The following is a 56289-nucleotide window of genomic DNA, read 5'->3' on the forward strand; positions in this document are numbered from 1 at the left end:
GCACCGGCGACGAACCGGCGGCGGCCGTGCCGGGCAACCGGTATCTGCTGCGCGGCCTCGTGCGCTGCGCCCGGTGCAACCGCCTCATGCAGGGGACCAAGAACAACGGCGAGAACTACTACCGCTGCCGGGTTCCCGCCGAATCCGCGGTGGTGAACCGGCCCGCGCATCCGCGCAACGTGTACGTGCGGGAGCAGGCGGTCGTCGGCAGCGTCACGGCATGGCTGCGGGCCGCCTGCACCACCCGCGGACTGACCCAGATCCTCGGCGAACCGGCCGACAGACGCCACGCGGCCGCAGCCGAGGCGACCGCCGGTCTGCTGCGCAACCTCACCTCCGACGACCAGGACCCGGGCGAGGTCTTCCGGGCGCTGGACCTCCGCATCACCTACGCGGACCTGGCGCGCACCGTCCAGGCGAAAGCCGTCCTGGTACCCGGCGGGCCCGTCTTCCGCGCCACGCTCCCCCTGTAGCAGCCGTTGCGGACGACCGTCGCGGTGAGCGTCCTGCCGCGAGTGGAATTCGTCAGACCGGCCCCGCCCCGTGAATTGCGTCAAGGGTTTTCCGCGCCCGCTTCCCACAGGACCGGCCGCGGCCCAATTGTCCGCCCACGTAAGCAATATGAGCCCGCCCGTGGCGCGCGGGGAAGGCTTGTCCAAACCCCCATATGGACAAGCCCTCCCCTGTGTACGGCCCCTAGTGTGAACGGCCTTGGGAGACGTCTTGGGAGACGCATGTTCACCTCGGGGGAGGGCGCTGAGAGATGTCCGCCGACACACCGCGCAAATCCCGTGACCGGGCCTGCCGAAACGTGTCAACGAAAGGGTTGAATCAGTGACCGAAGGACGGTGTGTCATCGCCACCGACGCGTCCGGAGAATCCGGCGCGGCCATCCGGACCGCCGACGGGACCGCATCGTGAACGGGCCCGTCACGGCTGCCGCCACGGCGTCGGAAGTCCTGGTGAGCGGGCCCCGGTTGCGGGCGGCCCCCGTCGACCCGGTCGACGCGTTCACCGTGCTGTCCCCCACCGAGGTGTCGGCGCGCAAACTCGTACGGGCCGACGACCCCTACCTGGAAGGCCATTACCCGGACGTCACCGTCTACCCCGGGGCCTTCCTCATCGAGTCCGTGTACCAGGCGGTGCGGCACCTGGTGGCCGGCACCCGGGGCCCGGACACCTCCGTGGAGCCCGGCCGGATCGACTCGGTCCGCTTCACCACCGCGCTCGGCGTCGGCGACACGCTCGACGTCCACTGCACCTGCCACGACGCGACGCCCGGCACCCTCGCGGTGACCGCGCGGTGCACCACCGGCCAGGCCAGGGCCGCCGTGGTCAAGATGACGTTCAGGCTCACCCAGGGTCCTGCCACCACCGAGGAGGGCCCCCGTGCTTGAGTACGCCGAACTGCGAGGACTGATCCCGCACGCCCACCCCATGCTGCTCGTCGACCGGGTACTGGAGATGGAACCGTACGAGCGGATCGTCACCAGCAAGACGATCAGCGGCAGCGAACCGTGCTACGCGGGACTCGCCCCAGGCCTCGGCCACCAGGCCTTCGCCTACCCGCCGTCGCTGCTCATGGAGTCGTGGGGGCAGGGAGGCGCGGTCCTGTGGATGCTGCGCGTCGCCGCGATGGAAGCGAAGCCGAAGGGACCGCTCATCCTCGCGGCCATGCGCGACGTGGTCTTCCACCGGAGCGTCCACCCCGGCGACACACTGCGCCACGTCGTGCGCGTCGACCAGTACGTCGGCGACAACGTGATCATGAGCGGTGAGACCTACCTGGACGGCGACCTGATCGCCGAGGTCGGGTACGCCATCGCCGTCATGCGGCCCTCCGAGCAGCTGTCCTGGAGCGCGTGATGACACCGGACGTGGTCATCACGGGCCTGGGGGTGGTCTCGCCGCTGGGCCACGACCCACAACTCCTGTGGGACGGGCTGCTGCGCGGCGAGGCGCCACTGAGCCCGCTGGACCGCCCGGGAACCGCGATCGACGGGACCCCCGCCTACACCGTGACCGACCCTCCCGGCCCCGGCGCCGCCTGGCAGCAGGGCCGAGCGAGCGACTTCGCCCTCGTGGCCGCGCGGGCCGCGCTGGCCGACGCCGGACTTCTGACGGCCGAGGCGGGCGTACGGGACAACATCGGGGTCTGTGTCGGAACGGGCAACGGTGACAGCGACCTCCTGGAGGCGGAACGGGACGGGACGGCCGAGCTGACGGGACAGCAGTGGTTCCCGTACGGCACGGCCGCGCTCCTCGCGCGGCGCCTGGGGCTGCACGGGCCCGGGCTCACCGTGTCGACGGCCTGCGCGGCCGGTGCGTACGCCGTCGCGATGGGCGCCGAAATGATCACTGATGGCGATGCGGACCTGGTCCTCGTCGGCGGCGCCGAAGCCGTGTCCCGTCCGGCGGTGGGGGCCTTCGTGCGTCTCGGGGCGATCGATCCCCTGCGGTGCAGACCCTTCGACGCCGACCGCGCGGGCACGGTGTACGGCGAAGGCGCGGCGTTCTTGCTGCTGGAGTCCGCCGAAAGCGCCGCGCAGCGCGGACGCACGCCGTACGCCCGTGTGCTGAGCTCCGGATGGAGCTGCGACGCGTTCCATGTCACCGCTCCCGACCCGGCGGGCCGGCAGGCGGCGCGCGCCGCACATGACGCCCTGTCACGCGGTGGTGTGACGCCCCATGACATCGGGGCGGTGATGTGCCACGGCACCGGTACGCCCGCCAACGACAGCACGGAGAGCCGCAACACGGCCGCGCTGCTCGGCGAGCGGACCGCGCAGGTGCCGGTGACGGCGGTCAAGAGCTCCCTTGGCCACAGCGGCGGCGCGGCGGGCGCGTTCTCGTGCGTGGCGGCCGCGCTGGTGGTCCGGGACGGTGTGGTGCCCCCGGTCGCCACCTTGAACCGGCTCGACCCCGAGTGTGCGCTGCGCGTCGTACGGGGCGCCCCCGAGCCCTCCGCGGGAAGCACCGTTTTGGTCAACGCCTATGCGTTCGGAGGCAACAACATCACGGTCGCCATCGGCCCACCGGCCCACCGCGCGGACGAGGGGGGAACACCATGAACGCACCCGCCCCGGGCCTGGCCGCCGTCACAGGAATCGGCCCCGTCAGCCGCGGCGCCATCGGCGTCGCGGAACTCGCGGCAGCGCCCGCCATCACCGGCGCGGCAGGCGGCCAAGGCGTCCTGGACCTGGACAACTTCGACCCGGCCGCACACCTGGGCAGGCGCGGCTGGAAGTTCCTGCCGCCCGCGACGCGGGCCGGCCTTGCCGCGCTCCGGCTCGCCCTGGCGGACGCGGGCGACGCCCCGGAGCGGACCGACGACCGGACCGGCGTCGTGGTCGGCACCAACTTCGCGGTGCACGAAATCGTCGACCGGATCGACCGCGCGCTTCTGGCGGACGGGATCAGCGGGATCAGCCCGGTCGAGTGCCCCAACTTCGCGGTCAACGTCCCCGTGGGTCAACTCTCCATGTCCCACGGCCTCAAGGCCTTCAACATCACCCTGGCCAACCTGGTCACCGCAGGCGCCGAATCGCTCCTGGTGGGCGCACGCGCCCTGGCCGCGAGCCGGGCGGACGCCGTGTTCGCCGGGGCGATCGAAGGGCTGCCCCCCGCCGGTTTCCATACCGTGGCAGGGGGCGCCGCCGACGCGAGCGGAGCGTGTCTGCTGCACCTGGAGAGGACGGCCACGGCACGCCGCCGAGGGGCCAGGATCTACGCCCTGCTGACCGGCGGGGTGCGACGGACGCTGCCGCGCGACCCGCACGACGCCGAACGCATCCTGGGCGCGGCACTCGACCGGACCGGCGCCGAGCCGTCGGACAACGTGCAACTGTGCGTGCCGGCAACGGAGTTGGGCCGCGGCGCCGAGGACTGGGTGCACGCCTGGGCCGCCGAGCGCGGTGTGCGGGGCGCGGTCACGGTGGTCCGCGGCATGCCGCAGGCGTGCGCGACCAGCGTGCTGGCCCTGGCGCAGACCCTCGCGCGCGGCGCCGCCGAACCCGTGGAGGGATGGCGCGACGGCGGCCTTGTCAGCGCGACGCTGGGACCGCAGGGCAACCTGGTGGTGCTGCGCTTCGGCCCGGCCGGGGAGGAGCGGTGAACCGCCACCGCGCCGGGAGCGCCGTCAACGCGTCCACCCTGTACGGCGAGGAACTGGCCGTCCACCAGTTCCAGGACCAGCCGGCGATGGCGTTCGTGCACGGCCTTGAGGACGACTGGGCCAGTTGGTCACCGCTCAGCCGGCTGATGTCGGGACGGTTCCGCAGCTATCCGCTGGACCTTCCGTGGCGTTCCGGTGGCACCTACCGGTGGCGCAGCCGTGCCACCGTGGGCCAGTTGGTCGAGGCCGGCCTCGATCTCGTACCGGAGCCGGTCTCGGTGCTCGTCGCGCACTCGCTGGGCGCCAACGCGGTCCTTCAGTGGCTGGCCGGCGGGGTGCATCCCGAGATCGACGCCCTGGTGCTGCTGTCGCCCTTCTACTGGCCGCCTTCGACGGTGGTGGACTGGGCCGTCTTCGACGGCTTCCGGGAGGACTTCGCCGCGGTCATGACCGCGGGGATGCGCACACGGCTCGGGCCCCGCGCACAGACCATGGACCCGGACCTCTTCTCCGCCATGGCGCGCAAGATGCTCGAAGGGATGGGGCCCCAGGCGTTCCTCGCCCTCTTCGACCAGTACAGCTCCGCGTCGGGTCTCTCACTGGACCACGTCACGGTGCCGACCCTGGTCATCGGCAACCCCACGGACCCCGGCCTCGCCGGCGAGCGGGCGCAGGCCCTCCAGAAGGACCTGCCCGGAGCCGAATTGCACCTGGCCCCCCACTTCACCCATTTCTGCCACGTGGAACAGCCCACCGAGGTGGCCGATCTGATCCATGCGTTCGTCGACCGCTGCTCCCCGTCCTGACCGGGCCGGGTCCCCCACGAGAGAGATGTACCCCATGTCATCGCGCACCGCGGCAGGGCCGCCCAAAGCAGGCCTGACGATGCTGGCCGCACTGCTCGGCCTGTTCATCGCCCTTCTGGACGTCACCGTCGTCACGGTGGCGCTGCCCACGATAGGCACCGACCTCCACGCCTCGTTCAGCGACGTCGAATGGGTCGCCAACGCCTACCTGTTGGCGCTCGCCGTGCTCATCGTCACCGCGGGACGGCTGGGCGACATCTTCGGCCAGCGCCGTATCTACCTCATCGGAGTCGTGGTCTTCCTGCTGGGCTCGGTGATCTGCGGCGCGGCCGGACACATCACGGCCTTCGGCTGGTCCCACATCACGATGCTGCACGCGGGCCGTGTGGTGCAGGGCCTGGGCGGCGCCGTGATCATGCCGCTGTCGCTCGCGATCGTCTACTCCTCGTTCGAGGGCAAGAAGCGGGCCCTCGGCATCATGCTGTGGGGCGCGGTCGGAGGGATCGCCACCGCGCTCGGCCCGCTCGTCGGCGGACTGCTCGTCGAGCACGCCGGCTGGGAGTGGATCTTCTTCGTCAACCTTCCGATCGGACTCGTCGTCCTGGTCACGGCCATGGCCGGAATGAACGGCTCCCGGCGCACCGTCGCCGCGCGGTCCGGGGCCCTGGACCTGCCGGGGCTGATCACGGTGAGCGGTTCGCTGCTCTGCCTCAACCTCGCGCTGATCAGGGGCGGCGACGCGGGCTGGACGTCGGGCAGCGAGTGCGCGCTGTTCGCGGGGTCGGCGGCGCTGCTCGTGCTGTTCGTCGTCGTGGAGTCGAGGTCGTCCCACCCGATCATGAACATGAGCTGGTTCCGACGGCCGTCGTTCGGCGGCAGCGTCATGGCGGGCTTCCTGCTCGGCGCCGGCATGTTCTCGGTCATCTTCTACCTGTCGATCTACCTCCAGAACGGGCTGGGTCTCACCGCCCAGGAGACCGGCGTCCGGATGCTGCCGATGACCCTGATGCTCATCGTGGGAGCACCCCTGGGCAGCCGCCTGGTCGCCGTGTTCGGTGCCCGCAAGGCGCTGGCGGCCGCGCTGACCCTGATGGCCGTCGGCATCGCGCTCCTCACCCTGGCCGACCCGTCGGGGGATGCCGGCTCGTGGACGCGGCTCCTGCCCGGCATGCTCGTGACCGGCCTGACCCTGGGCGTGGCCATGCCCGTCTCCTCGGGGCTCACGGTGGCCGCCGCACCCCAGGACCAGGTCGGGGTGGCGGCGAGCGCCGGCACCATGTTCCGCCAGGTCGGCAACGCGGTCGGCATCGCCGTCATGGGCGCTCTGCTGAGCGCCAGGACCGACGCGGCGGGCGAACACGTCCAACGACTGGCGTCGGCGGGAACCCTGACGGCCGGTGAGGCGAAGGCGCTGCGGCAGGCGGCCGTCACCCACGGCGTGCAGAACGGCGTCTGGTACGCGGCCGGCGTGACGCTCGTCGCGGCCGTACTGGTGCTGATCTTCGTACGCGACACCCAGCAGGCGGCACCCGGTGCGAACCAGCCCACCGACATGACGCCCGGGCACGTGCCCGGCGCCGACCGATCCGCCGTCTGAGAGGACACCTGACCATGCAGAACCCGGCATTCGTCTTCCCCGGGCAGGGCTCGCAGAAAGTCGGCATGGGGCTCGACGCGATCGGGCTCCGGCCCGACCTGATCGACACCTACTACCGGACGGCGGACGAGATCCTTGGTCTTCCGCTGGCCACGCTGTGCTGGGAGGGCCCCGAAGAGAGCCTGCGCGACACCTCGGTCACCCAGCCCGCCGTCTTTCTGACCAGCCTGGTCACGCTGGACGTCCTGCGGGAGCGCGGCGTGCGGCCCGCCGTCGTGGCGGGACACAGCCTGGGCGAGTACACGGCACTGGTGTGTGCGGGCGTCCTCGACTGGACCGACGCCCTGCGCCTGGTCCGGCGGCGCGGCGAACTCATGGCCGCGGTCAACGCCCACGTACCGGGGGCCATGGCCGCCGTGCTGGGGCTCGACCTGCCGCGCGTCGAGGAGATCTGCTCCGAGGTCAGGTCGGAAACCGGCCGGACGGTGGAGGTCGCCAACGACAACGAACCCGGCCAGATCGTGGTGTCCGGAACGGCCCCCGCGGTCGAGCTGGTCATGCGCGCCGCGGAGAGCGCCGGGGCCCGCAAGGCCGTGGCCCTGCGCGTCGGTGCCCCGTTCCACTGCAGCCTCATGGCAGGGATCGAGGAGGAGTTCGCCGCGGAACTCGCCGGTGTCGAGTTCCACGACCCCCAGGTGCCGGTCGTCTCCACGGTCACCGCGGACCACGTGCGGACCGCGGCGGACGCCGTCGCGTGCCTGCGCCGCCAGCTCGTGGGCCGGGTCCACTGGACGGGCGCGGTGCGCGGGATGGCCGCCGCGGGCGTCGACGCCTTCGTGGAAGTGGGCCCCGGCCGCGTCCTGGGTGGCCTCTGCCGCCGCATCACCCCCGAGATCCCCGTCCACGCGACGGACGACGCCGCCCGCCTCGCCAAGACGTTGACCGCCCTTGCGTGTGCCGAGAACGCGGTGGTCTGAGGCTCGTACGGGGTGCGAACGGGCGTGGTGTCCGTGCCAGGGGTGCCCCGGCTTGCGGATGGACTGCCTGCCGGCGTCGAAGGGCCCCACTGCCGGCGGTGGGGCCCTTCGACGCATTGCCGGGACGGCGACGCATGAGGCCAGAACGATGTTGGTCAAACGAGCGTGACGGGCGCCCTGGTCGTCTCCAGGCTGTCCACGTCCGAGGTGAAGACGGGGACTTGCCCTTTCTAGCCCGAAAGTCCCCGATCAGCCGCCTCGGGGTCAGGCACACCCGGAACCCCAGGGGGTGGCTGCCGAGCTCTCGTGTGCAGATCAACCCCTGCGAGAGCGGCACCGGCGCGCGGGCCGTCGCCGGATTCTTCGCGCTACGGTACGGACCAATCAAGGAACCTATTTGTTCGGTTCCATGCTGCTACTGCCGAGCCATGTTTCGCTGATATTGATGGCGGGCGGAATGACATCAGGATAGCGATCCGCCAGATAGTCCTGTTGGATTTCCTCCCCGGTGCGCCTGTCTCTGACGATTTTCACACCCGACACCTTCATCTTCTTGAGTGTGCCAATAGACTCCCCCGACACGAGGGCATTGAATGCCTTGATGGCCTGGGCCGACTGTTGGACGCTATCCCTGCTCACGACTCCGCGATTCACATTGAGCATGGTATTCGTGTACATCGCGCGCGGGTCTCGTCCGACGAACTCGCGGCTGCCCTCGCCAATGCCGTCGAAGAACAGATCGGCAATGTGCTCGGGCCATACTTCTGTGATGATCTTGTACGCCACGATCAATCCCGTGGCGCTGGCGTGGCACTGCTTTCCCTTGCTGACGAGGCTGACGATGTGCCTTTCGTCGATGGGCCACGTGGGGACCAGCCCTTGCAGCTGCTCGGCGGTCAGCTTTCCGCTGGTCCACCTCGTCCAGTGGAAGCCGGCTGCGCGGTTGGCAAGGATCTTCAGCGCCGCCGCATATACGTTGGCGTTGCTCTGGCGCATCTCGGTGATCTGGGCGACGAAGTCTCCCGCGGAGCGCACGCGGCCGCCGTCGATGGCGGCGAAGCTCTCCGGACTGAGGTTGTACGTGACTTGCGCGGTCACCGTGGTGCCGGTCTCGATGATGGCAGCGGCGCGGTGCTGTCCGTCAATGAGGCAACCGTGCCAGTCCAGCGCAAACCCTTGGTGTGTTGTGCGATATTGGCCATTTCGAAGAATGCTCTTGAACTTGTCCACATTGGAGCGTTTCAAGGGGACGCGGTTACATGTCCTCTTCTCCATCCAGGTTGAGCACTTCTCGGGCGTCACCTCGATGATCTCGGTGTACGGATCGTTGTTGTTTTCCCTGCTCACGAACCTTTTCCTCTCGATTGCGCGCCGATGTTCCTGTGAGTTCGGGGCGGCCCAGGCGCGCGCTTCGCCTCTCTGCCGGAGATGCTAGAGGGGAAGGCGTTGCCTGGTGCCGGATGTCGTGGTGCTGTGGGCAAATGCCAATTCCGTTGCCGATTTTGACCGTGACTGGTCATTTCGGTCCAAGGTTTTTCGATGATGTCGGGTTCGCGTCAGGTGTATCGCCTCGCCTTGGTCCACTCGTGGCGCCGACCTCGATGTCCGGAGTGGAGCGATGTCCCACCACGACCGTCAGGCGGTGAGGCAAGACGTCAGCAAGCTGCCTCCAGGCATGTCCCGACTCCGACTAGAGCCGTGCGATCCGCCGTGTTTCTCAACCCTTGCCGAGGTGTCCAGCGGTGCAGCGGAGTCGGCATCTACTCACAGGGGTCCCCGTCTCCCGGCGCATCGGTGTGGCCGATCCGGCGCAGTACCTCGTCACCCTGCGGGACTCCCACGTCGCTCAGGACCCGCGCCATGTTGGCGCCGACGAAGCTCCGGTCCTCCGGTGTCAGTGACTGGAGCGCCGCCGCGAGGGCGTGTTCCCAGCTGTTCCGGTCGGAGAGCAGACCCCGATGGGTCACTGTCCAGTCGAGCACGTCCTTCGCCTCTTCCGGCCGGTGGAGCAGCCAGAGGGCCGCAAGGCCCACCGGGCCGCCCGCGACGATTTCCCGGTAGAAGCGGTACGCCTCACGGTGGGCTTCGCCGAAGCCCGACGGAAGAGTCGGTGCCGCGCCGGTGCCGGGGGTGGGCAGGAGCGCGGCCGGCGGGTCCAGGAACCAGTAAGTGAGGCCGGAGCCGTCGATCACCCTCGGCCGGCCCGGAGGTTCCACCTCGGTCGTACCGAAGTGGGGCGGCGGCGTCCGCAACGGGTCGGGGGCACCGGGCAACGAGGCGTTCTTGCTGATGTGGTCGACGACCAGCTGCCGGGCCCGCTCCTCGGTGAGCCGGTTCCTTGCCGCGACGACCGGGTTGCTGATCTTCCAGACCACCCCGTACCGGGCCGGAGCTTTCGGCGGCCTGCGCGGGATGTCGACCGAGATCCGCCGCTCCGCGAGCGAGACCCACACGATGTCGAAAAACTCCCCGGCACGCACCCCGTGCCCCGTGGGTCGGGGATAGCCCCAGTAGTCGCCCTCCAGGGGCGGCACCATCGCGTCCTCACCGCCGTCCGCGAGGAACACCAAGGCCCGGCCCTCCGGGGGCCCGAACCGGAGACGGAACAACTGCCAGGACGCCGAGGAGCTCAGCGGCGAGATGAGCGGGCCGGTCATGAGGCGAACCTTTTCGTCGAGGACGTACGGGAGCGGTGGTGACGCAGGACGAAGCGCAGGACGCCGCGATGGTCCCGGGCCGCCGCGGCGAGGTCGGTGAGGAGGCCCGGGAAGGCGGCCCGCCGCCGCAGCTCCGGATCGCCCTCGATCAGGAACAGGCCGGCCGCCACTGCCTCGTGCGTGGCGGGGTCGTCCAGGGCCGCGACCACGATGCCGCGGGCCCGCTCCGGATGAACCGCGAGCAGATCGGCCAGACGCACCCGCCGCACGCCGGGAGCCTTGGGCAGCGGGAAGGAGGCCTTGCTCATCGATTCGACGGCGTGAACGGCCAGACCATGACGTGGTGTGCTCGGACCGGCCCCCTGCCACTCACGCAGGAAGTCGAGGACGAGGGCGTGATTGGCGTCCTCGGAGAGAAGGGCGCTGAGAGCGAAGGACACCGCGGTGCGCAGCGGGACCTCCAATTCCTCGCCCGGTCTGTCGAGGACGGTGTCCAGGAGCTTCAGAGCGGCGGTGGGGCGGGCCAGGCCGTAGCTGCCCCCGCAGGTCTCGGCCACGGTGCAGCGCAGAGCGACGGGGGCGGCCCGGCTCCACTGCCGCAACTGCTCCCGTACCGCTCCGGTGAGAGCAGGGTGCTGGACCATCTCCCCGAGCGCGTTGGCCACCAGGCGGCGGCGCCAGCGCTTGTCCGACGCGGCGAAGGGGTGCAGCTGGCGCAGGGTGTCCGGCCCGGTCGCGTGGGCCAGCACCTTCCCGATCGCCTCGCCCGCCGCCAGTTCGACGCAGGGGTGGTGGGGAGCCTCGTCCAGGCTCTTCCACAGCAGCTCCGCCATACCTTCGTACTCCAGCCACAGCGACCGGAGCAGAGCGTCCGACCGGTGTCGTCCGGAGAAGCCGACCGGCTGGACCAGGTAGCGCCGCGCCGCTCCGCTCCGGGGTTGCAGCAGCCGGGCGCCGACGGCCGCCAGCCGGTCCTCGAAGGCCGGCCCGAGGACGTCGTGCCGGGCTGCTGCCGTCTCGCCGTGCCCGGGTCTGCCGGTCACCGCCGGTGGAGGGCCGCCGCGGCCGTCGATGTGGGCACGCAGGATCGCGCTGAACCGTTCGACGACCGTACGATCCTGGTCGGGCAGCAGCGAGATCGCCGCCATCAGCGAGATACGGTCGGCCCGGTCGCGTGCTTCCGTGAGCGCTTTGCGCGCCGCTGCGGGGCTGCCGGTCCGCAGGTCCGCGAGTACGGACGCGGCCGGCTTTCCCGCTACGACGAGGTCGCGAAGACCCTCCGCCACCGCGACACCGTCCCCCGGCAGCGAGTGGGTGTCCAGGTGTCCGGCGAAGTTCGCCGAGACGAGATGCCGCAGCGCGTCGGCCTCCTGCCCGGTCGTGAGTTCACCCGCCTCGGCCATGATGCTCAGGCGCTTCACGGCCACCTCGGCGGGCGGTGGCGGGCAGTGTGCGACCTGCCAGGGCAGCGTGTCGGCGGGCAGTGTCGTCTCTGTTCGTACGGTGACGACCAGGTGGGCGCCCGAACGGCGCAGGAGCGATGCCAGCGCGGTGCACACGACTTCACCGAGCAAGTCGGCGGCCTGCGGGGACAGCCCCTGGAGCAGATAGCCGCAAGGCTCCTTGGGACGCCACCGCGACAGGTCGTCGGGTGAGTCCAGACCGGTGATGCCGTCGATCCCGTACCGCTCCGCCAGCAGTGCGAACGCGGCCGTGCCCGCCCCCGTGCCACTCCCGGCCCGCAGTACCAGCAGGTTGCTGTTCAGTACCTTGCGGCACCGGGTGTGGGTCGGTGGTTCGACGAATCCGTGCAGACGGGCGCGTACGTCGTCCGCGGGGTACGGGCCCTCCCGCAGACGGGGTTTGCGGATGCGCTCGCTGACGTCCTCGTCGGTTTGGACGCCGATGAACACATTGGCGTCGCCCCTGATCCCGCCCATGACCGCGAAACCCTGGGCCACCCGCTGCTGGTTGTCGCGGTAGGAGCTTCCCGGGCCGGGAACGCCGTCGGAATCCTCGTCGTCCGAGCCGGGGAACGTGTCCGCGACGGCGCTCACCGGGGGTCCCCGGCGCCACCGACCCGCTTGTCACCCGAAACGTTGTCGCCGCCGCCCCAGTGCTGGTTGGTGCCGTGGTGCGTGGTGGATCCGCCGGTGTACGTGACGTCCCGCCCGACGCCACCCATGACGGCTGCGCCCTCGCCCACGTGCTGCGTGTTGCCGCTGTAGTGCGTACCGGGCGACGTCGCCGGGCTCTGTTCCTCGCGGGCGGAGGCGTCGGCCGGCGCCACGGATTCCTCGCGCGGTCGCACGCCGGCCTGCACGAGGTTTCCGGACGGCGACGGGACGTACAGCCATGCCCGCTAGGAGAAGTTCTTTCCCTCCACGGTGGCCGGGACCTCCACACAGCGGTCGGGGTGCAGCCCCGTGTACCCGCCGATCACGACGTCCTCGTAGACGCGCTGGGAGACGACCGCCGCCAGGTGGGTGACCTGCTCGCTCGCCGCGGTCAGGATGGCCTTGACCGGACGCGAGTCCAGCAGCCGGTGCGTGTCGTTGCGGACGGTGCCGTTACCGTCCCCGGGCCGGTCCGCGTCGGGCAGCGGTCCGACGTGGACACTTGCCCGGAGCCGGATGCGGGGGCCCACGCACTGCTTGTTGTACGCGCCGAGCGTGTCGTCGAGCACGCCCAGGAACGGCCAGAGGACGAAGGGCAGCAACACCGGATCGAAGCCGAACACCACGCCGTCCCCGGTGTTGGCCGGAAACCGTTTGGTCTCGCGCAGTTCGTGGAGTCCGGCACGGTCCAGCGCCTGATCCACGAGTTCGGGGATCAACCGGCTCACCGGACCGTGCTGCACGGCGGGAAGGCCAGTGAAGTCCTTCGCGTCGACGGCGAACAGAGCACGGTAGGGCGGCAGCGGACGGCTCTCGGCGTACGGGGCGGGAACGGGGCTGGGCATGCGTGATCTCCTCGTGGACGGTGGGACGGTTACGAAGCCGGTGGCCGGCTGATTCGAGGTTCCGTCGGTTCCGTCCGCCCGACTGCACAGCGCAGGGCAGTTCGCGGGTGTCCCACGTCACAGCGTGGGTGCGCTCACCGGGCCGGGGGCGGCGCGAAGGATGGGGCGGGTGTGGGTGCCGGTCCGGTCATCGCCCAGTGGCGCAGCGTCTTCATGTCCTTGACGACGACCGTTCTGCGGGCCGTCTCCACCGCTCCGGAGTCGCGCAGGCGTCGTAGTCCGGTGATGGCCGCGTTGCGCGTGACTCCGGTCGCCTGGGCGATCTCCTCCTGACTCAAGCCGGTCAGCCGCACGACCTCCGATTCGCTTCCTGGTGCGGTGAGTTCGACCAGTCTCAGGAGTACCCGCGCCAGGCGGGCAACCAGCGGAAGGGTCAGCAGTTCGGTGCGGTGCGCGTCGGACTCCCGCAGCCGGGACAGGGTCTGGCGCATCAAGTCCATGACGAGTCCGCGCTGTTCGATGAACCGGCGAAACCGTTCGGCCTCCAGCACGACGGCCGTGCAGGGGGTGAGCGCGATGACTTCCGCCGTGCGCGTGGTGCCGTGGAAGACGGACACCTCGCCCAGCAGGTCGCCCGGCCCCCGGAAGGCCAGCCAGGTAAGGACGCCTCCCGGCTCCCGGCACACGACCTTGACGAGCCCGTCGGTGAGGGCAAGCAGATGTGTCCCCGCGGAACCCTGCCTCAGCATCACACTGCGTTCGCGAAAGGTGCGCGTCACCCCCTGGCCCCGCAGCTCGCGCCAAGTCTCCTCAGACAGCACCCGGTGCCTCCCCCTGCGCCCTGTACGCGGACTCGCTCTGCCCGGTACGTGAACCCTTGAGCGCCCGCCTCCATGAGTTCTACGTCGCCCCGACGGTTTCCGCCGTGATGCGGGCGACCTTGTCCGATAACGGCTGTCGCCCGAGCATGGGCACGCGGGGCCGGACGAACACGTCCAGGTCGCAGGGCACGGGACGCCGTGGAACACCTGCGTGTTGTGCCAGGCCGGGTGACAGCCGCAGCCGAGCTCGTGCCCGGCCGGGGGCTGATCAAGGGCTGACCCGCCGCCGGCACGAGCTCGCGGACTGCCGGGCTTCACCTGACGAACAGGAGCGGCAGGGGCTTGTGCGGAGCCGGAATCCTGATTCCGGTCCACGTCCGGTGGCCGTCGGCACAACACAGCGGCACAGGGAGGGGAGCGAGGAGCCGACTGCGATGAGGAAGGGCGCCTCAAGCAACGTCGAAGGGCCCCACTGCAAGCAGCGGGGCCCTTCGACGTATTGCCCGGTGAGAGCAATGGCGGAGGATACGAGATTCGAACTCGTGAGGGGTTGCCCCCAACACGCTTTCCAAGTCTTCGTCTTGGGGCGCGGCGGTGGTCGTGGGTGTCCTGACCTGCATGGATATGCCGGTGGGTGAGCTCGGTGAACAGCGCCGGACGAGGGTGAATGAGACCAGAACTGAGACCAGAGCGTTGGGCGACCTGCTCCTTCTGCTGTCGCGCGGTGGTCTGCAGCGGCGGAACGGATCTTGTCAAGGAGAGCAAGCACTCATACTTCAGGTATGAGTCGCCTTATGAGGTCTAGGGCGCGAGTCTGGCGTCATTGTCCACCACAATGAGCCGCTCCATTTTCCACGTCGTCGGGGTGCACGATCGAATCTTGGATGCCCAGGACGGCCATGAGTGATTTGACTGAAACTACCCGTGTGTTGCCAACCCAGAACACTCGGAAAGGGAGAGTTCCCTTCCTTGCCATTCGTGATGCCTGTGACTCTGAAATACCGATTGAATTAGCCGCGTCACTGAAGCTGATGTGTTCGGGAAGTAGCTCGGAAAATCGATAGTAGAGATTCATTCCGTCAACCCAGGAGCGGCTCATCTGTTTGGGGGTGATGGCCGGCGCCTCTTTTCCGTTCCGGCTGCCGCCGCGGATTCTTCCGTGGAGGATTGTGGTGTGCTCCATGGCTCCCATTCGCTTCAGTAGGGCTCCTGTACGCTCACCGCGAATTCTCTCATCGGCATCGGGATCGCGAATAATTGTGGCGTCGATGATTGAGGATGCGCGAAGTGTGGATTCCTCTTCCTTCGTGGCGTCGATGGCAAATTGTGAAACGTCTTCCGCGCACGTTTCCGAACTTCCTGCGTCTACCAGACTGCGGGCCCTGGCGAACGCGCGAGTCATCATGGTGTCCAGCAGTTTCCTGGAAGGTGTGCTGTCTGCATGGGAGAACCATGCTTCCAGTGCACCCTCCACCATCGCCGATCTGATGTCAGAGACTTCGTAATTCCACCTACGCGCCAGCTCCTTGGACCATCCTCTGAAATACGGAGTCAGTAGATCCAGCAGCATGATGAGCCACTTCTCTCGTTCCGGCTTATCTCCTTCCCTCGCCAAACTTTCCACGGATTCCCAGGTGCGCAGACTGGCTACCGACTTTGATCGGCCGAGCCGAACCCTGTCGCGCAATATCCCGTATGTAGGATGATTTTTGATGGCGCATGTGTGGATGTCGCCGACGTGTGCGCAGATAGGTCCTTCGCCGAAATCTCGCAGTACTCGCTCTGTGATGAGAGCGAAGATGTCCCGCATGCTTTTCCTCCGGTGCCATTAGGGATCGGATCCATGAAAAGCATGAAGTGAGAACCTGCCTCTCGGGAGCTTTCCGAGAAGATCTAACTTATTTGAGTGAACTATGTTTAGTGCGTGAGAATTCGGTGTGCAGAAATAGGGGCCGAGAGGCGTGTTGGGACAGGTGGGCGGGATCTGCCACCCGTGCGGGGTGAGGGTCTTGGCGTCCGAGACGGTCGTGAGTCCAGACGTTCCCTCCGGGGTGTTCCAGTCAGCGCCCGCCAACCCCGGAGTGCCTGGGGTTGTCTCCGAGTCTTTCGGCAATGTCGGCGATCTGCTGCTCTGTCTTGACTGCGGCCTTGCGCTGACGCTTGAGCTTCGCCTCAGCTGACCGCAGCTTGGCGGCCAAGCGCTCCTGCTGGACCTCGCCGTCGGGGTTTTCCGTAGGTCCTACGTGCGCGGCGTCGACCACGCCACGCCGCTTCCCGCAGGTCGGACAGTGCACGACGGATGTCGAGTAACGCTGGTGGTCGCGGTGTTGGGTGCGGCGAAGGGTGTGGTCGCAAGTGAGGGTGAGGTCCCAGTCGTCCAGATCCCGCTTGTTGGCCTTGTGGCCAAAGAGGATCTTCGCGATCGTCTTCGCCTGTTCCTCACCCATGGGAGGTGACGGGCAGCAATGTCTGCAATGCAAGGTGCGGGATCCGCTCACCGTCCAGCGGATAGCTCGACACTCGCCGTGGCGCTCCTTGTATCGGGCCTCCTCAGCGTCGTACTCGGCCCGCTCACCAGATGTCATCTGCAACAGTGGCGGTCGGTCGCCGAGGCCGTCGAGAATCGGCTCACCGCATCCGCGGCAGGGGTGGCCCGCTGCGAACTCCTCACGGCTCAGGTACGTGCCTTCCCGTTCCCACTGCTCGCGCTTGTGCTCCCGGCGCCGGTCGTTCTCTTCCGCCTGCAGTGCTTCCCTGCGGGCCCTTGCTCGGGCCCGCTGCAGCCGCGGGACTGGCCTCGGGCCTGTCCGCTGCGCTGCCTCGCTGGCGTCCCTGAGGCCGGAGCGTCAGGTCATACCTTCTTGACGACGATTGATTTCGGCACCAGCAGCTCGAGGTCTTCCACGTCGGAGGTAAAGACGGTGACCTGCCCCTTCTGCTGTCGCGCGATGACGGCGAGGACGGCGTCGATCGCGTACTTATGGCCGTGCTGCTTGGCGTCAGCCAGGAGGCGGCGGGCCTGGCGCGCCTCGTCCTTTCCGATATCGGCGACCTTGAGCCTGGAGAGCACCCAGTCCCAGCGCTGCTCGCTGGTTCTGCCGTCGTACGCCTCGACCAACGTCATCGGAGATGTCACCACCTCGGCTTCGCCTCGGGCCGCGAGGTCGATCCAGGCGATCATCTTCCGGTCGCCTCGTACAGCTAGGGACAGGGCTTCGCAGTCGAGTACGAAGACGCGTAGTGGCCGCTGCCTTTGCTCACCGGCCCGCTTCTTCACGCCGCCTCTCCGGCGTTGTGCTTGCCGGCGGTGCGGCGGCGCTCGTGCTCGGCGTCGAGATCCTCCAGTTCCTCGAACGCTGCCGTGCGCTCGTCCTCACTGAGAGAGCCGTGCTCTTCCTGTAGCCAGTCGGAGAGCTCCCGTAGCCGGTCGCGGTCCCGCTTGAAGCGCAGCGCCTCGGCGACGTACGCCGACAAGCCCCGTTCCGCCGCCTCCCCGCGGATCTCGTCTAGGAGATCCTCGGGGATTGTCACCGTCACCTTCTTGGTCATCGCCATACAAGAGACCATACTCTTGGTGTTGTCCCCCTTACCAGGCGTGTGCCACGGGAGGGGGCCGTGGTTGACCGAACAGCGGACGCGTTCAGGACGCCTAAGCCCCAGCCCCAGCCGCAAGCCGGTCACCGGGAAGGCGGCCAGCCGTGCGGGCGAAATAGGCTGAATGCCGGAAATAAGTGAGACTAAAAATGAGACCAGAATATGCCAAAGAGCCGGACCGCCAACAGCGGTCCGGCTCTTCGTTTCGCCTGGTGAGGCGACTGCGGAGGATACGAGATTCGAACTCGTGAGGGGTTGCCCCCAACACGCTTTCCAAGCGTGCGCCCTAGGCCACTAGGCGAATCCTCCGCGGCAAACAATACAAGACGTTGAGGGGTGCTCGCGAACTCGTTCCCCCCTCGGGGATCGGGTAGTCTGTGCGCAGCCCCTCACGTGGCGCTATCTGACTGAACTCCCCCAGGGCCGGAAGGCAGCAAGGGTAGGTTGGCTCTGGCGGGTGCGTGGGGGGCGCCTTATTTCTGTGGGGGTGGCGGGGCTTCTCCCGCTGTGTGGGCGCCGTTTCGCGCGACCGAGGGGCGGCGGGGGATCCGTCGGCGGGCCCGGTTGTCAGTGGGCCCCGATAACCTCGTATGCGTGTCGTCCCTTGCGCTGTACCGCCGCTACCGCCCCGAGTCGTTCGCCGAGGTCATCGGGCAGGAGCATGTCACCGACCCGCTGCAGCAGGCGCTGCGGAACAACCGGGTCAATCACGCGTACCTGTTCAGCGGGCCGCGGGGCTGTGGCAAGACGACCAGCGCCCGGATCCTGGCCAGGTGTCTGAACTGCGAGCAGGGGCCGACGCCCACGCCGTGCGGGGAGTGCCAGTCCTGCCAGGACCTCGCGCGCACCGGGCCCGGCTCCATCGACGTCATCGAGATCGACGCAGCGTCGCACGGTGGTGTGGACGACGCCCGTGAGCTGCGCGAGAAGGCCTTCTTCGGGCCCGCGTCCAGCCGGTACAAGATCTACATCATCGACGAGGCCCACATGGTGACCTCGGCGGGCTTCAACGCCCTCCTGAAGGTCGTCGAGGAGCCCCCGGAGCACCTGAAGTTCATCTTCGCCACCACCGAACCCGAGAAGGTCATCGGGACGATCCGGTCGCGTACGCACCACTATCCGTTCCGGCTCGTGCCGCCCGGCACCCTGCGGGAGTACCTGGGGGAGGTCTGCGGGCGCGAGGGCATCCCCGTCGAGGACGGGGTGCTGCCGCTGGTCGTGCGCGCAGGCGCCGGATCCGTGCGTGACTCGATGTCCGTCATGGACCAGCTGCTCGCCGGCGCCGCCGCGGACGGTGTGACGTACGCCATGGCCACCTCCCTGCTGGGCTACACCGACGGGTCGTTGCTCGACTCCGTGGTCGATGCCTTCGCCGCCGGGGACGGGGGCGCCGCCTTCGAGATCGTCGACCGTGTCATCGAGGGCGGCAACGACCCGCGCCGCTTCGTCGCCGATCTTTTGGAGCGACTGCGGGACCTGGTCATCCTCGCCGCCGTTCCGGACGCGGGGGAGAAGGGGCTCATCGACGCCCCGGTGGATGTCGTCGAGCGGATGACGGCGCAGGCCTCCGTGTTCGGCGCGGCCGAGCTCAGCCGGGCCGCCGATCTCGTCAACGCAGGGCTCACCGAGATGCGCGGGGCCACCTCGCCCCGGCTCCAGCTCGAATTGATCTGCGCCCGGGTGCTGCTGCCCGCCGCGTACGACGACGAGCGCTCGCTCCAGGCCCGGATCGACCGCCTTGAGCGCGGAGCCCACTTCCAGGCGGCGCCCGCCGGTGGCCCCGCCATGGGATACGTGCCCGGGCCCGAGGCGCACGCGCCGATGCAGGGCGGCCCCGGCGGACCCGAGGCCGCTCGTGCGGCGGCGCGGGGCGCGGGTGGTGCTGCGGCCCAGGGCGCCGGGCCCGCCCAGCCGGTGCCGGCCGCGTCGCCGGTCCCGCCCGGGCCGCAGTCGCCCCAGCAGCAGGCGGCCGGGCCGCAGCAGCCGCAGCCGCAGCCGCAGCAATGGGCGCCGCCGCAGACGGCCGGGCCCCAGCAGCATGCGCAGCCGCAGCAGCCGCCGTCCGCTCAGCCTCAGCCCGTACAGCCGTCCCAGCCCGTGCAGCCGCAGCCCGCCGAGCAGGCCGGGCCCGCTGCCGGGGCCTGGCCGTCCGCGGCCGCGCCCGGGCAGGGTGGCGGCCAGCGTCCCGGTGCCTGGCCGGGCGCGGCCGCCCCCGGAGCCGGCGCGGGCGCCTGGCCGTCCGCGACCTCCACCGCATCCGGAGCATCCGGTGCGCCCGGAGCGTCCGGCGCATCCGGTGCGTCCGCCACGCCGGAGCCCACTCGGGCCCCCGCCTCAGGCCCCGCCCCGGCCCCCGCCGCGCAGGCGCCGACCGCCGCCGCCCAGGGCAACGCCCTTCAGGTGCGCAGCATGTGGCCCGACATCCTGGAGGCCGTGAAGAACAAGCGGCGCTTCACCTGGATCCTGCTCAGTCAGAACGCGCAGGTGGCCGGCTTCGACGGGACCACCGTCCAGCTCGGTTTCATCAACGCGGGCGCCCGGGACAACTTCGCGAGCAGCGGCAGCGAGGACGTGCTGCGCAGTGTGCTCTCGGAGCGGTTCGGGGTGCAGTGGAAGGTCGAGGCGATCATCGACCCGTCGGGTGGCGCCCAGCCCCCGGCCGCCGCGGCCAACTTCGGGGGCAGCGCGCCCCGGCCCCCGGCCCCGCCCGCGCCCTCGCAGTACCAGCAGGGCCAGCAGGGCCAGCAGTCCTCGCAGCCTCCCTGGTCCCAGTCGCAGTCCCCGGCTGCCCCCGCCCCCGCATCGCACACGCAGTCACAGTCACAGTCCCCGTCGCAGGCGCAGGCACAAGGACAGGCGCAGACCCAGCACGCACAGCAGCAGCAACCGCACGCCTCCGCCCCCGTACGGCACGAGGAGCCTCCGCCGCCCGTGCGGCCGGAGGACGACGTTCCGGAGGACGACGACCCGGACCTGGTGGACAACGCGCTGTCCGGCCACGACCTGATCGTGCGCGAGCTCGGGGCGACTGTGGTGGAGGAATATACGAACGAGGGCTAGCCGTCCACTCGGTGGCCCGCACAAAGATCACGTCCTCGCGGCGGCTAGGCTGACTGCCGTGAAGGTCCTTGTCATCGGCGGCGGTGCCCGCGAGCACGCCCTGTGCCGTTCCCTGTCCCTCGACCCCGACGTGACGGCGCTGCACTGCGCCCCCGGCAACGCCGGAATCGCGGAGGTCGCCGAGCTCCACCCGGTCGACCAGCTGGACGGCGGGGCGGTCGCCCGCCTGGCCGCCGGGCTCGGCAGCGATCTGGTGGTCGTGGGCCCGGAGGCCCCGCTCGTCGCCGGAGTCGCCGACGCCGTACGGGCAGCGGGCATCCCCTGCTTCGGGCCCTCCGAGGAGGCCGCCCGGCTTGAGGGCTCCAAGGCGTTCGCCAAGGACGTGATGGCCGCGGCCAACGTGCCGACGGCCCGCTCCTACCTCTGCACCACCCCGGAGGAGATCGACGCGGCGCTCGCCGCCTTCGGCGCCCCGTACGTGGTGAAGGACGACGGCCTCGCGGCGGGCAAGGGCGTCGTCGTGACGGACGACCTCGCCGCCGCCCGCGAGCACGCGCTCGGCTGCGACCGCGTGGTCATCGAGGAATTCCTCGACGGTCCCGAGGTCTCGCTGTTCGCGATCACCGACGGTGTCACCGTGCTGCCGCTCCAGCCCGCGCAGGACTTCAAGCGCGCGCTCGACGGCGACGAGGGCCCCAACACCGGTGGCATGGGCGCCTATTCGCCGCTCCCGTGGGCCGACCCGAAGCTGGTCGACGAGGTCATGGAGAGCGTGCTCCAGCCGACCGTCGACGAGCTGCGCCGACGCGGCACGCCGTTCTCCGGACTGCTGTACGCGGGCCTCGCGATCACCTCGCGCGGGGTGCGGGTCATCGAGTTCAACGCCCGCTTCGGCGACCCCGAGACGCAGGTCGTGCTGGCCCGGCTCAAGACGCCGCTGGCGGGCGTCCTGTTCCACTCGGCCAACGGCACCCTCGACGTGCAGCCGCCGCTGGCCTGGCGTGAGGACGCCGCCGTCACCGTGGTCATCGCCTCGCACAACTACCCCGAGGCCCCCCGCACCGGTGACCCCATCGAGGGGCTTGCCGAGGTCGCCGCGCAGGATGAGCCCTCGGCGTACGTCCTGCACGCCGGAACCCGCCGCGACGGCGGCACGGTCGTCAGCGCGGGCGGCCGGGTTCTGTCGGTCACCGCGACCGGCGATGACCTGGCGCAGGCCCGGGAGCGGGCGTACGCGGCGGTCGGCCGGATCCGGCTCGACGGCTCGCAGCACCGCACCGACATCGCGCGCAAGGCGGCCGGCGCACAGGGCTGAATCACGTCACGACGCGCGGGGCCCCGGTCGCATGCCGGGGCCCCGCGGCGTTGGGCGAGGAGGCTTCCGGAGGCCGGACCGTCCATCGCGGACCAACCGCACCTTTGCCCAAAGCCATTCCATCGAGTGACGGCTGGCCCATCCGGATGACTCCTGACCATGGCCCAACTAGGGTGCGGCGAAGGCGTTCCGGCACTTGGCCCACCGGCATTGCGATGTCAGTGGCGGGTGCCACAGTGGGGGCATGAGCAACGCCGCCGCAGGGCAGAGGGGGTGAGGTCCGGTCGTGTCCGGTAACGGAATGAGTGGAGAGGCGGGCGCGCAGCACGCGCGGTCGCGGGCTCTCGCCGTGCTGCGCATCCGTAGCAGGGCGCTGGCCGTGGCCCTGCTGCCGGCGGCTGTCGCCGTCGTGCTGATCGCCGCCGCCGCGCAGGGCCGCATCGAAGGCAGCGGCTGGGACACCGCACGCTGGGCGGTCACCGCCACCGCGCTGCTCGTGCTGCTGCTCGCGGCCGCCGTGGCGGCCGTGATCGTACGGGCCAGACCGGCCCTCTCGCCGACGGTGGACCTCGCCGAATCGGCCGCCCCCGACCTGTATCGCCTGGTCAGAGATTTGGCGGAGCGCCTTGATGTGCCACCGCCCTCGGCGATAGCCCTCACTCCGGACTGCGACAGCTGGCTGGAGGACCGTACGCATCCGGCGCACACCGCCGCCGGGCTGGGGGCATCCGCCCCCTTCGCACGCGAGGGCGCCGAGGGGCGCTCGGGGCGCGCCCGGAGCGCTTCTCGGCGGACGCAGGCCGCGCCGGTCCTGGTCATCGGCTCGCCCTTCATGTGGTGGATGCGCGTCGGTGAGCTGCGCGCGATCCTCGCGCCGGTCGTCGCCGGTACGGGCCCCTCCGCCCATCCGGACATAGCCGCCGCGCGCCGCTTCGTACGCGGTCTCGACGCCGCGGTCGGTGTGGCCGCCAAGCCCGGGCTCGACCCGGTGCGCCGGCTCGCGCTCGGCTTCACCGGTTCAGTGGCCCGGCTGCTGCTGCGCGGGTGCCGGGTGCACGCCGGTGAGATGGAGCGCGGGGTCGCCGTCGCGGCGTCCGAGCGCGCACAGGCTGTGGACTACGGGGTGCGCATCGTCGCCCAGGAGCAGGTCGGGCTCGCCTACGCGGGCTGGGACCGGCTGCTGACGCGGGTCGCGCTGCCCGCCTGGCGGATGGGGCGCTGGCCCTCCCGGCTCGACGCGGGGGTGGTCTCGGCGCTGACCGAGCTGTCCCGGCGCGACCGGCTCGCCGAGGGCTTCGCCTCCAGGCTCGGCGAGCGGCCCGCCTGTGACCTGCTGGAGGAGCCGGGCGTCGCCGACGAGGCGACCTCGCTGCTCGCCGCGCGGCTCTTCCACGGCGGGCCCGCCGAGCCCGGCCCCGGCTGGGCTCCGGTGGACTGGGCGGCGTATCCCGAGGAAGTCGTCGACCGCAAGTGGCGTACCGAGGCGGCCCGGCTGCACCGGGTTCTGGACGGGCTGGGCGAGCGCAGGGGCACGGAGCCCGCGGCGCCCACGCTCGCCCGCGTCATCGACCACCTGACCGCGTCGGGCGACGACGTCGCGGACCTGCTGGCCGCCGGGATCGCGGCGGAGGTGGCGGGCGAGGAGGCGGCGTCCGCGCCGCCGGCCCCGAGTCCCGAAGCCTGGTCCTTCGACGCCGTGCCGCTCTTCCCGCTCCAACCCCCGCGCACCGGGAGGGAGTTGCTGGCCGACCATGTGACCGCGATGGTGTGCTGCGCGGCGATCGACACGGCGGGCGCCGCGCCGGGCCTCGACTGGCTGGACGGCCCGTCGCTCCTCGTCGACGAGGAGCGCCGCTCCGACCTGGCGTCCCCGGTGCTGACCCTGATCGAGGACGGCGACGCGGACGCGCTGCGCGACTGGCTGGCCTCGATCGGCATCCGCCCCGAGAAGCCGGTACGGCTGGTCTGACGGGCCCGGCGGCACCACCCGGGCCCCGGAGCGCGTCGGCGTCCCGGCTGTCCCGGCTGCCCCGGCCGTCTCGGAGGCTGCCCCGGATCGCGGCCGCCCCGGCATCCGCCCTGGGAAGCCGGTACGGCATCCGCCCCGAGAAGCCGGTACGGCTCGTCCGACGGGCCCGGCGGCACCCTGCCGCGCCCCAAGAATCCTTCGTTCACGCCCTGTTCGTCCCGGCGCATCCGGAATGCCAGATTCCCCTTGACGTCAATTCGCGACGAACGGTGACGGACTGCGTGCGTTATGTGATGTGCTGGGGACCGGTAGCTGACAGAGGGCGCACCACCACCGCAGCGCAACCGCATCACTGGTATCTCGGGGGATCGAGGGAGGGAAGGGGCATGGGGGTGGAACGGTCGGAGCACATCCGGCGCTGGGAGTCGGGTGCCCTCGCGCACGCCGTCTCGGACCCCTTCGGGCAGGGCCCGCTGCCCTGGCTCCGCGGCAGCGAGACCTACTTCGACGACACCGGGCACGTGGTGCCCTGGTACGTCGACCACGTCGACCATCTGCCGGTCCAGCGCGGCACCGCGCGCAGCACCACGCGTGGCACTCGTGGCGCCGCCCGGGTGCCCGGCCCCCGCACCGCCGACGACGTACGCCAGCAGATCAAGGGGTTCGCCTCCAGCGGGGCCGTCTCGCCCGGCGAGGCCATCGACTTCCACATCACCGTGGACCCCCCGCAGCAGTTCACCGTCGACGTCTACCGGATCGGCCACTACGGCGGTGACGGCGCCGCGAAGATCGCGACCAGCCCCCGGCTCTCCGGGATCGTCCAGCCGCCGCCCCTGGCCGCCGACCGGACCGTCTCGTGCCACCACTGGTGGCAGTCCTGGCGCTACCAGGTCCCCTCGCACGCCTCGCTCGGCGCCCATGTCGCCGTGCTCACCACCGCCGACGGCTACCGCTCGCACATCCCGTTCACCGTCCGCGACGACCACCCAGCGGATCTCCTGCTGCTGCTCCCCGACATCACGTGGCAGGCGTACAACCTGTTCCCCGAGGACGGCCGCACCGGCGCCAGCCTGTACCACGCGTGGGACGAGGAGGGCCGGCTGCTCGGCGAGGAGGACGCGGCGATCACCGTCTCCTTCGACCGGCCGTACGCGGGCGCGGGCCTGCCCCTGCATGTGGGCCACGCCTACGACTTCATCCGCTGGGCCGAGCGCTACGGCTACGACCTCGCCTACGCCGACGCCCGCGACCTGCACGCGGGCCGGGTGGACCCGACCCGCTACCGGGGTCTGGTCTTCCCCGGCCACGACGAATACTGGTCGGCCCCGATGCGCCGCGCGGTCGAGCTGGCCCGCGACGGGGGCACCTCGCTGGTCTTCCTGTCCGCCAACACCATGTACTGGCAGGTGGAGTTGGCCCCTTCGCCGTCCGGGGTGCCCGACCGCCTGCTGACCTGCCGCAAGCGGCGCGGCCCCGGCAGGTCCGCCCTGTGGCGCGAGGTCGCCAAGCCCGAGCAGCAGCTCCTGGGCATCCAGTACGCGGGCCGTGTCCCCGAGCCCGCCCCCATGGTCGTACGCAACGCGAGCCACTGGCTGTGGGAGGCGACCGGCGCCGGCGACGGCGACGAGATCCAGGGCCTGGTCGCGGGCGAGGCCGACCGCTACTACCCGCGCACCGCGCTCCCCGAGCACCAGGACCGCATCCTGCTCGCCCACTCCCCCTACCGGGACAGCGAGCAGCACACCCGGCACCAGGAGACGTCCCTGTACCGGGCGCCCTCCGGCGCGCTCGTCTTCGCCTCGGGCACCTTCGCCTGGTCCCCGGCCCTTGACCGGCCCGGCCATGTGGACACCCGTATCCAGCGCGCCACGGCCAACCTCCTCGACCGCATCTGCAAGCGCGACTGAGCGCCCGCCGGGCACCCCGCGCCCGGGCGGCGCACCCGGCCACCCGCCCGTCCGGTGGCGCAACCCGGCCACCCGTCCGGTGGCGCAACCCGGCCGCCCGTCCGGTGGCGCAACCCGGCCGCCCGTCCGGTGGCGCAACCCGGCCACCCGTCCGGTGGCGCAACCCGGCCACCCCGGCCCGCACCCGGCCACCCGCCCGCCCGGTGGCGCAACCCGGCCACCCCGGCCCGCACCCGGCCACCCGGCCCGCGCCCAGCCATCCCTGCGGCGCACCCGGCGTCCCCGGCGGCGCGCTCGCCCACTCCTCGGCGCCCGCTCGCCGACCCGTGAGCGGGGTACCCGGCCGGATGCGAGAGAATCGGTATCGCTCCTGGATCAACCTACGCGGAGGAACCGTGTCCGGATTCGTAGAAAAGCCCGAGCCGCTTCAGGTTCCGGGCCTCACCCACCTGCACACGGGCAAGGTGCGTGACCTCTATCAGAACGAGGCCGGCGACCTGGTCATGGTCGCCAGCGACCGGCTGTCCGCGTACGACTGGGTGCTGCCCACCGAGATCCCCGACAAGGGCCGGGTGCTCACCCAGCTCTCGCTGTGGTGGTTCGACCTGCTCGCCGACCTCGTGCCCCACCACGTCATCTCCAGCGACGTCCCGGCGGGCGCCCCCGCCGACTGGGCGGGCCGCACCCTGGTGTGCAGGTCCCTCGCGATGGTCCCGGTGGAGTGCGTGGCCCGCGGCTACCTCGCGGGCTCCGGGCTCGTCGAGTACAACCAGTCCCGTACGGTGTGCGGCCTCGCGCTGCCCGAGGGCCTGGACGACGGCTCCGAGCTGCCCGCGCCGATCTTCACGCCCGCCACCAAGGCGGCCGTCGGCGACCACGACGAGAACGTGAGCTACGAGGAGGTGGCCCGCCAGATCGGTGCGGAGACCGCCGCCCAGCTGCGCCAGACCACCCTCGCCGTGTACGGCAGGGCCCGGGACATCGCGCGCGAGCGGGGCATCATCCTCGCGGACACCAAGTTCGAGTTCGGCTTCGCGGGCGACGAGCTCGTCATCGCCGACGAAGTGCTGACGCCGGACTCCTCGCGGTTCTGGCCCGCCGGCACCTGGCAGCCGGGCCGCGCCCAGCCGTCCTACGACAAGCAGTACGTCCGCGACTGGCTGACCTCCGCGGAGTCCGGCTGGGACCGCACCGGCGAGCGGCCCCCGCCCCCGCTGCCGCAGCAGATCGTGGACGCGACGCGGGGCAAGTACATCGAGGCGTACGAACAGCTCACCGGCACCAGCTGGGCGTGAGTACGAAGAAGCCCCCGGCCGCTGGACCGGGGGCTTCTCTTCTGAGCGAACGACGAGGTTCGAACTCGCGACATCCACCTTGGCAAGGTGGTGCTCTACCAGCTGAGCTACGTTCGCATGCGCCGTGGCGCGGAGACCACTATACCCAACCGCGCTCGCGTGCGAGACGCACCGCCGTATGACGGTTCTCGGCACCCAGCTTCGCGGCGGCCGACGAGAGGTAGTTGCGCACCGTGCCCTGCGACAGCGCGGCCCGCTCGGCGATCTCCGCGACGGGCGCTCCGTCGGCCGCGAACCCCAGCACCTCGGCCTCGCGCACGGTCAGCGGCGAGTCCCCGGCCGAGATCGCGTCGGCCGCCAACTCCGGGTCCACATAACGGTTTCCGGCGTGGACGGAGCGGATGATCTCGGCGAGCCGCTGGGCGCTCACGGTCTTCGGCACGAAGCCCCGCACCCCCGCCGACAGGGCCCGTTTGAGGTGCCCCGGCCAGCCGTGACTGGTCACGATCATGGTCTGGCAGGAGGGCAGTTCGGCCCGCAGTTTTGTGGCCACCGTCACACCGCCCGCGCCCGGCATCTCCAGGTCAAGGACCGCCACGTCGGGCCGGTGGGCGCGGGCCATCGCCAGCGCCTCGGGCCCGGACGCGGCCTCCGCGACGACCTCCAGATCGTCCTCAAGGCCGAGCAGGACGGCCAGCGCGCCCCGGATCAGATGCTCGTCGTCGGCCAGCAGCACCCGTACGCGGCCCGCCGCGGCGTCCTCGCCATCGGGCCGGCTCATCGGGGCACCTCCGCGGTCAGCCGGAACAGCCCGCCGCCCGCCGGGCCCGCCTCCAGGGTGCCGCCGAGCGCGGACAGCCGCTCGCGCAGGCCCGCGAGGCCCGAGCCGGGGGAGCCGGCCGGCCGGTCCGGTACGCCGTCGTTCTCGACGACCAGGGTCGCGGTGTGCTCGGTGACGGCGAGCCGTATCGCCACGCTGCGGGCGTCTCCGTGCCGCAGCACATTGGTGGTGGCCTCGCGCACCACCCAGCCGAGCGCCGACTGCGCCTCGACGGTCAGGCCTTCGGCGGGGCCGCTGTAGCGGCAGCCGATCCCGGCCGCCTCCAGCACCCCTCGGGCGCCCTCGATCTCCACCCGGAGGTCCGCTTCGCGATAGCCGCGCACCACTTCCCGTACCTCTTTTTTTCTGTGATTCCTGGGCGATGCGCTGCACCTCCACCATCTGCGCCACCGCCTCGGGCCTGCCGCGCCGCCCGAGCTGGACGGCGAGCTCGGCCTTGAGCGCGATGACGGCGAGGTTGCGGCCGAGCACGTCGTGCATGTCACGCCCGAACCGCAGCCGTTCCTCGGCGACGGCCAGGCGTGCCTCGGTCTCGCGGGCCCGGTCCGACTCCCACATCACCGACAGCGTCCAGGCCCCGCAGCGCGAGACCATCAGGACCCACGGCCCGCACAACGCCACCGCGACCACCAGCGTGACCAGGCGCGCCTGCGGCACGCCGACCGCGGCGAAAAGCCCCGCGACCGGGATGCCGAGCAGGGTGAACCGCAGCAGGAACGTCCCGCGCGGCACCACCAGGCAGTACGCCATGCCGAACGGCAGCATGAGGTACAGCACGACGAGCATCAGGGCCTGGTCGGACATGCCGTGCGTCGCGCGCAGCGCCGCGATCAGGACGAGCGAGAGCGCGCAGAGCGCCCCGGACAGGACCAGGCCCCGGCGCGGCACCTCGCCCCGCCCCAGATAGTGGTCGACGGCCCGGCGGTGGACGCGGCTGCCCTGGTACGCGCCGGCCGCGCCCGCCGCCATCGTCGCCACCCCGAGCGCGAGCGGCAGCGGTTCGTGCCGCAGCCCTAGCAGGACGAACGGCACGTCCCAGCTGAGGAAGAGGAACCAGATGCTGCCGTCCCAGACGAGCCGGCTCTGGAACTCGACCTTCTCCACCCTGCTGCGGTCCCGCCACTGCCGGCGATGCCATGCGTGTATCCGGCCCAACACCCTGCCGCCCCCCGTCTCAGCGCCGCGGCTCCCACCGGAAGCGCTTGCGCACGACCAGGACCGCGATGAGCGTCCAGACAACCATGACGAACAGCTCCCGCAGTACGTCACCCGCGCCGGCCCCGCCCGTCCAGCCGGCCCTGATCAGCTGGATCACCGGGGTCAGCGGCAGCAGGTCGCACACCGCGGCCACCTTGTCGGGCAGCACGTCGAGGGGGACGACCATGCCGGATCCGGCGACCGAGAGCAGCATCATGGGCATGACCGCGATCTGGGCGCCCTCGGCGGTTTTGGTGACGGCGGAGGTCGCCGCGGCGAGCGCGCCCATCAGGGCGATGCCGAGGAGGAGCCCGACGACCGCGAGCCACGCAGAGCCGGGCAGTGGCACGTGCAGCCACAGCGAGCAGGCCGCGACCAGCAGCACGGACTGCGCGAGGGTGATGAGCACCGCGGGCAGCGCCGCGCCCGCCAGGATCTCCCGGTCCCGCAACTCCCCGGTGCGCAGCCGCTTCAGGACGAGTTCTTCACGGCGTACGACGTAGACGCCGACCAGCGGCGAGTAGAGGGCGAACAGCAGGGCGTACCCGAGCGAGCCGGGCAGCAGCACGGTTCCGGCGGTCAGTCCGTTCTTCTCCAGGTCGATGCTGTTGACCGCGCCGTACATGGAGCCGGTGAGCAGGCTCGGCAGCACGAGCACGGTGAACATGACCGACTTGTTGCGGGCGAGCAGGGTGAGTTCGGCCCGCGCCAGGGCCTTCATGCGGTCCGCCGCGCTCTTCGGGGACCGCTCCGGCGCCATGGCCGGGCTGCGTACCGCGTCCAGGGTGGTGCTCATCGAACCGTCTCCTTCTCTCCGCGCCGCTCCTGCGCGATCTTCAAGAACGCCTCTTCGAGCGAGGCCGAGCGCACATCGAGCCCCCGCAGCTCGACGCCGCTGTCCCTGGCCCACACCAGCAGCTCGGTGGCGGCCAGTTGGAGGGTCTGGGTCTTCAGCCGCACGGTGCGGCCCGCCGTCTCGTGACTGGTGACGCCGAGCCGGCCGAGTGGCGGCAGGTCACCCAGGTGGTAGCCGTCGGGCAGGTCGAAGGAGAGGTGCGAGGGCTGGGCGGCGATCACGTCCTCGACCCGGCCGCTCGCCGCGATCCGTCCTTCGTGCAGGATCGCGAGCCGTTCGGCCAGCGCCTCCGCCTCCTCCAGGTAGTGGGTGGTCAGGAGCACGGTGGTGCCGCCGTCACGCAGCGCCCGCACCAACTCCCAGGTGGCGCGCCGCCCTTCGACGTCGAGGCCGGTGGTCGGCTCGTCGAGGAACAGCACCTCGGGCCGCGCGATCAGCGCGAGCGCCAGGTCGAGGCGCCGCTTCTCACCGCCCGAGAGCTGCTTCACCCGTACGCCGGAGCGCCGCGCCAGGCCGACGAGTTCGAGCGCTTCGTCGCCGGGCCGGGCCCCGCTGGTGCAGCCCGCCCACATCCGTACGGTCTCGGCGACGGTGAGCTCGGCGGGAAAGCCGCCTTCCTGGAGCATCACGCCGGTACGGGGGCGCACGGCGGCCCGTTCGGTGTACGGGTCGTGCCCGAGGACCCGTACGCGGCCGCCGCTCGGCGGGGCGAGACCTTCGAGGAGTTCGACGGTGGAGGTCTTGCCCGCGCCGTTGGTGCCGAGCAGCGCGAAGAGTTCACCGCGCGCCACGGAGAAGGAGATTCCCGAGACGGCCTCGAAGCCCCCGGCGTAGGTCCGCCGCAGCTCCTCGACCTCGATCACATCTGCTGTTCCCGTTGTTGCTGCCATGAGTTCAGCGTTCCGCGCCGAACCGGGCCCGGGCAGTGCGCGGTGTCATCACCGCGCATGACAAATGTCAGAAGTGCGGGGGGACATGACGAAGGCCCCGGTTCGATGAACCGGGGCCTCACGTGCTTCCTGAGCGGACGACGAGATTCGAACTCGCGACCCTCACCTTGGCAAGGTGATGCTCTACCAACTGAGCCACGTCCGCATGCATCCGCCAGCTCTCACTGGACGGCGCGAGCACTACTCTACCTGATCCACAAGGACCACTGGCAGGCAATGCAGAGCGGGTGACAGGAATTGCACACTGCGCCTCCCCCCTGGAAGGGGGGTGTTCTACTACTGAACTACACCCGCACGCTCCGGTGGACCGGGCCTTTCGGCCTTGCCCCTCGGCGTGTTCCAGACTCTAGCTGATCAGCAGGGGGGGTGTGCAACTCCGGTGGCCGGGGCGGCCCCAGGGCAGCCCCGGCCACCGGGTCAGCTCGCCTCGGCGAAGGCCTCGTAGACCTTCTTCGGGATCCGGCCGCGAGCCGGCACGTCCATCTTGTGGGACTGCGCCCAGGCCCGGACGGCCGCCGGGTCGGGGGCGACCGCGGTGTGCCGATAGGTCTTCCCGGACTTCGACTGCTTGCGCCCCGCCGTCACGTAAGGCGCGAGGGCCTTGCGCAGTTTCTTTGCATTGGCGGGATTGAGGTCGATCTCGTAGACCTTTCCGTCCAGGCCGAACGTGACCGTTTCCGCCGCTTCTCCGCCGTCGATGTCGTCGAAGAGTGTGACCACTACGCGCTGAGCCACGGATATCGGTTCCTTCCTGTGGTGTCGCCGCTCGTACGTACCTGACGTGCGGCGATACCGGCCTTCCGGCTGTTATGGAGCAATGTCGCTTTCGCTGGGATTCCTTTGTACAGCGGTACCCATTGCAATGTGAAGCCCAGCCAATTGCATCAGCGTGTCCCGACGCAATGACTTCGGCGACTTTTTCTCGGGATTTTTCCCACGTGTTGTCGCCGCCGAAACCGGAACGTGATCAGGCCCTCATGATATCTACCCGCGTAGAATTTTTGGGCGGGTACGCTGGGGGAACCGCCTTCGCACCACACCACACCGGGAGTGCCAGTGGCACGCGTCGTAGTCGACGTCATGCTCAAGCCGGAAATCCTCGACCCGCAGGGACAGGCGGTGCAGCGCGCACTGCCCCGTCTCGGCTTCGAGGGGATCGGCGACGTACGTCAGGGAAAGCGTTTCGAGCTGGAGGTCGAGGGACCGGTCGACGAGGCCGCCCTCGCCCGCATCCACGAGATGGCCGAGACCTTCCTCGCCAACACCGTCATCGAAGACTTCACCGTCAAGGTCGAGGAGCAGTCCAAGTGACTGCACGTATCGGCGTTGTCACCTTCCCCGGCACGCTGGACGACCGGGACAGTCTGCGTGCCGTGCGCATCGCGGGCGCCGAGCCCGTTTCGCTCTGGCACCGCGACAAGGACCTCAAGCAGGTCGACGCGGTCGTCCTGGCCGGCGGGTTCAGTTACGGCGACTACCTGCGGGCCGGGGCCATCTCCCGGTTCTCGCCGGTGATGGAGACGGTCATCGAGCAGGCGAAGGCCGGTCTCCCGGTCCTCGGCATCTGCAACGGTTTCCAGATCCTCACCGAGTCGCACCTGCTGCCCGGCGCCATGCTCCGCAACAACCACCTGCACTTCATCTGCCGCGAGCAGAGGCTGCGGGTGGAGAACGCGGAGACGGCCTGGACCGCCGATTACACGGCAGGCCAGGAGATCCGGGTTCCGCTGAAGAACATGGACGGCCGCTACGTCGCCGACGAGCGCACGCTGGACGAGCTGGAGGCCGAGGGCCGGGTCGCGTTCCGCTACCTCGACGGGAACCCGAACGGCTCGCTGCGCGACATCGCCGGCATCACCAACGCCGCGGGCAACGTCGTCGGCCTGATGCCGCACCCCGAGCACGCCGTGGAGCCGCTGATCGGTACGGGCCGTACCGACGGCCTCGGATTCTTCACCTCGATCCTGAAGAAGCTGGTCAACGCCTGATGACTCTCGACACTGTTCTGCACGCCGCCGAGACCCCGGACGTCGAGCAGCCCTGGAAGGAGCTCGGCCTCAAGGAGGACGAGTACGCCCGTATCCGGGAGATCCTGGGCCGCCGTCCCACCGGCGCCGAGCTCGCCATGTACTCCGTCATGTGGTCCGAGCACTGCTCGTACAAGAGCAGCAAGGTCCACCTGAAGCAGTTCGGCGACAAGGTCCCCGAGAACGACGCGATGCTCGTCGGCATCGGTGAGAACGCGGGCGTCGTCGACGTCGGCCAGGGGTACGCGGTCACCTTCAAGGTCGAGTCGCACAACCACCCCAGCTACATCGAGCCCTACCAGGGTGCGGCCACCGGCGTCGGCGGCATCGTCCGCGACATCCTCGCCATGGGCGCCCGCCCGGTCGCGGTCGTCGACCCGCTGCGCTTCGGCGCCGCCGACCACCCCGACACCAGGCGCGTCCTGCCCGGCGTCGTCGCGGGCATCGGCGGCTACGGCAACTGCCTGGGCCTGCCCAACATCGGCGGCGAGGTCGTCTTCGACGCCTGCTACCAGGGCAACCCGCTGGTCAACGCCGGCTGCATCGGCGTGATGAAGCACGAGGACATCCACCTCGCCAAGGCGTCGGGTCCCGGCAACAAGGTCATCCTGTACGGCGCCCGCACGGGCGGCGACGGCATCGGCGGCGTCTCGGTCCTCGCGAGTGAGACCTTCGAATCGACGGGTCCTGCCAAGCGCCCCGCCGTCCAGGTCGGCGACCCGTTCCAGGAGAAGCTGCTCATCGAGTGCACTCTGGAGATCTTCAAGGAGAAGCTGGTCGCGGGCATCCAGGACCTGGGTGGCGCGGGCCTGTCGTGTGCGACCTCCGAGCTCGCGAGCGCGGGTTCCGGCGGCATGCGCGTCGAGCTGGACACGGTGCCGCTGCGCGACTCCTCCCTCTCGCCCGAGGAAATCCTCATGAGCGAGTCGCAGGAGCGCATGTGCGCGGTGGTCGAGCCGCAGCACGTCGAGCGCTTCATGGAGATCTGCGAGAAGTGGGACGTCATCGCCACCGTCATCGGTGAGGTGACCGAGGGCTCCCAGCTGGAGATCTTCTGGCACGGCGAGCAGATCGTGGACGTGCCGCCGCGCACGGTGGCCCACGAGGGCCCGGTCTACCACCGGCCCTTCGCCCGCCCCTCCTGGCAGGACGCGCTCCAGGCCGACGACGCGGGCAAGCTGGCCCGTCCGCAGTCCGGCGCCGAGCTGAAGGACCAGGTCCTGAAGCTGGTCGCCTCCCCGAACCAGGCCTCCAAGGCGTGGATCACCGACCAGTACGACCGTTTCGTGCAGGGCAACACGGTGCTCGCGATGCCCGAGGACGCGGGCATGGTCCGCATCGACGAGGAGACCAACCTCGGCGTGGCCATGGCGACCGACGGCAACGGCCGGTACGCCAAGCTCGACCCGTACACCGGCGCCCAGCTCGCGCTCGCCGAGGCCTACCGCAATGTGGCGGCCTCCGGCGCGAAGCCGCTCGCCATCTCGGACTGCCTCAACTTCGGCTCCCCCGAGGACCCGGATGTGATGTGGCAGTTCGCCGAGGCCACCCGTGGTCTCGCGGACGGCTGCCTCCAGCTCGGCACCCCGGTGACCGGCGGCAACGTCTCGCTCTACAACCAGACCGGCGACACCGCCATCCACCCGACCCCCGTGGTCGCGGTGCTCGGCGTGATCGACGACGTGAACCGGCGCACCCCGATCGCGTTCGCCGAGGAGGGCCAGCTGCTCTACCTCCTCGGTGACACCCGTGAGGAGTTCGGCGGCTCGGCCTGGTCCGAGGTCGTCCACCAGCACCTGGGCGGCCTGCCGCCGCAGGTGGACCTGGACCGCGAGAAGCTGCTCGGCGAGATCCTGATCTCGGGCTCGCGCGACGGCATGATCGACGCCGCGCACGACCTGTCCGACGGCGGTCTGATCCAGGCCGTGACGGAGTCCTGCCTCAAGGGCGGCAACGGCGCGCGCCTGGTCGTGCCGGACGGGCTCGACGCGTTCACGTTCCTGTTCAGCGAGTCGGCCGGCCGTGCCGTCGTGTCGGTGCCGCGCTCGGAGGAGCTGCGCTTCACCGACATGTGCGGCGCGCGCGGTCTTCCCGCCACCCGGATCGGTGTCGTGGACGGCGAATCCATCGAGATCCAGGGCGAGTTCAGCCTCGGTCTCGGTGAGCTGCGCACCGCCCACGAGGCGACGATCCCGGCCCTGCTGGCCCAGTAGGACGTTCCCGTAGGCGCCAACTCATCGGCCCCGCACCCCTGTTGAGGGTGCGGGGCCGACGTGTGTCCCGGACGGGTGTCCGACGTGTGCGTCCCGGACGGGTGTCCGTTCCCGGTCCGCGAGGCCCTAGGCGGCCGGTACGGATGCGGCCTCGGCCTCGGCGGGCAGGCGGGCGGCGAGCACCGCGGCCAGCGCCATGAGGCCGGCCGCCACCAGGAAGACCACGTCCATCGCGCCGACGAAGCCGTGCACCGCGTGGTCGCGGGCGGCGCCGGTCAGATGGGCGATGGCACTGGTCGAGCCGCCCGGCACCTTCGCCTCGTACACCCGGCTCAGGAGCGTGCCGAAGGCGGCGGCGCCCAGCGCGTTGCCCACGGTCTGGAAGAACCGGATGCTGGTGGTGGCGATGCCCAGCTGGTGGGCGGGGGCGGCGTTCTGGACGTACGGGATGAGCTGGCCCATGAGCAGGCCGAACCCGCAGCCCATGACCAGGAGCGCGGCGCGGACGAGCCAGAGCGAGGTGGTGGTGCCGAGCGTGCCGAGCAGGGCGAGGCCGAGCGCGGAGGTGACCGTGCCGGTCAGCACGAAGCCCTTCGTCCGCCAGCCGCGCGCCGACAGCTTGCCCGCGCCGAGGCCGACGGCGGTCATGCCGAGCGCCATGGGAATGAGGTAGAGCCCGGCCGCCGCGGGCGCGATGCCGCGGACCGCCTGGAGGTAGACCATGACGTAGACGAGCGCGCCCATCATCGCGGAGCCGAGCAGCGCCTGGATCGCGAAGCCGTACCGCAGTTGGGGCACCTTGAACATCGACAGCGGCAGGACCGGCTCGGCGGCGGTCGCCTGGCGGCGCAGGAACAGGGCGAGCGACAGGACGCAGGCCACGATCAGGCCGATGATCTCGGGCGAGGCCCAGGCGTACTGCTTGCCGCCCCAGCTGGTCGCGAGGAGCAGGGTGCTGGTGAACACGGCGGCCAGGGCGGCGCCGAGGTAGTCGATGCGGTGGCGGGCGGTGGAGACCGGGAGCTTCAGTACGAGGACGGCGGCGATCAGCGCGGCGACGCCGAGGGGCAGGTTGATGTAGAAGATCCAGCGCCAGTTGGCGTGGTCGGAGAGGGTGCCGCCGATCCAGGGGCCGATCGCCATGCCGGCGCCGCCGACGATGCCGCCCGCGCCGCCGGCCCTGTTGCCTCCCTTGCCGCCCTGGGCCGTGAGCTGGGCGAGTACGACCATGGTGACGCTCATGAGGCCGCCGCCGCCGAGGCCCTGGAGGGCGCGGGCCGCTATCAGTTCGGTCATGGACTGGGCGGCGCCGCACAGGGCCGAGCCGAGCAGGAAGGAGGCGACGGCGCCGACGAAGACCTTCTTCGCGCCCAGGCTGTCGCAGAGCTTCCCGTACAGCGGCAGGGCGGCGGCCGAGGCGAGCGCGAACGCGCTGATCAGCCAGGGGATCTTGTCGACTCCATGGGCGGGGTCGAGATCGCGGGCGATGGGCACGGTGGCCGCCGAGACGATGTTCATGTCGAGCACGGCCAGCAGGATCGTGGCGATGCACACGATGAAGCCGACGAGGATCTGGGCCTTGGACATCTGGGGGGCGGCAGGACCTGTGGGGCCTGTGGGGCTTTCGTGGCCTGCGGGGCCGGTTACGGCGGGGGCGGTCGTGGCCGAAGTGGCGGTGGAGGCGGGCGTGACCGAAGTGGCGGAGGGGGTGGCCGAGTTCGCGTTCAAGGTCTTCGTCGTCGTCATGGGCACCACCATGGACCAGAACATGGACCGAGTCAACATTTCATCCGGGCTTAAATTTCATCCTGGTACAGTGATGTGCATGACTGCTGGTGAGGGCCTGCGCGAGCGCAAGAAGCGGGAGACCGGGACGCGGATCTGGTGCACCGCGCTCGACCTGTTCACCGAGCGCGGCTTCGACCATGTCTCCGTGGCGGAGATCGCGGCGGCCGCGGATGTCTCCAAGATGACGGTCTTCAACTACTTCGGAACGAAGGAAGACCTGGTCATCGCGCCGATGATGCACCATGTCGGCGATGTCGTACGGGCCGTGCGCGAGCGTGCCCCGGGGGAGTCGGCGGTGGCCGCGGTACGCCGGCAGTTCCTGGACATGGTCGAGTCGCGCGACCCCTCGGTCGGGCTGACCGACGAACCGCGCTCCCTCCAGGCCCGCCAACTCGTCGAGAAAACCCCGGTGTTGCTCCAGCGCGCCGCGCTTGCGTTCGGCGGGGCGGAGCGGGAGCTGGCCGAGGTGCTGGCGCAGGAGGGCGGCGACCCGATGCTCGCCGCGGTGGCCGCCGCCCAGCTGACCGGGGCCCGGAACGCGCTGATCAACGAGCACCACCGCAGGATCCTCGGCGGTGAGTCCGCGCAGGAGGTCGCCGCGGCTGCCGCCGAGCGCGCCGAGCGGGCGTTCGCGCAGGTCGAGAAGGGTCTCGGGGGCTACCCCCGCCCGGCGTAGGCTCGGTTTCATGTCCCCGGCCAAGAAGCGCACCCGCAGATACGACCCGGTGAAGATCCGGGCCGCCGTCCTCGCCCAGTTCGGCCACGTACGCGACGGCGTCCGCACGCTCACGCCCGAGCAGCTGGCCCGGCCGACCCGGCTCGGCGACTGGACGGTGCGCGAGCTCGTCGTCCACCACACGATGGCGTTCGGCATGCTGGAGCGCGGGCTCGCCGGGCCCGCGCCGCTCAAGCAGGAGCTCGCGCTGCTGGACTGGCCGTCGGCCACGGGGCGCTCCGCCGGGGAAATCGCTGACAGTACAAGGGAGTTGGCGGCTTCCGTGGCCGACCTGGACGCGCTCTTCGAGGAGCGGGCCGCCCGTGCGGCCGAGCTCTTGAGCGCCACGGCGGACGACCGGCTCGTCCCCACCCGGTTCGGCGCGATGACCTTCGCCGACGCCCTGGTGACCCGGGCCGTCGAACTCACGGTCCACACCGACGACTTGAACGACGCGCTGCCCGAACTCGCCGTCCCGCACGACCGCCAGGCCCTCGCCGCGTGCACCCGGCTGCTCGCCGACGCGCTCGCCCTGAGCGCGCCCGGTGGCTCGGTCGAGGTGCGGATCCCGCCCTACGCGGTGGTGCAGTGCGTGGCCGGCCCCAAGCACACGCGGGGCACGCCGCCCAACGTCGTCGAGACCGACCCGCTCGCATGGATCCGGCTTGCCACCGGGCGGGTGGAGTGGGGGGTGGCGGTTGCCGAGGCGTGGGTGGCGGCGAGCGGCGAACGCGCCGACCTGTCCGCGGTCCTCCCCGTACTGACCTAGCCCCCAACCCCCTGGGGCTCCGCCCCAGCCCCCGCCTCACACCTTGAGCGCGCTCGTCCTCAGTCGCCGGACGGGCTGGGGATGCCGATGCGGGCCGGCACCGGGTGGTTGGGCGGGCTGGGGATGTCCATGCGGGCCGGCGCCGGGCAGCCCATCGGGTTGAGGGTGTCCATGCCGGGCTCGCACCAGTCCTGCCAGGGGCGCGGGGAACTGCGCGAGCAGCGACCACGGTCCGCACTCGAAAGCCGAGGGACCCTGGGGCTCCGCCCCAGACCCCGGTTCGCGCCTGAACGGCGCTCGTCCTCAAACGCCGGACGGGCTGAAGATGCCGATGCGGGCCGGCGCCGGGTGGTTGGGCGGGTCGCTGGGGATGCCGACGTTGGCCGGCGTCGAGTAGCTGCGCGGGGTCGCTGAGGTTGGCGATGCTGGCCCGCACCAGCCCTGCCAGGGGCGCGGGGAACTGCGCGATTAGCCACGCACGGTCCGCACCGGGAAGGCGGGGGCCCCTGGGGCTCCGCCCCAGACCCCGAACGCGCCTGAACGGCGCTCGTCCTCAATCGCCGGACGGGCTGAAGATGCCGATGCGGGCCGGCGCCGGGCAGCCCGGCGGGCTGAGGGTGTCCTTGCTGGCCCGCACCGGGCAGCCCGGCAGGCTGAAGATGCGCATGTCGGCCCGCACCGGGCAGCCCGGCGGGCTGAGGGTGTCCATGCTGGCCCGCACCAGCATCGCCAGGGGCGCGGGGAACTGCGCGAGAAGCGACCACGGTCTGCACCCGAAAGGCGGGGCAAAGCCGGGGCCCTGGGGCCGCCCCATGGCCGTGTTCTGGGGGCGCCCTGCACCCAAAGAGGACGCCCGCTCACCCGGACCGCGTCGCGGGGCGCCCCGCACCCAAAGGAGAGGCCCGCTCACACAGACCGCGTCGCGGGGCCCCCTGCCAAAGGGGACGCCCGCTCACCCCGACCGCGTCGCGCGGCCCCCTGCCAAAGGGGACGCCCGCTCACCCAGCGCACACGCCCCCGCACCCACCGACCCCCCGCCCCCGCAAGGCAACCCCGGGCAAAGCGAACTCCGTCACACTCCCCCACCCGCCCCGCCCCGCGCCCCCCGCAGCCGCAAACCACGCGAACGACCGGCGCACACCCGGGCCCACCTGCGGGGACGCGGGCGGTGGGCGGGTGGGGTGGCCCCGGGAGGGGATGAGGCGCGAAACCTACAAAAAGGGCCGTCGCGGCCACTCGTTCGTATCCCCAATTCGGACCAGTGGTCGATCTCGCCTACACTCGGTGGCGTGCCACGTGGTGACGGACGACTCAACCACGACCTGCTCCCCGGTGAGAAGGGCCCCCAGGACGCTTGCGGCGTCTTCGGTGTCTGGGCTCCGGGCGAAGAGGTCGCGAAGCTCACTTACTTCGGGCTCTACGCCCTCCAACATCGGGGCCAGGAATCCGCGGGCATCGCGGTCAGCAACGGCTCCCAGATCCTCGTCTTCAAGGACATGGGGCTTGTCTCCCAGGTCTTCGACGAGACCTCTCTCGGTTCACTCCAAGGTCATATCGCGGTCGGTCACGCCCGCTACTCGACCACGGGTGCCTCCGTGTGGGAGAACGCTCAGCCGACCTTCCGGGCGACCGCCCACGGCTCGATCGCGCTCGGCCACAACGGCAACCTGGTGAACACCGCGCAGCTCGCGGAGATGGTCGCCGAGCTGCCCAAGGAGAACGGCCGGGCCACCCAGCTCGCCGCCACCAACGACACCGATCTGGTCACCGCGCTGCTCGCGGGCCAGACGGACGAGGACGGCAAGCCGCTGACCGTCGAGGAAGCGGCCGCCAAGGTCCTTCCCCAGGTCCAGGGCGCCTTCTCGCTGGTCTTCATGGACGAGCAGACGCTGTACTGCGCCCGTGACCCGCAGGGCATCCGCCCGCTGGTGCTCGGCCGTCTTGAGCGCGGCTGGGTCGTCGCATCCGAGAGCGCCGCTCTCGACATCTGCGGCGCCAGCTATGTGCGCGAGATCGAGCCGGGCGAGCTCGTCGCCATCGACGAGAACGGCCTGCGTACCTCCCGATTCGCAGAAGCGAAGCCCAAGGGCTGTGTCTTCGAGTACGTCTACCTGGCGCGCCCCGACACCGACATCGCGGGCCGCAACGTCTACCTCTCCCGAGTGGAGATGGGACGCAAACTCGCCGAGGAAGCCCCGGTCGACGCCGACCTGGTGATAGCGACTCCGGAATCCGGCACCCCCGCCGCGATCGGGTACGCCGAAGCCAGCGGCATCCCGTACGGCTCGGGTCTGGTCAAGAACGCCTACGTCGGCCGTACGTTCATCCAGCCCTCGCAGACGATCCGCCAGCTCGGCATCCGGCTCAAGCTGAACCCGCTGAAGGAAGTCATCCGCGGCAAGCGCCTGGTGGTCGTCGACGACTCGATCGTCCGCGGCAACACCCAGCGCGCGCTGGTGAAGATGCTCCGCGAGGCGGGCGCCGCCGAGGTCCACATCCGGATCTCGTCGCCGCCGGTGAAGTGGCCCTGCTTCTTCGGCATCGACTTCGCGACCCGCGCGGAGCTGATCGCCAACGGCATGACCATCGAGGAGATCGGCACGTCCCTGGGCGCCGACTCGCTCTCGTACATCACGACCGACGCGATGATCGAGGCGACGACGATCCCCAAGGACAACCTGTGCCGCGCCTGCTTCGACGGCGTGTACCCGATGGAGCTCCCCGACCCCGAGCTGCTGGGCAAGCAGCTCCTGGAGTCCGAGCTGGCCTCCGGCCCCGCCGCGACCGCGGCCGCCGACGCCCTGCGCCGCCCGTAAAACCCTGCAGTACGACACGAAAGTTCTCCAGAGCCATGTCCATGTCATCTGCTGAATTTGAACAGCGTGCTCCGCACGCGGGCGCTGGTGCCAGCTACGCAGCCGCGGGCGTCGACATCGAGGCGGGCGACCGCGCCGTCGAGCTGATGAAGGAGTGGGTGAAGAAGACGAAGCGCCCCGAGGTCCTGGGTGGCCTCGGTGGATTCGCCGGACTCTTCGACGCCTCGGCCCTCAAGCGCTACGAGCGCCCGCTGCTCGCCTCCGCCACCGACGGCGTCGGCACGAAGGTCGATCTCGCCCGCAAGATGGGCGTGTACGACACCATCGGCCACGACCTCGTCGGCATGGTCGTGGACGACCTGGTCGTCTGCGGCGCCGAGCCGCTGTTCATGACCGACTACATCTGTGTCGGCAAGGTCCACCCCGAGCGGGTCGCGGCCATCGTGAAGGGCATCGCCGAAGGCTGTGTCCTGGCGGGCTGCGCGCTGGTCGGCGGCGAGACCGCCGAGCACCCGGGCCTGCTCGGCCCCGACGACTTCGATGTCGCCGGCGCCGGCACCGGTGTCGTCGAGTACGACCAACTCCTGGGCGCGGACCGGATCCGCGAGGGGGACGCGGTCATCGCGATGGCGTCCTCCGGTCTTCACTCGAACGGGTACTCACTCGTCCGGCACGTGGTGTTCGACCGGGCCAAGATGACCTTGGACCAGCATGTCGAGGAGTTCGGCCGCACGCTCGGCGAGGAGCTGCTGGAGCCCACCAAGATCTACTCCCTCGACTGCCTGGCCCTGACCCGCACCACCGAGGTGCACGGTTTCAGCCACATCACCGGCGGCGGTCTCGCCAACAACCTGGCCCGGGTCATCCCGGACCACCTGCACGCCACGGTCGACCGCTCGACCTGGACGCCGGGCGCGGTCTTCGATCTGGTCGGCACGGCCGGCCAGGTGGAACGCCTCGAACTGGAGAAGACGCTCAACATGGGCGTCGGCATGATGGCGGTCGTCCCCGACGCATCGGTCGACGTCGCGCTCCAGACCCTCGCCGACCGGGGCGTGGACGCCTGGGTCGCCGGCGAGATCCTGGCCAGGGGCGACCACCGCGACGGCGCCGAGCTGACCGGCGACTACGCCAAGTAGCAGCATGTATCGGGCCGCGCCGGGATCCCGGCGCGGCCCCATATGTCTCGCCCCTCTTCACGAGGGCAAGTGCGAAAGCCCGCCTTCGCGACGGCAGCACGAAACCCGGTCAGGGGCGAAGGCCCCGGACCGGGTCGGTGTGCTCAGAGCACCGAGGACGTACGGTGCGCGAAAGCGGGATCAGCGAAGTCAAGCGCCGCGGCGCTGCGACGACGGGCCGGACTCTTCGTCCTCGTCGTCGTCGTCATTCCCGTACAGCTCCGCATAGCGGGCGTACGGGTCGTCGTCCTCCTCGTCCTCCAGTGGCTCCGCGTTCGGCGGTTGGCTCACTGTCGGGCTAGGAGTAGATGCGCCCAGCTCGTTGGCCAGACGCGACAGGTCAGTCCCGCCGCTGCTGTACTTCAGCTGGCGGGCGACCTTCGTCTGCTTGGCCTTTGCCCGGCCGCGCCCCATGGCTCGACCCCCTCGGTGACGGGGCTCGACGGCCCCAGAGTCTTGACACGCGTTCATGATCCGGAACGGACTCTCCGTGGAGAGACCGCGTCCGTAGAGCTTCAACGGTACCTGCTTCCGCGGCCCTACGGTACGCCGCCCGCATGACGTGCCACTTGGCAGAACCAACAAAGCGTGCTGTCCTCGCTGGTCAACCGCGATTTTAACCCCTTCTCGGGGCCCGACCCGCCGACCGGCGTGAGTCATGTCTCTCAGCGCGGCCGACGGGGCCCCCGAAGGCTCAGTGTTGACGTGCCTCCGCCATGCGCTGTTCGGCGATCCGGTCGGCCGCCGCGGCCGGCGGAATGCCGTCCTCCTTCGCACGAGCGAATATGGCCAACGTGGTGTCGAAGATCTTCGACGCCTTCGCCTTGCAGCGGTCGAAGTCGAATCCGTGGAGCTCGTCGGCGACCTGGATCACGCCACCCGCGTTCACGACGTAGTCGGGCGCGTACAGGATCGAGCGGTCCGCGAGGTCCTTCTCCACACCCGGGTGCGCGAGCTGGTTGTTGGCCGCGCCGCACACCACCTTCGCGGTGAGCACCGGCACGGTCTCGTCACTGAGCGCGCCGCCGAGGGCGCAGGGGGCGTAGATGTCGAGCCCCTCGGTACGGATCAGCGCCTCCGTGTCGGCGGCGACCGACACCCCGGGGTGCAGCTCCGTGAGGGCGCGCACCGACTCCTCGCGCACATCCGTGATCACGACCTCGGCGCCGTCGGAGAGCAGATGCCCCACGAGGTGCCGGCCGACCTTGCCCACGCCCGCCACGGCGACCTTGCGTCCGCGCAGCGTGGGGTCGCCCCACAGGTGCTGGGCCGAGGCCCGCATGCCCTGGAAGACGCCGAACGCGGTCAGCACGGACGAGTCGCCCGCGCCGCCGTTCTCGGGGGAGCGGCCGGTCGTCCACTGACAGGTGCGCGCCACGACGTCCATGTCGGCGACGTACGTGCCGACGTCGCAGGCCGTCACGTAGCGGCCGCCGAGCGAGGCCACGCACCGGCCGTAGGCGAGCAGCAGGTCTTCCGTCTTGATCGTCTCGGGGTCGCCGATGATCACGGCCTTGCCGCCGCCGTGGTCGAGCCCGGCCATGGCGTTCTTGTACGACATGCCGCGCGACAGGTTGAGGGCGTCGGCGACGGCCTCCGCCTCGGTGGCGTACGGGTAGAAGCGCGTGCCGCCCAGGGCCGGGCCCAGGGCGGTGGAGTGGATGGCGATGACGGCCCTGAGCCCGGTGGCTCGGTCCTGGCAGAGCACGACCTGCTCATGTCCGCCCTGGTCGGAGCGGAAGAGGGTGTGCAGTACGTCATCGGCTCCGGTCACATCGGTCACGGTGGTGACTCCCAAGTACGAAGCGGCGGTTGACGGCCCGCCTGTGGGTGGGGCGGGCCTGGTTCGGGAGCAGGGTAAGTCCTACGCGCCCGTAGATCAGGCCCAGTGCCGAGGATCACTCTCGCGAGCACGCCACGGGCGCACTCCCGTGGGACGATGCGGGGCATGGCGGTGGTGTCCTCTGTGATCGTTCCGTACGCGTCCTACCTGCGGGTGTACGAGCCCCTTGCCGCCTTTCCCGAGCCCGAACGCGGGCACTGGCAGCGCTATGCGGAGCGCGGACGCGCTCCCGATGTCCAGGACGAACTCCGGCGCGCGCTGGCCGACTTGGTGCCCGTCCCGCCCGTACCGGTGCCCGTGCACGAGAGCGGCGACGCGTTCGTGGCCGAGGCCGACGGGGTGGTGTGCGTCTGCCCCTGGCGGACCCGGCTGCGTGGCTGGCAGGCCCTTGAGGGGCTGGCGGGGCAGTTCCCCGAGCCGGTGCTCGACGCGCTGCTGCCACCGGTGGTGCGCCACCAGGCCGAGGCGGACTACGAGCGCTGGCGGGAGGACAACCCGGACGCCCGCCCGTGGATCTTGACCAGTGTTTGGCACATCCCTGTGACGTGGTTCACGGTCTTTTCGGACGAAGAGCGCGAGTATGCACCGGGTGAGGGCGCGAGCGCGCCCGTGCTGCGCTACCGCACCCCGATGGTCCAGGCGCGGCGCCGCCTGGCGCGGGCGCTGCGGACGGTACGCGACCGCATCGGCGAAGGCCCGCTCACCGAGGGGCTTGTGGACGTCGGGCGGTGGCTGGAGGAGTTCCATCCGCGTTCACTCGTGGAGCTGGACTACGGCGGCCTCGTGCACGCCCTCGCGCACGCGAGTCTGGAGGCGGACCGTTCGGCGGCGGACGTGGCCGAGGGGATCGCCGCGCTGCGGGCCGGGGACGACGCCGGGGCGCAGGAGGCGTACGGACGCTTCACGGAGCGCTGGCGGCCCGTCAAGGAGCGCCGGATGGCCAACTGAGGCTCCGGGGTGGCTCCTGACGGCCCCTGAAGGGGCTTCGCGGGCTCGCTCCAGGACGTAGGTCCTGATCCGGGCCTTTGCCTCAAGCGTGATGGAACGCACTTATCTCGCCCTTGCGCCCAGACCCCACCCTCGTGCCAAAATAGGACAAGGGGTCCGGGGAGGATCCCTTCCGCCCAACTAAGGGCGGATTGCTCGGTATTGCTCGCTATGGGGGGTCTGACGACTCCTGATCGCTCTGTGACTGATCGTCACTGTGGCGTGACTGTCCGCTATGGCATGGTCCATCGGCTTCCGTCGCTGATGAACACCTGGGAGGGCAATTCCATCGGTTTGGCCGACGTGGCTGGACGGATGGTGTAGTTGTAGTGCCGAGGACAAGCCGTTCGTCCTATAACCGACTCGGCTCGCGTCCGCCATTTCGGGCAACGCGGGTCAAGGTGCAGAATTTAGAGGAAAGAACCGAGAAGGTTCGGTTCTCCCGAGGAGGCCGCTCATGACCGCTCGCACCCCTGATGCCGAGCCGCTGCTGACCCCGGCTGAGGTTGCCACGATGTTCCGCGTGGACCCGAAGACGGTGACCCGCTGGGCCAAGGCCGGCAAGCTCACGTCCATCCGCACGCTGGGTGGGCATCGCCGGTACCGCGAGGCAGAGGTCCGCGCACTGCTGGCGGGTATTCCGCAGCAGCGCAGCGAGGCCTGAACAACACCCCAGTAATCCGGGCATTCCGGGGCCCCCACCCCGGCCGAGCCCGCCTATAGCTCCATACGGTGCGCTGCCCGCCCCAACGGGTGGTGCGTCGTCGATCGCGCTGGACTCCGCCGGGTCCAGCGCGATTTTTTTATGTCCGGCCTTGTCCGGCACATCCGGCACCTCCCCCCGCAGCCCCGCGAAGGCTCCGGCGGGCTGGTGCCGTGGCGCCCCACGGGCCGGGCCCTCGGGGTGGTGCAATTGCACATATTAAATCGGGGCGTTGTATGAGAGGTGTAAGTTCACCCGTTCCAGAAACTCGTTTCGTGACTCCCGTCACACCCTCAAGTCCCGTTCGTGCGCAGCCTTTCACCGCCCGGGCGGGGTGCGCGGCGCCATTGGTCACCGGTTGGGGGGACTTTCGTCCTCGGGCCTGACGGGCTCGGAAACCTCCATGGCGAGCCGCAGGAGCCGGTGGCAGACCGCGCAGTGCCGGGTGAGGTGGCGATACCCCAGGGCGGCCGACAGATGGGCACGCAGCAGCGCGCGCGTCTCATGCCTCGACGATGCCGTCATACGCCACCTCCTGGGGCGACCCCCGCTCCCCTTCCTTGCAGGGGTACCGGCGCCGGCCGACCCCGTCAAGGCAGCGGGAACCCCCGGCTCCCGGAGATCTGGGGCAGCCCCGGGCGGGGGACGACGAAACGCCGCCCGCGGAGGGGGGGGGAGGGGTGCGGGGCCTTTGGGGGTGTGCCGGGGCGGGGGAACGACGAAGCCTCGCTCCGGGGGCGGGGCGGGCGGCCTCCGAGGGGTGGCCCCCAGGGAACGACGAAGCCCCGCTCCCAGAGTGGGATGCGGGGCTTCGATCGACTGCGGTCCTGACGGGATTTGCTGTGTTCATGCGCGGCTCCGCCGCGGGGCGCGGCCTCCGGGGGCCCGGGGAAACGACGAAGCCCCGCTCCCAATGTGGGATGCGGGGCTTCAATCGACTGCGGTCCTGACGGGATTTGAACCCGCGGCCTCCACCTTGACAGGGTGGCGAGCACTCCAAACTGCTCCACAGGACCTTGTTTCGCAGCCCGTTGTGCTTGGCTGCGAGTGAGACTCTACAACAGGTCCGCTGGTCAGGTCGAACTCACTCACAGCGATGGCCGGGCTACGGCGCCGCCGCGTCGATCGCCTTCACGATGCGCTTGTCCGAGACGGGGAACGCGGTGCCGAGCGCGTGCGCGAAGTAGCTCACCCGCAGCTCCTCGATCATCCAGCGGATGTCCAGGACCTGTTGCGGGACGGGCCGCCCCTGCGGCAGCTGTTCGAGCAGCCACGCGTACTCGTCCTGCATCTCGTGGACCTTCTCCATGCGCGTGGTGTCGCGCTGGACGGCCGTCGGCATCTGCTGGAGCCTGCGGTCCACCGCCACCAGATAGCGCATCAGGTCCGGCAGCCGCTTGAGCCCGGTGAGCGTGACGAAGCCCGGCGGCACCAGCGTCGCCAGCTGGGTGCGTACGTCGGCCACGTTGGCGACCAGGGTCAGGCTGTTCGTGGCCTTCAGGCGGCGCTCACAGGCCTGCCAGGCCGCCAGGATCTGCTGGACCTGGCCGACCGTGCGCACCGTCGCGTCCACCAGGTCCGCGCGGACCCTGTCGTACAGCTTGCGGAACGATTCCTCGTCCCACGCCGGGCCCCCGTGGTCCGCGATCAGCTTGTCCGCCGCCGCCATGGCGCAGTCGTCGAAGAGCGCCTGGATGGAGCCGTGCGGATTGCGTGACAGGGCCAGCTTCTGCTGGTTGGTGAGCTTGTCGGAGGCGAACTTGGCCGGGTTCACCGGGATGTTCAGGAGGATCAGCTTCCGGGTGCCGCGCCACATCGCCCGCTGCTGCTCGGCCTCGGTGTCGAAGAGGCGTACGGAGACGGAGTCGCCCGCGTCCACGAGCGCCGGGTACGCCTTCACCGGCTGGCCGGCCCGCCGCGTCTCGAAGACCTTCGTCAGGGTGCCGATCGTCCAGTCCGTGAGGCCCGACCGCTCGATGGACTCGCCCGTCGGTCCCGCGGTCGCCGCGGCGGCCTGGGAGAGCGCCTGACGGGCCTTCGGGCGCAGCTGGAGCTTGAGCGCTTCCAGGTCCTTGTCCTCGGCGAGCTTGCGGCGCCGCTCGTCGATGATCCGGAACGTGATCTTGAGGTGGTCCGGTACGCGCGTCAGGTCGAAGTCGTCGGCCGTGACCGGGACGCCCACCATCCGCTGGAGTTCGCGGGCCAGCGTCACCGGCAGGGGCTCCTGCAACGGGACCGCACGGTCCAGGAACTTCGCCGCGTAGTTGGGCGCGGGCACGTAATGCCGCCGGATGGGCTTGGGCAGGGAGCGGATCAGCTCGGTGACGACTTCCTCGCGCAGGCCCGGGATCTGCCAGTCGAAGCCCTCGTCGGTGATCTGGTTGAGGACCTGGAGCGGCACGTGGACGGTCACGCCGTCCGCGTCCGCACCCGGCTCGAACTGGTACGTCACCCGGAACTTCAGCGGACCCTGGCGCCAGGAGTCCGGATAGTCGTCCTTGGTGACGGCGCCGGCCTTCTCGTTGATGAGCATCTCGCGCTCGAAGTCGAGGAGTTCGGGCTCCTCGCGCTTCTTGTGCTTCCACCACGAGTCGAAGTGCGCCCCCGACACGACGTGGTCGGGCACCCGCCGGTCGTAGAAGTCGAACAGCGTCTCGTCGTCCACGAGGATGTCGCGGCGCCGCGCGCGGTGCTCAAGCTCCTCGACCTCGGTCAGGAGCTTGCGGTTGTCGGCGAAGAACTTGTGGTGCGTGCGCCAGTCGCCCTCGACCAGGGCGTTGCGGATGAACAGGTCCCGTGATGCCTCGGCGTCGATGCGGCCGTAGTTGACCTTGCGGTTCGCGACGATCGGCACGCCGTACAGCGTGACGCGTTCGTACGCCATCACCGCGGCCTGGTCCTTCTCCCAGTGCGGCTCGCTGTAGGTGCGCTTGAGCAGGTGCTGGGCCAGCGGCTCGACCCACTCGGGCTCGATCTTCGCGTTCACCCGCGCCCACAGCCGGGAGGTCTCCACGAGCTCCGCCGACATCACGAGCTTGGGCTGCTTCTTGAAGAGCGCCGAACCCGGGAAGATCGCGAACTTGGCGCTGCGGGCGCCCAGGTACTCGTTCTTGTCGGTGTCCTTGAGCCCGATGTGCGAGAGCAGGCCCGCGAGCAGCGAGGTGTGCACGGACTGCTCCGGCGCATCCTCCTCGTTGAGGTGGATGCCCATGGTCTTGGCGACCGTGCGCAGCTGGGAGTAGATGTCCTGCCACTCGCGGATGCGCAGGAAGTTCAGGTACTCCTGCTTGCACATCCGGCGGAAGCTGGACGAGCCGCGTTCCTTCTGCTGCTCGCGTACGTAGCGCCACAGGTTGAGGTAGGCCAGGAAGTCGCTGGTCTCGTCCTTGAAGCGGGCATGCTGCTGGTCGGCCTGCGTCTGCTTGTCGCTGGGGCGCTCGCGCGGGTCCTGGATGGAGAGCGCGGCCGCGATGACCATGACCTCGCGTACGCAGCCGTTCTTGTCGGCCTCCAGGACCATACGGGCAAGCCGCGGGTCGACGGGAAGCTGGCTGAGCTTGCGGCCCTGCTGGGTGAGCCGCTTCTTCGGATCCTTCTCCCCGGGGTCCAACGCGCCCAGTTCCTGGAGGAGTTGGACGCCGTCGCGGATGTTGCGGTGGTCCGGCGGGTCGATGAAGGGGAACTTCTCGATGTCGCCGAGCCCGGCCGCGGTCATCTGGAGGATGACGGACGCGAGGTTCGTCCGCAGGATCTCGGCGTCCGTGAACTCCGGGCGCGTGACGAAGTCGTCCTCGCTGTACAGCCGGATGCAGATGCCGTCGGACGTACGGCCGCAGCGGCCCTTGCGCTGGTTGGCACTGGCCTGGCTGACCGGCTCGATCGGCAGGCGCTGCACCTTGGTGCGGTGGCTGTAGCGCGAGATGCGGGCGGTGCCGGGGTCGATGACGTACTTGATGCCCGGGACGGTCAGGGACGTCTCGGCGACGTTGGTGGCGAGCACGATCCGGCGGCCGCTGTGCTGCTGGAAGACGCGGTGCTGCTCGGCGTGGGAGAGCCGCGCGTACAGGGGAAGCACCTCGGTCGAGCGGAGGTTCTTCTTGATCAGCGCGTCCGCCGTGTCGCGGATCTCGCGCTCGCCGGAGAGGAAGACCAGGACGTCGCCGGGGCCCTCGGCCTGGAGCTCGTCCACGGCGTCGCAGATCGCGGTGATCTGGTCGCGGTCACTGTCCTCGGAGTCCTCTTCGAGGAGCGGGCGGTAGCGCACCTCGACCGGATACGTACGGCCGCTGACCTCGACGATCGGCGCGTTGCCGAAGTGGCGCGAGAACCGCTCCGGGTCGATGGTCGCCGAGGTGATGACGACCTTCAGGTCGGGGCGCTTCGGTAGCAGCTGGGCCAGATAGCCGAGCAGGAAGTCGATGTTGAGGGACCGCTCGTGGGCCTCGTCGATGATGATCGTGTCGTAGGCGCGCAGCTCGCGGTCCGTCTGGATCTCGGCGAGCAGGATGCCGTCGGTCATCAGCTTCACGAAGGTCGCGTTCTGGTCGACCTGGTCGGTGAACCGGACCTTCCAGCCGACGGCCTCGCCCAGCGGGGTCTTCAGCTCCTCCGCGATGCGGTCCGCGACCGTGCGGGCCGCGAGCCTGCGGGGCTGGGTGTGCCCGATCATGCCGCGCACTCCGCGGCCGAGTTCCAGGCAGATCTTGGGGATCTGGGTGGTCTTGCCTGAGCCGGTCTCACCCGCGACGATCACGACCTGGTGGTCGCGTATCGCCTGAAGGATCTCGTCCTTCTTCTGGCTGACCGGAAGCTGCTCGGGGTAACTGACCTCGGGCATGCGGGCGGCCCGCCGGGCGATGCGCTCGGCGGACTTCTGGGCCTCGGCGGCGATCTCGTCGAGCACGGCCTGGCGGGCCTCGGGCTTGCGGATGCGGCGGGCGCCTTCGAGACGGCGGCCCAGGCGGTGGGCGTCGCGCAGCGAGGCCCCGTCGAGCAGCGTCTGGAGATCGGCGAAGGAAGTAGACATACCTGGTTCAGGATCTCACCCGCCGAGGACGAGTGGCGAACGCATTTCGGCGCCGCCCGGGCCCCACCCCGTACCATTTCGGGCATGCCCCGCTCCCGAGCCCCGCGCCGCCGCCTCACCGCGGTGCTCGTGCTGGTGCTCGGGGTGCTCGCGGTGACCCTGTGCGGGCCCGCATCGACGGCCACGGCCGCGCCCGCCGTGCCGGTGCCCGCGCCGACGCCGACGCCGCCGAAGTGGGTGCCGTCGCCCGCCGTCGCGGCCGACCGGGATGCGGGGGCGGGTGCTCTCGCGGATGCCGGGCCCGCGACCTCTGCGCCGGGGCGTCCGGGCGTGGCCGCCTTGCCGGAGGCCGGAGCTGCGGGTTCCGTGCCCGGGCGTCCGTTGGTGGCCGCCTTCGCGGACCGGCCGGGTACGCCCGGCTGCAAGCAGGGGGGCCGGCACCAGGAATCGGAACCCGCCGTGCCCGCCCGGGCCCGCGCCGCGCACGATCTGGCTCCCGTCCTCGGGGGCGGCCGCCCGGGCCACGCCGAGCCGTGCGGCCTGTACGCGGCCCACCGCGACCCGCCGCTCCTCGGGCCCACGCCGAGCGCGCCGGGCCCGGTCGAACTCTCGGTGCTCAGGGTCTAGACGCCGGTCCCGCTTCATCCAGCGACCGCCGTCCCCTTTCCCGTACGCATGGCCGTACGCACCGGAGTTCCGCATGCCCAAGAACACGAAGCCCGCCAAGAACACGAAGCCCGCCAAGAACGCGAAGCCCGCCAAGTCCGCCAAGTCCGCACGGTCTGCCACGTCCGGCGCGTCCGCCAAGTCCAGGAAGCCGTTCCTGATCGGGGCGGCCGTGGTGGCCGCCGCCGCTCTCCTCGGGTTCGCCTCCTACCAGGCGACAACCCCGGACACGAAGCCCAGCGTCAACGACCAGGCCTCCGCATCGGACCCGGGCGAAGGCTCCCCGGAGGCCGCGAAACTGGCCCGCCGCGAGGCGAAGGACCCACTGGCCCAGGGCCGCCCGGACGCGCCCGTTGTGATGATCGAGTACGCCGACTTCAAGTGCTCGTACTGCGGCAAGTTCGCCCGCGACACCGAGCCCCAGCTCGTGAAGAAGTACGTCGACAGCGGCACCCTGCGCATCGAGTGGCGCAACTTCCCGATCTTCGGCGCCGAGTCGGAGGCGGCCGCGCGCGGGGCCTGGGCCGCCGGGCAGCAGGGCAAGTTCTGGCAGTTCCACGCGGCGGCGTACGCGGAGGGCTCGAAGGAGAAGGGGTTCGGGGAGGCCCGTATGAAGGCGCTGGCCGATCAGGCCGGCGTACCCGACGCGGCGCGCTTCGCGGCCGACGTGGACAGCGACGCGGCGAGGACGGCCGTGAAGAAGGACCAGGACGAGGCGTACGGCCTGGGCGCCACCTCGACTCCCTCCTTCCTCATCAACGGCGCCCCGATGGCGGGCGCCCAGCCGATGGACGAGTTCACGCGAGCCATCGACGCGGCGGCGAGGAAGGCCGGGGCGGCCGGGGCGGCTGGGACTGGCAAGGCCGGGACTGGCAAGGCCGGGACTGCCGGGACCACCGGAAGCTCCGGAACCGCTGGGTCTGCCGGTACGCCTGCCGGGGCCGCCGGAACCTCTGGAACCGCCGGGGCGGCGCAGGAATGACCTCCGACGTTGGATATCTGGCCGCGTTCCTGGGCGGCCTGCTCGCTCTCCTCAGCCCGTGCAGCGCGCTGCTCCTGCCCGCCTTCTTCGCGTACTCCATCTCCAGCCGCACCAGGCTGCTCGCCCGCACCGGCATCTTCTACGCGGGCCTGGCGACCACCCTGGTGCCGCTCGGGGCGGCGGGCTCGTACGCGGGGCGGCTCTTCTACGGCCACCGGGACCAGCTGGTCCTGGCGGGCGGCTGGCTGATCATCGCGCTCGGCGCCGCCCAGATCCTGGGCATGGGCTTCGCGAGCCGGCGCATGACGGAGCTGTCCGGGAGGATCCGTCCCACGACCGCGCTCTCGGTGTACGCGCTGGGCGCGGTCTACGGCCTTGCCGGGTTCTGCGCGGGTCCGATCCTGGGCAGCGTCCTGACGGTGGCGGCGGTGAGCGGAAGCCCGGTCTACGGCGGTCTGCTGCTCGCGGTGTACGCCCTGGGCATGGCCGTGCCGCTCTTCCTCCTGGCCCTGCTGTGGGAACGCTTCGAGCTGGGGGGCCGCGCGTGGCTGCGCGGCCGGGTCGTGAAACTGGCCCGCTTCGAGCTGCACACCACCTCGCTCCTGTCGGGCCTGTTCTTCATCGCGCTGGGTGCCCTGTTCCTCGCGTACGACGGGGCGACCGGACTGTCCGGCCTGCTCGATGTCGACGACTCGTACGCGGTGGAGGAGTGGACGAAGGGCATCGGCGACGCGGTCCCGAACTGGGCCCTCCTGACGGCCCTCGTGGCGGTGGCCGCGGTGGTCCTGGGCGTACGCGGCTGGCGCGCGCGAACCCGCGAGCCGGCCGCCCCGGAGGAAACCTGAGCAGACCGGTGCGCAGGGGGCCCGTCGGGCGGGGACGGGCCCGGGTGTCGCCGTGAGGGCGATCGCTCGGACCAACTGAGCTGCCCAGCCAAGGTGTTTCACGTGAAACAACGCCGGGAGCTCGGCGTGGGGGAGCCGGGTTTTTTCCGTCCCTGGGTATGACGAAAGCCCCGACCGGGTGGGTCGGGGCTTCCGGATGGTGGCTGGGGCCGGGGTCGAACCGGCGACCTATCGCTTTTCAGGCGATCGCTCGTACCAACTGAGCTACCCAGCCACGTAGTCCACCGAAATGAACTACAGCGGTCCTGACGGGATTTGAACCCGCGGCCTCCACCTTGACAGGGTGGCGAGCACTCCAAACTGCTCCACAGGACCTGGCTTGTGCGAGACCAAGTCTCGCACAGGATTGTGCGTGCCCCCAACGGGATTCGAACCCGTGCTACCGCCTTGAAAGGGCGGCGTCCTGGGCCACTAGACGATGAGGGCTAATTGGCCCGCCTGGGCGCTTTGCAGCGCGTCGGGGACGTGAGAAGCATATGGGATGCGGGGAGGTATCGCCAAAACGGTTTCCCGGGAGGTCGTCGAGGCGGGCACGGACGGGATCCGCCGGGGCCGAGAACAGCCCCGGGCGCTCGGTGTCGGCCCGGCCCGGGACCGGGTGGCGCGGGCGGCCCGACGACTGGCCGGCCGGTCGTCGGAGCGGCGGCGCAGGGGGTGCCATGCCGCGCGGACGCGCCTCTGTGCGGGTGCGTGACCCACAATGGGCGGGTGCTGGAGATGACGCGCGAGGAGTTCGAGGAACTGGTCGGCGAGGCGCTGGACCGGATCCCGCCCGAGCTGACCCGGTTGATGGACAACGTCGCGGTGTTCGTCGAGGACGAGCCGGCCCCGGACGACCCTGAGCTGCTGGGCCTCTACGAGGGAACCCCGCTCACCGACCGGGGTGAGTGGTACGCCGGTGTGCTGCCCGACCGGATCACCATCTACCGGGGGCCCACGCTGCGGATGTGCGAGACGCGCGAGGCCGTGGTCGCCGAGACGGAGGTGACGGTGGTGCACGAGATCGCCCACCACTTCGGCATCGACGACGAACGCCTCCACGCGCTCGGGTACGGATGACCAGACCGCCCGGGTCTGCGCGCGCGCCGCGTACGGGTGGCTAGACCTTCGGCGGTCTCCGCGCGCGTCGGGCGCGGGTGGCCTCACCTTCGGCGGTCTCCGCGCGCTTCGGGTGCGGGTGACTCGGCCTGCGGCTCTGTGCGCGCGCCGGGTACGGGCGGCCCGACCCCCGCCGGTCTGTGTGTGCGCTTCGTGCGCGGGCGGCCCGACCCCCGCCGGTCTGTGCGGGCGCGCCTCGTGCGCGGGCGGCCCGACCCCCGCCGGTCTGTGTGTGCTCGGGTATGCGTGACCTCCGGGAGCCGTACGTGTCCCGGGGCGGGAGCGTGTGCTCGGACGGGTGTCGGGCGCAAGCCGGGTGCGGCGCGGGCGTGTCCCCCGTGGGGGCGCGGGAGTTGGAACGTACGACCCCACCGCTCCCGTGTCCCGGAGGTGCCCCCCGTGCGCCAGTTGACCACCCCTGCCCGCCTGGCCGAGCTGGCCGTGACCGTTCTGGTGCTCGCGGCGTCGGCGGGCTGCATGAGTGTGAGCGACGAGGAGGGCAGGCCGAAGCCCTCGGTGTCCGCCGGGCGGCACGGCGAGGCGGCGGCCCGGCCGGAGGAGGGCAAGGGCGGTGCGGGCGCGGGCAAGGGGCGTACCGGCAAGCACGACCCGAAGGCGTCGGGCGGGCCGTCGGGGTCCGCGAGGCCCAGCGGGTCGCCGGCGGCGGGGCCGGCCGCGCCCTCGGCGGGCGGCAATCCGAAGCCGGGCGGCGCGGGCCAGGCCAAGCCCTCGCACGGCGCCTCGCAGCCGGCCGCGTCGCCGAGCCACGCGGATCCGACCCCGCCGCCCGTCTCACCGCCCCCGCCGCCGGTCTCGCCGCCTCCGTCGCCCTCTCCGTCCACGACTCCCGGAGCCGACGCGCACAACAGCGCGCTGCGCGCTCACCCCGCTCCGATCGAGCCGGAGCCGGCCGCATCACCGCAGGTCGGACCGGTTTAGGGGGACTCGGTTTGCCTTAGGGGGGTGAGGGTGCGTATGGTAGTAGATCGTTTGATCCCATTGCCCGGCGCCGACACAGAAGAGCGCCGTGTGGCGCGTACTCTCCCTAGCCGTGGCTGACCGCATTGAGGCGGTCGAATTGCGAATTCACGGAGTTGACGGGCGCGTGCCGAGACTCCGGAAGGTTTCGCATTTCGCATGTCCATTTCCAGCACTGATCACTCCGTCCTGCCCGAGAACGAGAACACCGACGCCATCGAGGCCCCCGCGAACGACGTCGTCGAGGCCGTAGCGGCCTCCGACGTCACCGAGGTCGTCGAAATCGTCGAGATCGTCGAGTCCGAGGCGGACGAGAACACCGAGCCCACCATCACGTTCGCGGAGCTCGGTCTCCCCGAGGGCGTCGTGCGCAAGCTCGCCCAGAACGGCGTGACCACCCCCTTCCCGATCCAGGCCGCGACCATCCCGGACGCCCTGGCCGGCAAGGACATCCTCGGCCGTGGCCGCACCGGCTCCGGCAAGACCCTCTCCTTCGGTCTGCCGACCCTGGCCACGCTGGCCGGCGGCAGCACCGAGAAGAAGAAGCCCCGCGCGATCATCCTCACGCCGACGCGTGAGCTCGCGATGCAGGTCGCGGACGCGCTCCAGCCCTACGGCGATGTGCTCGGCCTGAAGATGAAGGTCGTCTGCGGCGGCACCTCGATGAGCAACCAGAT

At 70.5% G+C, this 56289-nt stretch carries 50 protein-coding genes, 8 tRNA genes, 1 other RNA gene and 1 pseudogene (2 of these 60 running past the window's edge); 30 read left to right on the forward strand and 30 right to left on the reverse strand.

Going from position 1 to position 56289, the window contains the following annotated elements; all coding sequences use genetic code 11:
• The 8 genes from ACGFW5_RS11020 to fabD form a co-directional block, all read left to right on the forward strand.
• On the forward strand, positions 1-473 hold the 3' portion of the coding sequence (locus tag ACGFW5_RS11020) for a recombinase family protein (protein ID WP_393833881.1). Its footprint begins 388 nt before the window's first position; only the last 473 of its 861 coding nucleotides appear in the window; its start codon lies off the left edge, out of view; it ends in the stop codon at positions 471-473.
• 444 nt (positions 474-917) lie between these two features.
• Positions 918-1397 (forward strand): hypothetical protein, encoded by a 480-nt coding sequence (locus ACGFW5_RS11025; protein WP_393833882.1) that lies wholly within the window; start codon positions 918-920, stop codon positions 1395-1397.
• Entirely contained in the window at positions 1390-1866 is a 477-nt protein-coding gene (locus ACGFW5_RS11030) for a 3-hydroxyacyl-ACP dehydratase FabZ family protein (RefSeq protein ID WP_393833883.1), read from the forward strand. The genes ACGFW5_RS11025 and ACGFW5_RS11030 overlap by 8 nt, the downstream gene beginning before the upstream one ends.
• Entirely contained in the window at positions 1866-3071 is a 1206-nt protein-coding gene (locus ACGFW5_RS11035) for a beta-ketoacyl-[acyl-carrier-protein] synthase family protein (RefSeq protein ID WP_393833884.1), read from the forward strand. Before ACGFW5_RS11030 ends, ACGFW5_RS11035 begins: the two co-directional genes overlap by 1 nt.
• Positions 3068-4114, forward strand: a complete 1047-nt coding sequence (locus tag ACGFW5_RS11040) for a beta-ketoacyl synthase N-terminal-like domain-containing protein (protein ID WP_393833885.1) — start codon at positions 3068-3070, stop codon at positions 4112-4114. Before ACGFW5_RS11035 ends, ACGFW5_RS11040 begins: the two co-directional genes overlap by 4 nt.
• Positions 4111-4920: an alpha/beta fold hydrolase gene (locus tag ACGFW5_RS11045; protein WP_393833886.1), complete on the forward strand. Its 810-nt coding sequence runs from the start codon at positions 4111-4113 to the stop codon at positions 4918-4920. Before ACGFW5_RS11040 ends, ACGFW5_RS11045 begins: the two co-directional genes overlap by 4 nt.
• 34 nt (positions 4921-4954) lie before the next feature.
• Positions 4955-6517: an MFS transporter gene (locus ACGFW5_RS11050; protein WP_393833887.1), complete on the forward strand. Its 1563-nt coding sequence runs from the start codon at positions 4955-4957 to the stop codon at positions 6515-6517.
• A 14-nt stretch (positions 6518-6531) separates the two neighbouring features.
• The gene (fabD, locus tag ACGFW5_RS11055; RefSeq protein WP_393833888.1) at positions 6532-7494 is read left to right on the forward strand and encodes an ACP S-malonyltransferase; all 963 of its coding nucleotides are present in this window, start codon (positions 6532-6534) and stop codon (positions 7492-7494) included.
• Between the two features lie 393 nt (positions 7495-7887).
• On the opposite strand, the gene ACGFW5_RS11060 is transcribed toward fabD, so the two are convergent.
• The 11 genes from ACGFW5_RS11060 to ACGFW5_RS11110 all read right to left on the reverse strand — a co-directional run bounded on the left by ACGFW5_RS11060 (position 7888) and on the right by ACGFW5_RS11110 (position 17837).
• Complete coding sequence (locus ACGFW5_RS11060) at positions 7888-8841, reverse strand: hypothetical protein (protein WP_393833889.1); 954 nt, start codon at positions 8839-8841, stop codon at positions 7888-7890.
• 413 nt (positions 8842-9254) lie between these two features.
• Positions 9255-10151, reverse strand: coding sequence for a hypothetical protein (locus ACGFW5_RS11065; protein WP_393833890.1), 897 nt, complete (start codon positions 10149-10151; stop codon positions 9255-9257).
• Positions 10148-12208: a hypothetical protein gene (locus tag ACGFW5_RS11070; protein ID WP_393833891.1), complete on the reverse strand. Its 2061-nt coding sequence runs from the start codon at positions 12206-12208 to the stop codon at positions 10148-10150. Before ACGFW5_RS11070 ends, ACGFW5_RS11065 begins: the two co-directional genes overlap by 4 nt.
• Positions 12205-12462 carry a hypothetical protein gene (locus ACGFW5_RS11075; protein WP_393833892.1) on the reverse strand — a complete coding sequence of 86 codons (258 nt, stop codon included), beginning with the start codon at positions 12460-12462 and terminating at the stop codon, positions 12205-12207. The genes ACGFW5_RS11070 and ACGFW5_RS11075 overlap by 4 nt, the downstream gene beginning before the upstream one ends.
• Positions 12463-12513: 51 nt before the next feature.
• The gene (locus ACGFW5_RS11080) at positions 12514-13113 is read right to left on the reverse strand and encodes a hypothetical protein (RefSeq protein WP_393833893.1); all 600 of its coding nucleotides are present in this window, start codon (positions 13111-13113) and stop codon (positions 12514-12516) included.
• Positions 13114-13247: 134 nt separating this feature from the next.
• On the reverse strand, positions 13248-13934 hold the full coding sequence (locus ACGFW5_RS11085; protein ID WP_393833894.1) for a Crp/Fnr family transcriptional regulator: 687 nt from the start codon (positions 13932-13934) through the stop codon (positions 13248-13250).
• Between the two features lie 820 nt (positions 13935-14754).
• Positions 14755-15744, reverse strand: coding sequence for a hypothetical protein (locus tag ACGFW5_RS11090; protein ID WP_393833895.1), 990 nt, complete (start codon positions 15742-15744; stop codon positions 14755-14757).
• Positions 15745-15994: 250 nt separating this feature from the next.
• Complete coding sequence (locus ACGFW5_RS11095) at positions 15995-16381, reverse strand: hypothetical protein (protein ID WP_393833896.1); 387 nt, start codon at positions 16379-16381, stop codon at positions 15995-15997.
• A gap of 404 nt (positions 16382-16785) precedes the next feature.
• A complete protein-coding gene (locus ACGFW5_RS11100; protein ID WP_393833897.1) occupies positions 16786-17115 on the reverse strand; it encodes a hypothetical protein in 330 nt (109 codons plus the stop codon).
• A gap of 92 nt (positions 17116-17207) precedes the next feature.
• A complete protein-coding gene (locus ACGFW5_RS11105) occupies positions 17208-17489 on the reverse strand; it encodes a CopG family transcriptional regulator (protein WP_393833898.1) in 282 nt (93 codons plus the stop codon).
• 263 nt (positions 17490-17752) lie between these two features.
• A tRNA-Ser gene (locus ACGFW5_RS11110) sits at positions 17753-17837 on the reverse strand.
• Between the two features lie 71 nt (positions 17838-17908).
• On the opposite strand from ACGFW5_RS11110, the gene ffs reads away from it, so the two are divergent.
• The 6 genes from ffs (at position 17909) to ACGFW5_RS11140 (ending at position 27074) form a co-directional block, all read left to right on the forward strand.
• Positions 17909-18005, forward strand: an RNA gene (ffs, locus tag ACGFW5_RS11115) — signal recognition particle sRNA small type.
• Between the two features lie 117 nt (positions 18006-18122).
• Positions 18123-20588 carry a DNA polymerase III subunit gamma and tau gene (locus ACGFW5_RS11120; protein WP_393833899.1) on the forward strand — a complete coding sequence of 822 codons (2466 nt, stop codon included), beginning with the start codon at positions 18123-18125 and terminating at the stop codon, positions 20586-20588.
• A 58-nt stretch (positions 20589-20646) separates the two neighbouring features.
• Positions 20647-21903: a phosphoribosylamine--glycine ligase gene (purD, locus tag ACGFW5_RS11125; RefSeq protein ID WP_393833900.1), complete on the forward strand. Its 1257-nt coding sequence runs from the start codon at positions 20647-20649 to the stop codon at positions 21901-21903.
• A 301-nt stretch (positions 21904-22204) separates the two neighbouring features.
• Positions 22205-23872 carry a hypothetical protein gene (locus ACGFW5_RS11130; RefSeq protein WP_393833901.1) on the forward strand — a complete coding sequence of 556 codons (1668 nt, stop codon included), beginning with the start codon at positions 22205-22207 and terminating at the stop codon, positions 23870-23872.
• A 386-nt stretch (positions 23873-24258) separates the two neighbouring features.
• Positions 24259-25779: a N,N-dimethylformamidase beta subunit family domain-containing protein gene (locus ACGFW5_RS11135; protein WP_393833902.1), complete on the forward strand. Its 1521-nt coding sequence runs from the start codon at positions 24259-24261 to the stop codon at positions 25777-25779.
• 395 nt (positions 25780-26174) lie between these two features.
• A complete protein-coding gene (locus ACGFW5_RS11140) occupies positions 26175-27074 on the forward strand; it encodes a phosphoribosylaminoimidazolesuccinocarboxamide synthase (protein ID WP_393833903.1) in 900 nt (299 codons plus the stop codon).
• Positions 27075-27118: 44 nt separating this feature from the next.
• Here the strand turns inward: ACGFW5_RS11140 and ACGFW5_RS11145 are convergent.
• From ACGFW5_RS11145 to ACGFW5_RS11160, 4 genes and pseudogenes are all read right to left on the reverse strand, one after another.
• Positions 27119-27191: transfer RNA gene (locus ACGFW5_RS11145), tRNA-Gly, on the reverse strand.
• A 22-nt stretch (positions 27192-27213) separates the two neighbouring features.
• Positions 27214-27855, reverse strand: a complete 642-nt coding sequence (locus ACGFW5_RS11150; RefSeq protein WP_393833969.1) for a DNA-binding response regulator — start codon at positions 27853-27855, stop codon at positions 27214-27216.
• Positions 27852-28238, reverse strand: coding sequence for a hypothetical protein (locus ACGFW5_RS11155; protein WP_393833974.1), 387 nt, complete (start codon positions 28236-28238; stop codon positions 27852-27854). Before ACGFW5_RS11155 ends, ACGFW5_RS11150 begins: the two co-directional genes overlap by 4 nt.
• Positions 28239-28317: 79 nt before the next feature.
• A pseudogene (locus ACGFW5_RS11160) lies at positions 28318-28395 on the reverse strand (hypothetical protein); the annotation flags it as partial.
• Here ACGFW5_RS11160 and ACGFW5_RS11165 point away from each other — a divergent pair.
• The gene (locus ACGFW5_RS11165) at positions 28394-28822 is read left to right on the forward strand and encodes a hypothetical protein (RefSeq protein ID WP_393833975.1); all 429 of its coding nucleotides are present in this window, start codon (positions 28394-28396) and stop codon (positions 28820-28822) included. The pseudogene ACGFW5_RS11160 and the gene ACGFW5_RS11165 overlap by 2 nt on opposite strands.
• A 267-nt stretch (positions 28823-29089) precedes the next feature.
• On the opposite strand, the gene ACGFW5_RS11170 is transcribed toward ACGFW5_RS11165, so the two are convergent.
• From ACGFW5_RS11170 to ACGFW5_RS11190, 5 genes are all read right to left on the reverse strand, one after another.
• On the reverse strand, positions 29090-29908 hold the full coding sequence (locus ACGFW5_RS11170) for an ABC transporter permease (protein WP_393833904.1): 819 nt from the start codon (positions 29906-29908) through the stop codon (positions 29090-29092).
• Complete coding sequence (locus tag ACGFW5_RS11175) at positions 29905-30858, reverse strand: ABC transporter ATP-binding protein (protein WP_393833905.1); 954 nt, start codon at positions 30856-30858, stop codon at positions 29905-29907. Before ACGFW5_RS11175 ends, ACGFW5_RS11170 begins: the two co-directional genes overlap by 4 nt.
• Before the next feature lie 132 nt (positions 30859-30990).
• Positions 30991-31063: transfer RNA gene (locus ACGFW5_RS11180), tRNA-Gly, on the reverse strand.
• 77 nt (positions 31064-31140) lie between these two features.
• Positions 31141-31212 (reverse strand) — tRNA-Gly (locus ACGFW5_RS11185).
• 123 nt (positions 31213-31335) lie between these two features.
• Positions 31336-31653: an Lsr2 family protein gene (locus tag ACGFW5_RS11190; RefSeq protein ID WP_393833906.1), complete on the reverse strand. Its 318-nt coding sequence runs from the start codon at positions 31651-31653 to the stop codon at positions 31336-31338.
• Positions 31654-31968: 315 nt separating this feature from the next.
• Between ACGFW5_RS11190 and purS the strand changes: the two genes are divergently transcribed.
• The 3 genes from purS to purL are packed head-to-tail and all read left to right on the forward strand — an operon-like array spanning position 31969 to position 35158.
• The gene (gene purS / locus ACGFW5_RS11195; protein WP_078966365.1) at positions 31969-32229 is read left to right on the forward strand and encodes a phosphoribosylformylglycinamidine synthase subunit PurS; all 261 of its coding nucleotides are present in this window, start codon (positions 31969-31971) and stop codon (positions 32227-32229) included.
• Positions 32226-32906: a phosphoribosylformylglycinamidine synthase subunit PurQ gene (gene purQ / locus ACGFW5_RS11200; RefSeq protein ID WP_393833907.1), complete on the forward strand. Its 681-nt coding sequence runs from the start codon at positions 32226-32228 to the stop codon at positions 32904-32906. The genes purS and purQ overlap by 4 nt, the downstream gene beginning before the upstream one ends.
• A complete protein-coding gene (gene purL / locus ACGFW5_RS11205; RefSeq protein WP_393833908.1) occupies positions 32906-35158 on the forward strand; it encodes a phosphoribosylformylglycinamidine synthase subunit PurL in 2253 nt (750 codons plus the stop codon). Before purQ ends, purL begins: the two co-directional genes overlap by 1 nt.
• Before the next feature lie 126 nt (positions 35159-35284).
• Here the strand turns inward: purL and ACGFW5_RS11210 are convergent, their stop codons facing one another.
• Positions 35285-36745 carry an MFS transporter gene (locus tag ACGFW5_RS11210; protein ID WP_393833970.1) on the reverse strand — a complete coding sequence of 487 codons (1461 nt, stop codon included), beginning with the start codon at positions 36743-36745 and terminating at the stop codon, positions 35285-35287.
• A gap of 238 nt (positions 36746-36983) precedes the next feature.
• Between ACGFW5_RS11210 and ACGFW5_RS11215 the strand changes: the two genes are divergently transcribed.
• Both ACGFW5_RS11215 and ACGFW5_RS11220 read left to right on the forward strand, forming a co-directional pair.
• Positions 36984-37622 carry a TetR/AcrR family transcriptional regulator gene (locus ACGFW5_RS11215; RefSeq protein ID WP_393833909.1) on the forward strand — a complete coding sequence of 213 codons (639 nt, stop codon included), beginning with the start codon at positions 36984-36986 and terminating at the stop codon, positions 37620-37622.
• 10 nt (positions 37623-37632) lie between these two features.
• On the forward strand, positions 37633-38430 hold the full coding sequence (locus ACGFW5_RS11220; RefSeq protein WP_393833910.1) for a sterol carrier family protein: 798 nt from the start codon (positions 37633-37635) through the stop codon (positions 38428-38430).
• Between the two features lie 553 nt (positions 38431-38983).
• Here the strand turns inward: ACGFW5_RS11220 and ACGFW5_RS11225 are convergent.
• On the reverse strand, positions 38984-39139 hold the full coding sequence (locus tag ACGFW5_RS11225; RefSeq protein WP_393833911.1) for a hypothetical protein: 156 nt from the start codon (positions 39137-39139) through the stop codon (positions 38984-38986).
• 580 nt (positions 39140-39719) lie between these two features.
• On the opposite strand from ACGFW5_RS11225, the gene purF reads away from it, so the two are divergent.
• Together purF and purM are read left to right on the forward strand one after the other, a co-directional pair.
• Positions 39720-41246 (forward strand): amidophosphoribosyltransferase, encoded by a 1527-nt coding sequence (gene purF, locus ACGFW5_RS11230; protein ID WP_393833912.1) that lies wholly within the window; start codon positions 39720-39722, stop codon positions 41244-41246.
• 41 nt (positions 41247-41287) lie between these two features.
• Positions 41288-42385, forward strand: coding sequence for a phosphoribosylformylglycinamidine cyclo-ligase (gene purM / locus ACGFW5_RS11235; RefSeq protein WP_393833913.1), 1098 nt, complete (start codon positions 41288-41290; stop codon positions 42383-42385).
• A 189-nt stretch (positions 42386-42574) separates the two neighbouring features.
• On the opposite strand, the gene ACGFW5_RS11240 is transcribed toward purM, so the two are convergent.
• Positions 42575-42838, reverse strand: coding sequence for a DUF3073 domain-containing protein (locus ACGFW5_RS11240; RefSeq protein WP_393833971.1), 264 nt, complete (start codon positions 42836-42838; stop codon positions 42575-42577).
• A 280-nt stretch (positions 42839-43118) separates the two neighbouring features.
• A complete protein-coding gene (locus ACGFW5_RS11245) occupies positions 43119-44207 on the reverse strand; it encodes a Leu/Phe/Val dehydrogenase (protein WP_393833914.1) in 1089 nt (362 codons plus the stop codon).
• A 165-nt stretch (positions 44208-44372) separates the two neighbouring features.
• Here ACGFW5_RS11245 and ACGFW5_RS11250 point away from each other — a divergent pair, with 165 nt between their 5' ends.
• Positions 44373-45215 carry a hypothetical protein gene (locus ACGFW5_RS11250; RefSeq protein ID WP_393833915.1) on the forward strand — a complete coding sequence of 281 codons (843 nt, stop codon included), beginning with the start codon at positions 44373-44375 and terminating at the stop codon, positions 45213-45215.
• Between the two features lie 496 nt (positions 45216-45711).
• On the forward strand, positions 45712-45918 hold the full coding sequence (bldC, locus tag ACGFW5_RS11255) for a developmental transcriptional regulator BldC (protein WP_003949541.1): 207 nt from the start codon (positions 45712-45714) through the stop codon (positions 45916-45918).
• Positions 45919-46308: 390 nt separating this feature from the next.
• On the opposite strand, the gene ACGFW5_RS11260 is transcribed toward bldC, so the two are convergent.
• From ACGFW5_RS11260 to hrpA, 3 genes are all read right to left on the reverse strand, one after another.
• Positions 46309-46482, reverse strand: coding sequence for a DUF6274 family protein (locus ACGFW5_RS11260; RefSeq protein WP_328311545.1), 174 nt, complete (start codon positions 46480-46482; stop codon positions 46309-46311).
• A 416-nt stretch (positions 46483-46898) separates the two neighbouring features.
• Positions 46899-46973 (reverse strand) — tRNA-Asp (locus ACGFW5_RS11265).
• An 89-nt stretch (positions 46974-47062) separates the two neighbouring features.
• A complete protein-coding gene (gene hrpA / locus ACGFW5_RS11270; protein ID WP_393833916.1) occupies positions 47063-50983 on the reverse strand; it encodes an ATP-dependent RNA helicase HrpA in 3921 nt (1306 codons plus the stop codon).
• A gap of 84 nt (positions 50984-51067) precedes the next feature.
• On the opposite strand from hrpA, the gene ACGFW5_RS11275 reads away from it, so the two are divergent.
• The 3 genes from ACGFW5_RS11275 to ACGFW5_RS11285 all read left to right on the forward strand — a co-directional run bounded on the left by ACGFW5_RS11275 (position 51068) and on the right by ACGFW5_RS11285 (position 53476).
• Positions 51068-51610, forward strand: coding sequence for a hypothetical protein (locus tag ACGFW5_RS11275; protein WP_393833917.1), 543 nt, complete (start codon positions 51068-51070; stop codon positions 51608-51610).
• Positions 51611-51683: 73 nt separating this feature from the next.
• Positions 51684-52631, forward strand: a complete 948-nt coding sequence (locus tag ACGFW5_RS11280) for a DsbA family protein (protein ID WP_393833918.1) — start codon at positions 51684-51686, stop codon at positions 52629-52631.
• Complete coding sequence (locus tag ACGFW5_RS11285) at positions 52628-53476, forward strand: cytochrome c biogenesis CcdA family protein (RefSeq protein WP_393833919.1); 849 nt, start codon at positions 52628-52630, stop codon at positions 53474-53476. Before ACGFW5_RS11280 ends, ACGFW5_RS11285 begins: the two co-directional genes overlap by 4 nt.
• A 197-nt stretch (positions 53477-53673) precedes the next feature.
• Here the strand turns inward: ACGFW5_RS11285 and ACGFW5_RS11290 are convergent.
• The 3 genes from ACGFW5_RS11290 to ACGFW5_RS11300 form a co-directional block, all read right to left on the reverse strand.
• Positions 53674-53750, reverse strand: a tRNA-Phe gene (locus ACGFW5_RS11290).
• 26 nt (positions 53751-53776) lie between these two features.
• Positions 53777-53851, reverse strand: a tRNA-Asp gene (locus tag ACGFW5_RS11295).
• A gap of 38 nt (positions 53852-53889) precedes the next feature.
• Positions 53890-53962, reverse strand: a tRNA-Glu gene (locus ACGFW5_RS11300).
• 282 nt (positions 53963-54244) lie between these two features.
• Between ACGFW5_RS11300 and ACGFW5_RS11305 the strand changes: the two genes are divergently transcribed.
• The 3 genes from ACGFW5_RS11305 to ACGFW5_RS11315 form a co-directional block, all read left to right on the forward strand.
• Positions 54245-54595: a metallopeptidase family protein gene (locus ACGFW5_RS11305; RefSeq protein ID WP_393833920.1), complete on the forward strand. Its 351-nt coding sequence runs from the start codon at positions 54245-54247 to the stop codon at positions 54593-54595.
• Positions 54596-55033: 438 nt separating this feature from the next.
• Positions 55034-55573: a hypothetical protein gene (locus ACGFW5_RS11310; RefSeq protein ID WP_393833921.1), complete on the forward strand. Its 540-nt coding sequence runs from the start codon at positions 55034-55036 to the stop codon at positions 55571-55573.
• Positions 55574-55771: 198 nt separating this feature from the next.
• Positions 55772-56289 carry the 5' portion of a DEAD/DEAH box helicase gene (locus ACGFW5_RS11315; RefSeq protein ID WP_393833922.1) on the forward strand. It continues 1738 nt past the right edge of the window, so only the first 518 of its 2256 coding nucleotides appear in the window; its start codon is at positions 55772-55774; the stop codon falls past the right edge of the window.

The sequence above is a fragment of the Streptomyces sp. NPDC048416 genome (assembly GCF_043200435.1).
Lineage (GTDB): Bacteria > Actinomycetota > Actinomycetes > Streptomycetales > Streptomycetaceae > Streptomyces.

What these genes read in the sequence shown, in the direction of transcription:
- purM (WP_393833913.1), top strand. Translation starts at nt 41,288, where the DNA reads ATGTCATCTGCTGAATTTGAACAGCGTGCTCCGCACGCGGGCGCTGGT.
- ACGFW5_RS11260 (WP_328311545.1), bottom strand. Translation starts at nt 46,482, where the DNA reads ATGACGGCATCGTCGAGGCATGAGACGCGCGCGCTGCTGCGTGCCCAT.
- ACGFW5_RS11090 (WP_393833895.1), bottom strand. Translation starts at nt 15,744, where the DNA reads ATGCGGGACATCTTCGCTCTCATCACAGAGCGAGTACTGCGAGATTTC.
- ACGFW5_RS11165 (WP_393833975.1), top strand. Translation starts at nt 28,394, where the DNA reads ATGTCACGCCCGAACCGCAGCCGTTCCTCGGCGACGGCCAGGCGTGCC.
- ACGFW5_RS11225 (WP_393833911.1), bottom strand. Translation starts at nt 39,139, where the DNA reads ATGGACACCCTCAGCCCGCCGGGCTGCCCGGTGCGGGCCGACATGCGC.
- ACGFW5_RS11135 (WP_393833902.1), top strand. Translation starts at nt 24,259, where the DNA reads ATGGGGGTGGAACGGTCGGAGCACATCCGGCGCTGGGAGTCGGGTGCC.
- ACGFW5_RS11100 (WP_393833897.1), bottom strand. Translation starts at nt 17,115, where the DNA reads ATGATCGCCTGGATCGACCTCGCGGCCCGAGGCGAAGCCGAGGTGGTG.
- ACGFW5_RS11050 (WP_393833887.1), top strand. Translation starts at nt 4,955, where the DNA reads ATGTCATCGCGCACCGCGGCAGGGCCGCCCAAAGCAGGCCTGACGATG.
- ACGFW5_RS11210 (WP_393833970.1), bottom strand. Translation starts at nt 36,745, where the DNA reads ATGTCCAAGGCCCAGATCCTCGTCGGCTTCATCGTGTGCATCGCCACG.
- ACGFW5_RS11170 (WP_393833904.1), bottom strand. Translation starts at nt 29,908, where the DNA reads ATGAGCACCACCCTGGACGCGGTACGCAGCCCGGCCATGGCGCCGGAG.
- ACGFW5_RS11175 (WP_393833905.1), bottom strand. Translation starts at nt 30,858, where the DNA reads ATGGCAGCAACAACGGGAACAGCAGATGTGATCGAGGTCGAGGAGCTG.
- ACGFW5_RS11275 (WP_393833917.1), top strand. Translation starts at nt 51,068, where the DNA reads ATGCCCCGCTCCCGAGCCCCGCGCCGCCGCCTCACCGCGGTGCTCGTG.
- ACGFW5_RS11080 (WP_393833893.1), bottom strand. Translation starts at nt 13,113, where the DNA reads ATGCCCAGCCCCGTTCCCGCCCCGTACGCCGAGAGCCGTCCGCTGCCG.
- ACGFW5_RS11105 (WP_393833898.1), bottom strand. Translation starts at nt 17,489, where the DNA reads ATGGCGATGACCAAGAAGGTGACGGTGACAATCCCCGAGGATCTCCTA.
- ACGFW5_RS11040 (WP_393833885.1), top strand. Translation starts at nt 3,068, where the DNA reads ATGAACGCACCCGCCCCGGGCCTGGCCGCCGTCACAGGAATCGGCCCC.
- ACGFW5_RS11240 (WP_393833971.1), bottom strand. Translation starts at nt 42,838, where the DNA reads ATGGGGCGCGGCCGGGCAAAGGCCAAGCAGACGAAGGTCGCCCGCCAG.
- ACGFW5_RS11150 (WP_393833969.1), bottom strand. Translation starts at nt 27,855, where the DNA reads ATGAGCCGGCCCGATGGCGAGGACGCCGCGGCGGGCCGCGTACGGGTG.
- ACGFW5_RS11220 (WP_393833910.1), top strand. Translation starts at nt 37,633, where the DNA reads ATGTCCCCGGCCAAGAAGCGCACCCGCAGATACGACCCGGTGAAGATC.
- fabD (WP_393833888.1), top strand. Translation starts at nt 6,532, where the DNA reads ATGCAGAACCCGGCATTCGTCTTCCCCGGGCAGGGCTCGCAGAAAGTC.
- purL (WP_393833908.1), top strand. Translation starts at nt 32,906, where the DNA reads ATGACTCTCGACACTGTTCTGCACGCCGCCGAGACCCCGGACGTCGAG.
- hrpA (WP_393833916.1), bottom strand. Translation starts at nt 50,983, where the DNA reads ATGTCTACTTCCTTCGCCGATCTCCAGACGCTGCTCGACGGGGCCTCG.
- ACGFW5_RS11280 (WP_393833918.1), top strand. Translation starts at nt 51,684, where the DNA reads ATGCCCAAGAACACGAAGCCCGCCAAGAACACGAAGCCCGCCAAGAAC.
- ACGFW5_RS11035 (WP_393833884.1), top strand. Translation starts at nt 1,866, where the DNA reads ATGACACCGGACGTGGTCATCACGGGCCTGGGGGTGGTCTCGCCGCTG.
- ACGFW5_RS11130 (WP_393833901.1), top strand. Translation starts at nt 22,205, where the DNA reads ATGAGTGGAGAGGCGGGCGCGCAGCACGCGCGGTCGCGGGCTCTCGCC.
- bldC (WP_003949541.1), top strand. Translation starts at nt 45,712, where the DNA reads ATGACCGCTCGCACCCCTGATGCCGAGCCGCTGCTGACCCCGGCTGAG.
- ACGFW5_RS11215 (WP_393833909.1), top strand. Translation starts at nt 36,984, where the DNA reads ATGACTGCTGGTGAGGGCCTGCGCGAGCGCAAGAAGCGGGAGACCGGG.
- ACGFW5_RS11250 (WP_393833915.1), top strand. Translation starts at nt 44,373, where the DNA reads ATGGCGGTGGTGTCCTCTGTGATCGTTCCGTACGCGTCCTACCTGCGG.
- ACGFW5_RS11065 (WP_393833890.1), bottom strand. Translation starts at nt 10,151, where the DNA reads ATGACCGGCCCGCTCATCTCGCCGCTGAGCTCCTCGGCGTCCTGGCAG.
- ACGFW5_RS11285 (WP_393833919.1), top strand. Translation starts at nt 52,628, where the DNA reads ATGACCTCCGACGTTGGATATCTGGCCGCGTTCCTGGGCGGCCTGCTC.
- ACGFW5_RS11095 (WP_393833896.1), bottom strand. Translation starts at nt 16,381, where the DNA reads ATGGGTGAGGAACAGGCGAAGACGATCGCGAAGATCCTCTTTGGCCAC.